Below are 56,555 nucleotides of genomic sequence, written 5' to 3'. Positions count from 1 at the left end.
AAAGTCGGGCTTAGATGTCTTGGAATGGGTGCGGGGGCAAGCCTTGCCTGTCAAGGTTGTCATCATGACCACCTTCAAGCGACCGGGCTATTTCGAGCGGGCGGTAAAGGCAGATGTGGATGCCTATGTGCTCAAGGAACGCTCCATTGCAGACCTCATGCGGACCATTGAAACGGTCTTGGCGGGGCGGAAGGAATATTCACCAGAGTTAATGGACATTCTCCTAACCCAACGCAGTCCCTTAACCAACTTGGAAAGTCAACTACTCAAGCTGGTGGCAGAGGGTCTGTCCAATAAGGAAATCGCCTGCCAGCTCCACCTGTCTGACGGGACAGTCCGCAACTACATGACCTCTATCCTGTCCAAGCTGGGTGCTGAAAACCGCACCGCCGCTGTTAAGGTGGCACAGGAAAAGGGTTGGTTATGAAATGGTCTATGATTGCCATCTCAGCTATCTTGAGATGGTTTTTTGATGTTGAAAATGTGTAAATACGTGCTAATCTTGAGAAACAAACGAAAAATGTATTGTTAAAAAAATTACATATATTAAACCCCTTGAAAAAGTCTTGAAAATTTGCTACACTCTACTTATGAAAAGGCTTTACGATGTACAGCAGTTGCTGAAGCGATTCGGAATTATTGTCTATATGGGCAACCGCCTCTATGACATTGAGATGATGCAGATTGAGCTCAATCGGGTCTATCAGGCAGGAGTCTTAGACAGGCTGGATTACATGGAGGCCGAAATGGTCTTGCGACGAGAGCACCGTTTAGAAGTTGAGTATGAGAAAAGTAAGGAGAAATTGTAATGGAAACAGTGTGGACATTGCTAGTATTTGTTGTGATTTTGGGAGGCTGGATGGGCTTCAACTATTGGCGTTTGCGCCAGGCAGCTACGGTCATTGACAATGGCGAATTTGCTGAAAAAATCCAAGGTGGTCAGCTGATTGACCTACGCGAACCAGGTGAATTTCGGAAAAAACACATCTTGGGTGCCCGCAATATTCCTTACCAACAATTGCGCCAAAGCACTGCAGCCTTACGGAAGGACAAACCAATTTTGATTTATGAAAATGATCGTGGTCAATTGGTAACACCTGCAGCCCTGCATTTGAAAAAACAAGGCTTTTCCAATATTTTCATTCTCCGCTATGGTTTAAATGGCTGGAATGGTAAAACAAAAGTTGCTAAGTAATTACAATTTTCAGTAGTTTGTGTTAAAAATAGATAAGAGTGGTGTTAACATGAAGAAGAAGGGAAAAATTAAAAAAAACTTACCGGTTGTCAAACTCTTTTTACTTGCCAGTACCTTTGGCTTGTTATTGGGATTTGGTCTCTTGATTTATACTCTTGAAACAAGGGAAGATGGCAGAGCAACCGCCCAGGTTTCAAGCCAGACCAGTCCAGTGCAGTCTGCCTTGCAGTTGGCAGAAGCTGCTGTGAAAAAACTGGAAGCAAGTCATTCAGAAACCAATCTCAAGGCTTCACAAACAGCTGTTGAAAAGGTGGAGGATCAGGCAAAAAAAACAGCCCTCCAAGACCGGATAGACAAGGTCAAACAAGAAATGGCCAAGGAAGCAACCGCCCTCCAACAAGCAAAATTAAAGGCAGAAGCAACTAAGGCTGAGGCAGAGAAAAAATATGCTGAGGAAAAGAAAGCCAAGGAAGACAAAACTGAAAGCACAACTGCATCAAGTTCGTCAGAGGAACAAGCGGTCCAGTCCAGTCAGGTTGTGACACCGAGTCAAGTAACTGGAGCACGGACTAGTGTCAATTCTTCCAGTCGGACGACAGCGTCGACAAGTAAAGCATCTAGCTCTACTTCAGTTACAAGCAGTTCTACAACCAGTAGCTCTACGTCCAGTAACCCACCTGCGGTTCAAACCACTCCACCTGCTGAAACAGCAACTGCTCCAAGTACAGAAGTGAGCCAGCCAAGTACTCCTGCAGCAGAAGCGGAGGCACAGCCAGTTGCACCGACAGAACCCGTAGCTGAAGTAACACCAGAAGCTCCAGCAGCAGAAACAGAACAGCCATAGTGGATTTTGGGACTGATAATAAAAAGTAAACGATAGCTTGAGGGCTATCGTTTTTTTCTATAATGGAGCAATTTCCTCACATTAATCAAATTTTTGCTATAATAGACTTTATGAGAATTGTGTCAGGAAACTATGGCGGTAGGCCCTTAAAAACCTTAGAAGGAAAGACAACCAGACCCACATCGGACAAGGTGCGTGGTGCTATGTTCAATATGATTGGTCCCTATTTTGACGGTGGGCGGGTTTTAGATCTCTACGCAGGCAGTGGTGGTCTGTCTATCGAGGCTGTTTCTCGCGGCATGGAGTCGGCAGTTCTGGTTGAGCGGGATCGGAGAGCGCAAGCCATTATCCGCGACAATATTCGCATGACCAAGGAGGACAATAAGTTTCAGCTCATGGCTATGGAAGCCAAGCAGGCCCTGGCTCACTTGAGCGGTTCCTTCGACCTGGTCTTTTTGGATCCTCCCTATGCAGCAGAGGCCATCGTAGCAGACATTACCGAGCTGTGCCAGCGTCAGCTTTTGTCCCAAAACGTCATGGTGGTCTGCGAGACAGATAAGGCGGTCTTTCTTCCGGAGGAAATAGCAGAGCTGGGCATCTGGAAGGAAAAAATCTACGGAATCAGTAAGGTAACAGTATATGTCAGATAAGATTGGATTGTTTACAGGGTCTTTTGACCCCATTACCAAGGGTCATATGGACCTGATAGAGCGGGCTAGTGGCCTGTTTGATAAGCTATATGTCGGAATCTTTACCAATCCCAACAAGAATGGCTTGCTTAGTCCAGAGCAGCGTTTGGCTGTTTTGGAGGATTTGTTTGCAGCAGAGGACAAGGTAGAAGCCTTTCTTGCTAAAAATGAATTGGTGGTAGATGTGGCGCATCGTCTTGGAGTGACGCACCTAGTGAGGGGTTTGCGAAATGCGACAGACTTGGAATACGAGTCTAGTTTTGATTTCTATAATCGCCAGCTGGCACCAGATTTGGAGACCATCTATCTGATTGCTAAGCCAGAGTTAAAATTTGTTTCTTCGAGTCAAGTGCGGGAATTAGTACAGTTTGGTCAGGACATTGGTCCTTATGTCCCCTTGAGAGTTAGTCAGGAGTTAGATTCAAAATGAAAAATAAAAGTGTAAATAGGAAGTGGGTGCTAATCACTTCCATCGTCTTGGGAACCTTGTTGATTTGGTTTGCCATGTTTTTTCCCCTTCCCTACTATATCGAGAGTCCTGGAGGGGCAATGGATGTTCGGTCTGTCCTTCAGGTTAATGGGGAAGTTGATCAGGAGGATGGCTCCTATAACTTTACCTATGTGACCGTCCAACAGGCTACGGCTATCAAACTCTTATTTGCAGCATTTGATAGTCACTCTGATATCCAATCTGAGCAAGAAATGACAGGTGGAGCAGATAGTGAAGAATACTATCGCATTGCACAGTTTTATATGGAAACCTCTCAAAACTTGGCCAAGTATCAAGGTTTGACCTTGGCAGGGAAAGAAGTTACTATGGACTTCTTTGGTGTTTATGTCCTCGGTTTGGCAGAGGATTCGACCTTCCAAGGGATTCTCAATATTGCAGACACGGTTGTGAGTATTAATGGCAAAACCTTTGAGAGTTCAGCAGAATTGATTGACTATGTCAGCAGTTTGGAATTGGGATCAGATGTGACCGTAGGTTATGTGTCGAACGGTATCGAACAAACAGCTGATGGACAAATCATCAAGCTGGAAAATGGAAAAAATGGGATTGGAATCTCCTTGGTAGACCATACGGAAGTGACAAGTGATGTGCCGATTGATTTCCAGACAGGAAATATCGGTGGTCCAAGTGCTGGTTTGATGTTTACCCTGTCTATCTATACGCAGTTGGCAGATCCCACCTTGCGCAGTGGCCGTGTGATTGCAGGTACAGGAACCATCGAACAGGACGGTTCCGTCGGTGATATCGGTGGAGCTGATAAAAAGGTACTTTCTGCAGCCAAGTCAGGTGCAACAGTCTTCTTTGTTCCAAATAATCCTATTGATGAAGCTGTTTTGAAGGAAAATCCAAATGCCAAAACCAACTATGAGGAGGCCTTGGAAGTTGTTGAAGAGGAAGGTTTGTCAATCGAGCTTGTTCCAGTAACGACTGTTCAAGATGCCATTGATTATTTAGAAAAAACTAAGAGCGAATAATCGCTCTTTTTTTGCATAGAATTGTCTGAAAATTCTCCAATTCAATGCCAAAGGCAAAGATTTATGAAATTCATGTTATAATATAAAGGTTAAGATACTTTTGAGGAGGAAACATGAAGAAAGAAATTTCTCCAGAATTATACAATTACAATAAATTTCCAGGACCAAGCTTCGCCCGAGTGGGAGACAAGGTTGTTGCAGAGCAGATTCAATTAGACTTGGTGGAAAACTACAAGGAAGCCTTTGACCAAACTGCATTTGGACAACGCTTCTCCCAGCTCATGCTCAAATTTGACTACATCGTGGGAGACTGGGGAAACGAGCAACTGCGCTTGAAAGGTTTTTACAAGGATGACCGCAAGGTGGCTTCTGAGCAGAAAATTGGTCGTTTGGATGATTATTTGACAGAGTTTTGTAACTTCGGTTGCGCCTACTTTATATTAGAAAATCCCATGCCACAAGAATTGCCGGACGAACCAGAAGACAAACCTGTACGTCGTCGACGCAATCGTTCTCGCAACCGAACTCGCCAGCAAGACTCTACTGGAAAGCAGTCTCAAATCCAAAAGCAACAAGTAGCCAAGGGGTCAAAGAAACTGGACTCCAAAAAACAAGAGCAGAAGAGACAAGAAAACAAAAAACAAGGTCAAAAAGCAGCCTTTACGATTCGAAACGAAGAAAAATTGAGTCAGGGCCGAAAGAAAAAGTCGGACAGAAAACCGGATAAACCAGGTCAAAAACCGAGTCAAGAGCCAAAAGAAACCAAGAGAGGATTTGTCATTCGACAAAAGTAAGACAATATGAAACCATCCATTTATAGCCTAACAAGACAAGGACTAATCGATTGGGCTTTGGAGCATGGGGAGAAAAAATTCCGTGCCACGCAAATCTGGGAATGGCTCTATCGTTCCCGTGTCCAAACCTTTGCGGAAATGACCAACCTGCCCAAGTCATTGATTGAAAAATTAGAAGAAAACTTTGTGGTCAATCCCCTCAAACAACGGATTGTTCAGGAGTCCAAGGACGGAACTATCAAATACCTGTTTGAATTGCCAGATGGTATGTTGATTGAAACAGTTCTCATGCACCAGCATTATGGTCTGTCAGTCTGTGTAACCACTCAGGTAGGTTGTAATATCGGCTGTACCTTCTGTGCCTCAGGTTTGATTCCAAAGCAACGGGATTTGACCAGCGGTGAGATTGTGGCTCAGATTATGTTGGTACAAAAATACCTGGATGAGCGCAATCAGAACGAGCGTGTCAGTCATATTGTTGTCATGGGAATCGGTGAGCCACTTGACAACTATGATAATGTTATGACCTTCTTGCGTGTGGTCAATGATGATAAGGGTTTGGGAATCGGTGCCCGTCACATCACCGTTTCCACCTCTGGTTTGGCGCCAAAGATTCGTGATTTTGCCCGCGAGGGTGTTCAAGTTAACTTGGCAGTATCCCTTCATGCACCAAATAATGACCTTCGCTCTAGCATCATGAGGATTAACCGACGTTATCCGATCGAAGTCTTGTTTGAGGCAATCGAAGACTATATTAAGGTAACCAACCGCCGAGTGACCTTTGAGTACATCATGCTTAATGAGGTGAACGATGGAGTGGAACAGGCACAGGAATTGGCTGATTTGACCAAGAATATCCGTAAATTGTCTTATATCAACCTCATTCCATATAACCCTGTAAGCGAGCACGATCAGTATAGCCGATCAACTAGAGAGCGGACCTTGGCTTTCTTTGATGTATTGAAGAAAAATGGGGTCAACTGTGTTGTTCGTCAGGAACATGGTACTGATATTGATGCTGCTTGTGGTCAGTTGCGTTCCAATACACTCAAAAAAGACCGCGAAAAAGCGCGTGCACGCATCGCCGCAGCAAAAGCCAAGGCAGGTATTCAGGCATGAAAACATTCTTCCAAGCTGACGGCAATGTGACCAGGTTAGGAAGAAAAGTTTGTAAAAGCTTAGCTGGAGCTTACGCTCTGGCTATTGTTTTACTCTGTTTCCTACCACAGGCCTGGTACCCTCAGTATAAGGATTTCTCGACTCCAGGAATTATTCAAATTGGCCGTCTCTATCTTTTACCAACTCCTTTCAACAGCATCGTCAACGGGGATAAGGTAGATAGCCTAGCAGATTTGGGCTGGATATTCTTGCAGAATATCACCAATATTTTTCTGCTCTTTCCTCTGGTTTTACTTCTCCTTTTCCTTTTTGAAAAATGGCGGAGCCTTAAAGCAGTTATAGGGTATAGTTTTTTTATGAGCTTGTTTATTGAGTGCACTCAGCTATTGCTAGACATACTCATTGATGCAGGGCGAGTGTTTGAAGTGGATGATCTATGGACCAATACCTTAGGAGGTGTACTAGCATATGGTGCCTATCGGATGTGGTGCAGGTTCTATCAGAGAAGTGTCACAGACTAGTTTTCAGATTTTTTAGAAAATTTCAACAAATTTCTTGACAAGTACAGATGGAAGGCGTATAATCATCTGTAATCAGAAGAAGTAGTAAAGCAGAAGTCTTCAGGGAGCCTGTGGTGCTGAGAACGGGTGGCGGAGTTTTATGAAATGGGCTGATAAGATTGTGGGCTTCGTTGCCAGACAGCAAGTAGCCAAAACAGTCACGCAAATGAACTTAAAACAATGATAGTTCGGTCCGCACACCTTACAGTGCAACTCCTTGTTTGAGGAGCTGAGATATGGGATGATTCTAGACAAATCCTATAAGTGAGGTGGTACCGTGTCATTGACGCCCTCGCATATTGTTTTTCAATATGCGGGGGCTTTTTCATTGTCTGTTAAGACATTACGAGGTAAACAAGATGAAACGATGGCGTAGTAATATTTAAATGATTGTAAGATGTTGTAAAGTGACAAATCTCAAATAGTTGAAATAGAAAGAGGAAAGAATATGGCAGAAAAAGGTTATTTTGGACAATTTGGTGGTAGCTTTGTACCTGAGCAGATTCAGGTATTATTGGATCAGTTGGAAGAAACTTTTGAAACCTATCGTAAGGATCCGACATTTATCGCAGAATATCAAGGCTATTTAAAGGATTATGCTGGTCGTGAAACGCCACTCTATTTTGCAGAATCACTGACTAAAGAACTGGGCGGTGCAAAAATTTACCTTAAACGGGAAGATTTGAATCACCTAGGCTCACACAAACTCAATAATGTATTGGGACAAATCCTTTTAGCTAAACGAATGGGTAAAACCCGTGTGATTGCCGAAACTGGTGCTGGTCAACACGGAGTCGCTACTGCAGCTGTTGCTGCTCGATTTGGCCTGGGCTGTGATGTTTATATGGGAGCTGAAGATGTTAAGCGTCAACGACTCAATGTTTTCCGAATGGAGATGATGGGGGCGCGTGTTCATGTTGTAACGGATGGCACTCAGACCCTGAAAGAGGCTGTTGATGCGGCATTCGGTGCTTGGATGGCTGATTTGGATGCCTTCTATGTTTTAGGATCCGCAGTTGGTCCTCATCCCTATCCGACCATTGTCCATGAATTTCAAAAAATAATTAGTGTGGAATCTCGGCGTCAAATTCTGGAAAAAGAAGGTCGTTTGCCAGACTATGTCATTGCTTGTGTTGGTGGTGGTTCCAATGCCATTGGTGCATTTTCTCAATATTTACCCGATGAGTCGATTCAATTGATTGGTGTAGAAGCTGCTGGTAAAGGTGTTGATACGAAACTCCATGCCGCTACCATGACGAAAGGAACAGTCGGTGTGGTTGATGGTATGAAGACGATCTCCCTTTTTGATGAGAATGGTGGAGTAGCACCTGTTTATTCCATTTCAGCAGGTTTGGATTATCCAGGTGTTGGTCCAGAGCATGCTCACTATAAGGAAACTGGTCGAGTTCAATATGTCGCAGCAACCGATGATGAAGCTGTCAATGCCCTGCTGACCTTAAGCCGTACAGAAGGAATTCTTCCAGCCATTGAATCGTCTCATGCGATTGCTGAAGCTATAATACTAGCTCCACAATTAGATAAAGATAAAATCATTATTATCAATGTATCCGGTCGAGGAGACAAGGATGTCGCAGCGATTGCGGATTATTTGGAGAGTAGATAAAAGAAATCCCCTGACGCTTGCCTATCGTCAGGGGTTAATTTTTATACTCAATGAAAATCAAAATCAGACTAGCTCCAAAGGTTCGGGGAACCTTTGGAGGTTGGAGCTAGAGCGAACCTGTTCGCTACAAAAAGGTTCGGGGAACCTTTGGAGGTTGGAGCTAGAGCGAACCTAGTTCGTATCGATATGATGTAGATAGAACGCTGTTCCTTTTATATTTCAAGGGAACAGGCTGAAAACCTCCACAGGAGCTTCTCAGTCATCAAATCAAGTCAACAAGGTCTGATTTTGATTTTCGAAGAGTATTATTTCCAAAAGTCATCAAAAATCGTGATTGGTAAGTGGCGTTTGTGGGCTGTTTTCTTCCACCATCCTTCGATAATGGTTTGGGCTTGAGAGTCGATGGTTTTGCCTTCAAGATAGTCGTCGATTTGGTTATAGGTGACACCAAGTGCTACTTCATCCGCCAGGCCTGGCTTGTCTTCTTCCAAGTCCGCAGTAGGAACTTTGAGGTAGAGTTTTTCATCTGCCCCCAGTTCAGCTAGAAGCTGTTTTCCTTGGCGTTTGTTTAATCGGTAGAGGGGCAGGATGTCTGCACCGCCATCACCGTGCTTGGTAAAGAAGCCGGTAATATTCTCGGCGGCATGGTCAGTTCCAATAACAGCCCCCTTACGTTCACCAGCAACAGCGTATTGGGCAATCATACGCATGCGGGCTTTTGCATTTCCTTTATTAAAATCAGACATAGCAAGCCCATTTGCATTGACGGCAGCCACCATGGCATCGGTAGCTTCCTTGATATTGATGGTCAGGCTGACATCTGGTTGAATAAAGGCTAGGGCTGCTTGGGCGTCGGACTCGTCAGCTTGTACACCGTAAGGGAGGCGGATAGCGATAAATTGATAAGAATCGTCACCTGTTTCCGCCCGCATTTCTTCCATAGTCAGCTGAGCCAAACGACCAGCCAAGGTCGAGTCTTGTCCACCTGAAATCCCCAAGACATAGGTTTTCAAAAAGGGATGTTTTTTCAGATAGTCCTTGAGAAAGTCGATGGAGCGACGGATTTCTTCATTGGGGTCAATGCTTGGCTGGACGCCAAGTTCCTTGATAATGGTTTTTTGTAGGGTCATTGGCTACCTTTCTTAGATGGATTTGGCTTGGCTTTGTTTGCGAATGCGATTGATGATGTTCATCTTGTTATCCCAGACATCTTGGGCCAGGTCAACTGGATAGAGCTGAGGGTTGAGGACACGTTTGTATTCATCCCATAATTTGTCAAATTCTTGGTTGGCATAGGCCTGAATCTCCGTCAAATTTGGAAGGTCATAGACCTGTTTGCCCTCTTCAAAAATAGGAATGAGAAGAGGACGAGCCTCGAAGTTTTCAACAGTCTTGTTGATGTAGGTATAGGTCGGATGGAACATATAGATGCTGTCCATTTGGCTGACATCTGTATCCGCAAAGGTGATATAGTCGCCTTCTGACTTGCCTTTTTCTTTTGAGGTGATGCGCCAGACTTGTTTTTTGCCAGGTGTCGATACCTTTTCAACGTTAGAAGACAGTTTGATGGTATCCCGCATGCTTCCGTCTTCATCTTCGATGGATACAATCTTGTAGACAGCGCCCAGAGCTGGTTGGTCGTAGGCGGTGATGAGTTTGGTACCAACTCCCCAGACATCGATTTTTGCCTTTTGCATTTTGAGGTTGAGGATGGTATTTTCATCCAGGTCATTAGATGCGTAAATCTTCGCATCTGTAAAACCTGCATCATCTAATTGCTGACGAACTTTCTTGGAAATATAAGCCATATCGCCTGAATCAATCCGAACCCCTTTGAAGTTAATCTTATCTCCCATTTCTTTGGCAACCTTGATGGCTGCAGGGACACCGATTCGTAATGTATCATAGGTATCCACAAGGAAGACACAGTCATGATGGGTTTCAGCGTAGGCCTTGAAAGCCTTGTAATCATCGCCATAGGCTTGAACCAAGGCGTGGGCATGGGTACCAGCAACAGGGATACCGAAGATTTTGCCAGCTCGAACATTGGAAGTGGCAGAAGCACCGCCGATAAAGGCTGCTCGAGTCCCCCAGATAGCAGCATCCATTTCTTGAGCACGGCGGGTACCGAATTCCATTAGAGGCTCATCTTCAATGACTGCCTTGATACGACGGGCCTTGGTAGCAATCAGGGTTTGGTAGTTGACGATATTGAGAATAGCTGTTTCAATCAACTGGCACTGGGCAAGTGGTCCTTCAATCTGCATAATGGGTTCGTTGGCATAGACTAGGTCGCCTTCTTTAGCAGAACGCACTGTCAAGTTCATTTCTAGGTTTGCCAAATAGTCAAGGAAATCCTTTGGATAGCCTAATTCAGTCAAATAGTCAATATCTGTCTGGCTAAAGCTGAGATTATTGAGATATTCTACCACACGCTCCAAACCAGCAAAGACGGCATAGCCATTTTTAAAGGGCTGAGAACGGAAATAGACTTCAAACACGGCATGTTTGTTGTGGATCTTTTGATTAAAATAGACCTGCATCATATTGATCTGATAAAGATCGGTATGCAGGGTTAAACTGTCATCTGTAAAAACTGTCATAGCTTTCTCCTTTATTCCTTCTATTATACCAAAAAAATCGAGCTAGGCTCGATTTAGAGAGTGATATTGATGATTAGGCTGGCAAGGAATAGAAAAGGTACATAGGGTAGGGATTTTGGTTTAAAGATGAAAAAGATAGCCAGTCCTAAAATGGAACTAAGTTGAATAATCCAGATAATTTCTTTAAAGCCAAACAAAAGTGACAGACTTGCCAGATAGAGAAAATCGCCAGAACCGATATTGAGTTGCCATTTTTCAGTCAGATAGGCTAGGACCAAAAAGCCACAGAAGAGCCAGTTGAGCTGGGAGAGAATGAGGGCTACAAAGGTAAAGAGTAGCCAGACAGCGAAGGGATATTCCTGATGCTTGATGTCGTAAATGGTCAAGACCAGCCCTGCAAAGATAAGAATGGTTTCAGCTATGGATAGGATGTGAAAATGGCAGAGCAGGACCAATAGACCAGCTAAGAATTCCAATCCCAGATACCAATAAGGAATTTTCGCCTTGCAGTAACGGCACTTAGATTTTGTAGAAAGCTGGGAAAGAATAGGAATTAGATCCCAAGCCTTGAGACGTCGATTGCAGGCATTGCAGTGACTAGATGGGGCGATAATGGATTGTTCAGGGAAACGGTCGATGACCAATCCCAAGAAGGAGCCGATAGAAGCTCCAAGGAAAAATAGGATAATTGTCTTCATACCTATTTATTCGTATTTGGGCAGGGAAAATGTGCGGTTTTTTAAAATTTTTTTACAAAATTTCGATGGTGCTTTGGACAATGCCAAAGGTGATGAGAGAATTCCGTATTTTTGCTTTGGTCTTGTCTGCTACAGCAGGATTTGTTAGTTTGACCGTCACTGTCGCACAATGGTCATATCCATCCATGGTCCAGACATTCAGTTGAGTGATTTCGTGAACATTTTCAAGAGCAAGGAGAATTTCTTTCACTTCTTCAAGATTTACTCCTTGCGGACTTGTTTCAAGTAGAATCTTGACACTATTCCAGGCTTTTGGCAGGGCTTTGGAGAGGATGAAGATAGCAATACCGAGTGAGAGTAATGGGTCTAGAAAGTACCAATCAGTGAATTGAAGAATGATGGAAACAAGGATGACCGCCAGCCATCCCAAAATATCCTCTAAAAAGTGCAAGCTGAGAATGGATTCATTATGGCTATGGCCATTTTTTACAATACGAGAAGCAAAGAAATTGATGATGACAGCGATAATCCCAAGTATCAGCATCCCATCCTGATTGACAGGGTTGGGATGGAAAAGATTGGGAATGTTTTCTACAAGGATCAAGCTGGAGCCGATAATCAGAATGCTAGAAGTCAAGAGAGCGGCCAAAATATTCCATCTCTTGTAGCCAAAAGGATAGAACTTGTCAGCAGGTTTGTTGGCATAGGTTTGCATGATGGCAGAGCTTCCGATGGCGAGGGCATCACCCAAATCATGAACAGCATCTGCTAAGATGGCGCTAGAACCAAAGAGCCAGCCAAAGATAAACTCGATGATAGAAAAGCTGAGATTGAGGAGAAAAGCGATAAATGTATTTTTAGAAGATGACATGAGATTCCCTTTCTGTGTTATACTGTTTATAGGTTTATTATGTACTGTAATGAGCCGAAAAACTAGAAACAAGAGAAACAGTTTGTCTTTTTCTGAACAAATTGTTTGAAATGTACGAAAAATGGATAGACGAATTGCAAAAACAAAAAGAGCTATTTTTCAGGCTTTTTTGACCTTATTAAATGATAAAGGTTATGATGACATGCGCGTGCAGGATGTTATTGACCTGGCAGATGTGGGGCGTTCCACTTTCTATGCCCACTATACCAGTAAGGAAGCTTTATTAGAAGAACTTTGTCACGACCTCTTTCATCATTTATTTACAGGTCGCGAAAAAGCGGATGTGAAGACCTTGTTGGCCCATATTTTCAAACACTTTCGGACCAATCAAGACCGAGTTGCCAGCCTTTTATTGTCCCGCAATGCCTATTTTCTAAGAGAACTGGAAGCGGAGCTGAAACACGACATTTTTCCAAAAGTGGTTGAAGACTACATGCAGGACAAGGGGAATCTTCCAGAGGATTTGCTGGTACATTTTGTTGTGACCACTTTTGTGGAGACGGTCAGCTGGTGGTTGCAGCAACGCAAAAAGGTGGACGAAGCCACCTTGACCGAATATTATGTAAGATTATTAGCTTAAGGAGTGAAAATGCTTAGACCTTTACACATGGCTCATGCCTTTTTAGATGAGATATTAACAGACCAGGACCTAGCGGTCGATGCGACGATGGGAAATGGCCATGACACGCTATTTTTAGCCCAACGAGCAGGAAAAGTTGTGGCCTTTGATATTCAGGAACAAGCCCTGACCACAACGGCTGAAAAACTAGAAAATGCTGGCTTGACCAATGCCCAATTGGTTTTGACTGGACACGAAAACCTAGACCAGTATGTGGAGGAGTGCAAGGCAGCAATTTTCAATCTGGGCTATCTTCCTTCGGCGGACAAGTCAGTCATTACCCTGCCTGCAACCACCCTTCAAGCCATTGAGAAAGTTCTGGATAGATTGGTGGTTGGCGGTCGCTTGGCTATCATGATTTATTATGGTCACGAGGGTGGGGAAGTTGAGAAGGATGCAGTCTTAGACTTTATCAGCCAGCTAGATCAGACTGTCTTTACAGCCATGCTCTATAAACCACTCAACCAAGTTAATACCCCACCGTTTTTGGTCATGGTGGAACGATTAAAATCCAGCTCAAACTAGGGCTGGATTTGTTTTTTATAATATGGGCTTAATGAACAATCTTCCTTCCCCCAAGTCAATCAATTCTACCTGATTGCCATAAAAATCGCTGAGGAGTTCAGGTGTCAAGATGTCTTGTTTTGGTCCCTGGGCCAAGACCTTGCCATCTTTGAGTAGGAGGACATGGGTAAAATTGTCAGTAATTTCCTCTGCGTGATGGGTCACATAGATAATGGCAGGAGCTGTTGGGAGCTGGCAGATGTGGTCGATGTGATGGAGCAGGCGTTCGCGCGCTAGAAGATCCAAGCCTACAGTTGCTTCGTCTAAAATCAAAATAGCAGGCTCTTCCATCAAACTGCGGGCAATCAGCAGGAGTTGGCGCTCGCCTTGTGACAAACTAGCATAGGTCCGACCAATCAAGTGATCAGCCTTGATTGTTTTCAGCATTTCAATAGCCTGGTCTAGCTCTGCTTGTCCATACTCACGGTAGAGGATGGAGGATTTGTACTTTCCGGTCAGGACAATCTGCTCAGCTGTCAAATCAATGGGAAAGCGTTCGGCCAGGAAAGAACCTACGACCCCAATCTTAGTGCGAAGGCTAGGAATATCACCCTTGCCAAACTCCACTCCAAGAACAGTCAGGTCACCAGAAGTCTTCCAAAACTCTGCCATCAATATGCGCAGCAGTGTTGACTTTCCAGCCCCATTTAGCCCTAAAATAGCCCAACATTCTCCTTTTTTAAATTCCCAGTTGATATCCTGTAGGAGATAGTCTCCTTGTCGCTTGTAGGACAGGCTTTTCATCGATAGGACCATCAGTTTCTCCAATCTTCATCTTTTCTTAGAATGGACCAAATTTCTGGTCCAAATTCCCATATTTTTTTGCAGATATGGTATAATAGTTTCATTATAACATTTTTTTAGGAGAAGACCATGGAAGACCCCGGTAGTCAGACCATTCATTTACAGATTTTATTATTGTTCCTATTGACCTTGCTCAATGCCTTCTTTTCAGCCTCAGAAATGGCCCTTGTTTCCCTTAATCGATCACGGGTGGAGCAAAAAGCTGCAGAAGGTGAGAAAAAATTCATTCGCCTGCTGTCAGTTTTAGAAAATCCTAACAATTTTCTATCGACCATTCAAGTTGGGATAACCTTTATTTCCATCTTGTCAGGGGCGAGTTTGGCCAATGATTTGGGAGCTATCTTTGCTCAATGGATGGGCAATTCAACCACTGCGCAAACGGCTGGTTACTGGCTGGCTTTGGCCATGTTGACTTTTGTCTCTATTGTGCTGGGTGAATTATATCCCAAGCGTATTGCCATGAACATGAAGGAAAATCTGGCAGTGATATCGGCTCCGATTATTATTTTTCTAGGGAAGATTGTCAGTCCCTTCGTCTGGCTCTTATCTGCTGCAACCAACTTGATTAGTCGCATTACTCCGATGGAGTTTGATGATGCCGATGATAAGATGACGCGGGATGAGATTGAGTACATTCTGACCAAGAGTGAAGAGACTCTCGATGCCGAAGAGATTGAGATGCTTCAGGGAATTTTCTCTCTGGATGAGTTGGTGGCGCGTGAGGTTATGGTTCCACGAACAGATGCCTTTATGATTGATATTGAGGAAGAAACCAGTGTCATCATGTCTCAGATTCTCAAGCAGAATTTTTCACGGATTCCTGTTTACGATGGGGACAAAGATAATGTCATCGGCTTGATTCATACTAAGAAATTGCTAGCAGAAGCTTATGCCAATGGATTTGAAAACCTCAATATTCGTCGAATCATGCAGGAACCGCTCTTTGTTCCAGAAACGATTTTTGTGGATGATTTGCTTAAATCCCTCCGTAATACGCAAAATCAGATGGCCATTTTACTGGATGAATATGGTGGAGTGGCTGGTTTGGTGACCCTAGAGGACTTGTTGGAAGAAATCGTTGGGGAAATCGATGATGAAACAGATAAGACAGAAATTTTTGTTCGTGAAATCGGAGAGCACACCTATATTGTCCAAGGGAATATGACCTTGAACGATTTCAATGAACACTTTGGTACGGAGTTAGAAAGCGATGACGTGGATACCATTGCAGGCTTCTACCTGACAGGTTTGGGGACTATCCCGACCCAGGAAGAAAAAGAAAGCCATGAGCTGGATAACAACGGCTTCCATCTGGTCATGATCAATGACAAGGTGAAGAATGGTCGTGTGACCAAATTGAAAATTTTGTTGACGCCGCTTGAAGTTGATGATGAAGAAAAAGTAAAAGACTAATACTGTCAACCAGTTTCTGAATATAGAAACTGGTTTTCTTTACTCATTAAGGAAAAAAGGATATTCTGAGGAGTATCACGAAATTGAAGGAATTGGAATGCGCCAATGAACTGTATTTTTACATTTGTCTTATACGGAATGGGAGAGGTCGACTTATGAAATGATGCGCCAGTATTGGCCAACCTGTTGGATAATCCAGAAGTGAGTGCACATGAGCGTAGGCATGTAGCTCGGATTAAAGAAGTGGAAAAACTGGTTTGTTCGAATCGTTTATCAGAAGTGACCTGGAAAAATGCCAGTTTGTTGCAGGGAGATTGTTTGGAAGAGATTCGATGGGTCAAGGAAGCAGATTGTGGGGACATTGTCGTGTCGGGAAGTTCTCGTTTTGTTCAAACTTAATTGCGGACTGGCTTGGTGGCTCGATTACGGCTGACTATTTCGCCAGTTGTAGTCGATGGAGACTTAGCTCTATTTGACCAAGTCGCAAGCAGGATTGAACTACACCGATCTGGAACAAAATCAACAGGTGCCTTAGGCTTGTTTTAAACTAGACTTGCCTGTATTGTTTGCGTGCTAGTCCATCAGAAGGTCTGGTTTTGTTCATTTTTTTACAAAGTTTCTATATAAGCGTTTTCAATATTGTGGTATAATAACCTTATAAAGAAGACGAGGATAGAATCATGGAAGAAGTAGATTACAGAAAAGTAACAGGTCTTGTACATTCGACAGAGAGCTTTGGTTCAGTTGATGGGCCTGGCGTGCGTTTTGTCGTCTTTATGCAAGGTTGCCACATGCGGTGTCAATATTGCCATAACCCCGATACATGGGATTTGGTCAATCCTGCAGCCAAAGAGAGAACCGCAGAAGATGTGCTCAATGAAGCCTTGCGTTTTCGGATGTTTTGGGGCAAGGAGGGGGGCATTACCGTTTCTGGTGGTGAAGCGACCATTCAGATTGACTTTTTGATTGCCCTCTTTACCCTTGCAAAAGAAAAAGGCATCCACACGACACTGGATACCTGTGCTCTGACCTTCCGTTCTACCGAGCGGTATTTGGAAAAATACAATCGTTTGATGGCAGTAACAGACTTGGTGCTCTTAGATATCAAGGAAATCAATCCTGACCAGCATCGTATTGTTACAGGTCATAGTAATAAAACTATTTTAGAGTGTGCTCGTTACCTATCGGATATTGGCAAGCCTGTTTGGATTCGACATGTCTTGGTTCCAGGCTTGACAGACCGAGATGAGGATTTGCTTGAATTGGGTAAATTTGTTAAAACGCTAAATAATGTTGAGCGTTTCGAAGTTTTACCTTATCACAATCTAGGAGAATTCAAGTGGCGCGAGCTGGGCAGACCTTACCCGCTCGAAGGAACAAAGCCACCGACCAAGGAACGTGTTCTAAATGCCAAAGCCCTGATGGAGACAGAGTCCTATCAAGATTATTTGAATCGCATTAAGGGGTAGAAATTAGGAGATGAGAAAGAAATTAATTGCCTTAGGGACAGGTTTGGCTTGTCTCTTCCTTATAGGACTTTTCATAGGTTTGGGTTTGATGTATAAGGGGAAATCTACTCAAGAAACATCTGCAGTAGATGGTCAAGTTGAAGGAACCACTACAACTTTGGTTTCCAAGCGAGACCAAGTCATCGACAGCTATATTAGTCAAATGAGCCTAGAAGAAAAGGTTGGTCAGATGATTTTTGCTCGTATGCCTGCAGCCGGTCAAGCAGAGATGTTAGAAACCTATGATTTTGGAGGCTATATTTTATTTGGCAGTGATTTTGCCGGTAAGACTTTAGACCAAGTCAAAGAAGAGATAGCAAGCTATCAAGCTCTATCCAAGGTTCCACTCTTGATTGCCTCTGATGAAGAAGGAGGATTGGTGACTCGGATTAGTCAACTTTTGGAAACACCTTTTGCATCACCCTTGGAATTGTACCAATCTGGTGGAATTGAGGCGATTTTGTCGGATGCTAAGCAGAAGACCAGTCTTTTAAAAGAAGAAGGGATTTACGCTGGTTTCTTCCCAGTTGCAGATTTATCCACAGATCCATCATCCTTTATCTACAATCGGACCATTGGTCAGGATGCAAAAACCACCTCAGACTATATTAGTCAATTGGTCAAATTGTTGAAAGAGGAACAATTTGCTTCGACCTTGAAGCACTTTCCGGGTTATGGGGACAATGCTGATTCACATACGGATTTGGTCTATGACAATCGTAGTTTAGAAGAATTACGGGCCAATGATTTTCTCCCCTTTAAGGCTGGTATTGAAGCAGGAGCTGACTCCATTATGGTCAGTCACAATATCGTACCTGCCATTGATGATGTTCCATCATCTATTTCACCAGAAATCAATAATATCCTTCGGAATGAGCTTGGTTTTGAGGGTGTCATCATGACGGATGATTTTGATATGCAGGGCTTGGTCCAATTTGTAGATCAAGATACAGGTGCCTTGCAGACCATTCAAGCTGGGACAGATATGATTTTGTCTTCAAGTTATGCCAGTCAAATTCCTTATATTATCGAACAAGTGCAGAATGGTACAATTACAGAGGAACGGATTGACCAATCTGTCAAACGGATTTTGGGGATGAAATACGACCTTGGGTTGATCAAATAAACAAAAAAAGGAAGTTTTAGCTACTTCATTTTTTGTATTATTCAAGAATAAGTTTCGTTTTAATGCCATCCAGATCAACAAAGGCTACGCTATTGTCTAGTCTTTGAAGGTTTAGGTTTGCAGCTGTGGCGCGTTCCAAGGTTGCTTCGAAGTCTGCTGGGCTAGAGTAGATAACAGTATAATAGGCAAGTCCTGGCATGCCTTCAGTTCGCGTCTGCAGTTCTTTTCCTCCCCATTCATTGACAGCCAGGTGGTGATGGTAGTCGCCTGAGGCTAGCCAGGCTGCAGATGGGACCGAGAATTTATCCTCGACAGCTAGGATGTCTTGGTAGAATCGACTAGAAGCGGAGCTGCCCCGGACGGATAGGTGGATATGGCCCATGCGACTGCCAGCTGGCATCTGATAGGCTGCGCCAGCTTTTTTCCCTAAAGCATAGATCGCTTCTACATCCATAGGCTCAGTGATGCCAATAATTCGTCCATCTGGGCGGACATCCCAAGAGTCTTGAGGCAGGTCGCGGTAAATCTCGATTCCGTTGCCTTCGGTGTCGGCTAGGTAAATGGCTTCGCTGTAACCGTGGTCGCTGGCGCCTTGGAGGGGAACTTTGTTGTCGATAAAGTGGCGGAAAATGGTGCCTAAGTCCTCTCGGCTAGGTAGAACAATGGCCAAGTGGTAGAGTCCGTAGCTGTGGCTAACTTCACCTTTCTGCTCTGTTTGAATAAGTCGAATAAGGATGTTTTTTCCAACTCCTAGGTCAATCTGTTTAGAGTTTTCAGTCAGAACTTGGAGGCCCAATACCTGCTGGTAAAATAGGCTTTGGAGTTCTAAATTGCGGACATTGAGGGCAACATGGCCCAGCTCAAATTGGGAATTGTACATAGGGATACCTGGCTTTCGGATACAATTTATAGGAATTTTCGAGTTACTTAGTATCTTTTGGTGAAGTAATGTGTGACGAATAGACTTTTGAAAATTGATTTTTATCTCATAGCTTTCTCAACAAATGCGCTATCTACGATTTGGATAAAGTGTGTAATTCTATTTTCAGCATTAAAATCGTAAATATGGACAAAGTCTGCTTGAAAGGATTTCTCAGTAAGCTTGTAGGTTCCCTTGTAGTAGCCGTAAACCATGACACGGTTTCCTGAAAAGGCGTAATCAACAGGTGTGGCACTATAATTGGTCCATTCAGAACCTAGTCTTGCATGGACGTTTTCAATCACTGCATCTGGACCAATATAGGTACCAGCATAGGGAAAGCCTGCAGCTTCTGTCCAAGAGATATCAGCAGCCAAATGGCTCTTGAAATCTTCTATTCGACCTTGTGCAGTAGCTAGATAAGTCTCTTCTAAAATATTTTTATATAATTGATTGTTTGACATAGGTATTTTCTTTTCTATTGAGCAACTGCCTCTTGGAAATTTTTTTCCAAATCGTCTACTGTGCGAACTTTATTGATAAGATTAAAGAAGTTTCCGTCTTTTTCAAGTAACAAGGTTGGGAAAGAGGTTACCCCCATTTCATAAGCCTTGATAAAGTCAGGGTGTAGACTTTCTGGTTGATTCAAGATGCTTGATAGTTCTTCCATAGCCTTTGTGGGTAACTGATAGCTACCGATTAGGCTGGTGTAACTGTCTGCTTGACTGAGATCTAACCCTTCTTCAAAAAATAAGGCTTGAATGTCTAATGTTAGCTGAGCATGGTTAGGTGTCTCAACATAGTTTTTCAAGACTGAGTAGGCTCTAGCCGGACCGAGGGAGTCCATGGTAAAGTCCTTATCCTTAAACAATTGATTGTAGTTATCGCCAAAAGACATTTGGTAATAGCTTTCGATTTGTTTGTTGATGGTCTGTGCCTGCTGGAAATCAGCCATTTTCTTTTTGTTATCTCCGACAAACAAGCCTCCGTTAATGACCTCTATTTCTATGTCAGGATGGTCTTGCATGAATTTTGTGAAAATGTGGTTAAAGCCGTAGGTCCAACCACAATAAGCATCGATAATGTAATATAGTTTCATTTTAATTTTCTTTCATCTTATTTTCTTGGTTTTTGATTAGAATTTACCATTGCTATTGGCAGCTTTGGAATCTTCCTCGATTGGCACAACAAGATCCCAGAGTTCTGCAATTTTATCAACTTCAACTCGATAAAGGTCATAGAAGGATGTTTATTGATCTGTAGAATCTAAGCTTCTAACAAAGCTTGAGCTTGCGCTTGCAGACCGGCGATGGCTTCTTCTGATAATACCAACTGTCCAGTTCCCCATGCTTCTGGATTGACAGTTGTACCTGTAAACTCACCAACGACTTGCATGCGAACAAATGGTAGGAGTGCATGGTAGCTAGCGAACATTGGCTCGTGTCCAGCATTGGCAACAGATGATACAGTAACGATTTTGTCTTGTAGTGCAGATGGGCCACGTGTTTCTGATAAGTCTAGGGAACGGCTGAGCCAGTCAATCAAGTTCTTCACAGTCCCAGGGATTGCAAAGTTGTAAACCGGTGAGAAAATCCAGATAGCATCTGCAGCCATAATCGCATTGCGTGCAGCTTGGACAGCTGGCAAGACTGGTGTTTCAAGATCTTGGTTCATAAGCGGGATTTCTTTATAGTTAAGATAAGATACAGTTGCTTGACCTTTTAAGATGCTTTCAGCTTGCTTTGCCATTTGGTGGTTGAATGAACCTTCACGTAATGAACCGACGATAAATAGAATGTTTTTCATGATGTTATACCTCTAACAATTTTTTCTTCCCTGCTCTCGCAGTTTATGGTATTATTGTAACAGGTACTAAAAATAAAACAAGTACGATTTTTTTGAATAGTCACTATCTTTTTGTGAAGTAATATATAGTATCAAGGGAAAATAAAGGAGAAATTATGGCGACTTTCACACACCATACAGTTCCGGAGTGTCCTTATGTGACCACTCAGTGTGTCTTATCTGGCAAATGGAGTATCTTATTACTACATCATATCGAAGAAGGTCCCATTCGGTTTAATGAATTGCATCGACGATTGACAGGGATTTCCCAAGCAACCTTGACCAAGCAGTTACGTCAGCTGGAAGATGATGGTTTAATCACTCGGAAGGTTTATGCACAGGTTCCGCCAAAAGTGGAATATGAACTGAGCGAGATTGGTCAGGAATTTAAGTTGGTTTTGGAGCAAATTGAAGTTTTTGGGGATAAGTACATCGACTTTGTTAAAGCAAAAAAATCTGAATGAGTTCATAGCTCATTCAGATTTTTGTCTTTTATAGTTCGTCATCCTTAACGGCTTCTAGCCAGCTAGCAGCAGCCTTGGCTGTACTTTCAAGGGCACCTTCCTTGAACGGTGATTGGAGGTTTGCAGCTTCAACCACTTGCAAGAAGGACTTGGTTCCGCCTAAATCACAGATGCGGATGTAGTCTGCCCATGCAGTCTCATCATGGTCCACCTGCGTGCGTTTCCAGAATTGGAGGGCACAAACTTGGGCCAAGGTATAGTCGATGTAGTAGAACGGACTAGCAAAGATATGACCTTGACGGTACCAGAAGATACCGCGGTTGAGGGCTTCTGACTCAGAATAATCACGGTCTGGCAAGTAGAGGTCTTGGAGTTTTTTCCAAGTCGCCTTGCGTTCAGCTGGAGTCATCTCTGGGCGTTCATAGACTTCGTGCTGGAAGTGATCCACCAAGACACCGTAAGGCAAGAAGAGAAGGGCACTTGCCAAGTGGGTGAATTTATACTTATCCACTTGTTCCTTGAAGAAACGGTCCATCCATGGCCAGGTCATAAATTCCATAGACATGGAGTGGATTTCACAGGTTTCGTAGGTTGGCCAAACAACTTCTGGACTTTGAATCCAACGGGAACGATAGACTTGGAAAGCGTGACCTGCTTCGTGGGTCAAGACATCAATATCACCGCTGGTTCCGTTGAAGTTAGAGAAGATGAATGGGCTCTTGAAGTCAGGAATATAGGTACAGTAGCCACCGCTGTTTTTACCTGGTTTTGCGACCAAGTCCAAGAGTTCATGCTCAATCATGAAATCGAAGAACTCGCCTGTTTCTGCGGACAATTCACGGTACATGTCTTGGGCTTGGCTGACGATAAAGTCAGGGTCACCTTGTGGTACCGCATTGCCGTCTAAGAACTCAAGATTGAGGTCGTAGTGTTTGAGGCTTGGTACTTGCAGGCGATTGGCTTGGCGTTCACGAAGATTTTGCACAATCGGTACGATATGCTTGAGGATTTCCTCACGGTAAACCTTGACCATGTCACGATTGTAATCGAAACGGTTCATTTTGAGGTAGCCGTATTCTACATAGTCCTTGAAGCCAAGTTTGTGGGCGATTTCCGTGCGGACCTTGACCAACTCATCGTAAACACGGTCAAAGTCGGCTTCCTTGCTTTCAAAGAAGGCAGTTGTGGCAGCAGAAGCAGCCTTGCGGATGTCACGGTCTGTTGATTGACCAAATGGCCCCATTTGTGCCAGGTTGTAAGTCTGTCCTTGGAAATCAATCTCTGCACCCGCAATCAGTTTGCTGTACTCATCAGATAATTCATTTTCTTTTTGCAGTAATGGAATGACGTCTGATGAGAAGGTCTTGAGCTTGTTCTCAGCCTGCATGAAGAAGGTTTTAGGCAAGATGTCTGACAACTCTTCCTTGTAAGGGGTCTGGACAATGACACGGTAGTAGTTGGTGGTCAATTCTTCAAAAAGTGGCGAATATTCGTTCCAAAACTTAGTTTCTTCATTGTAAAACTCATCGTTCATGTCGATAGTATGACGGATCATCCAGAGATTGTACTGGGTATCAACCAAGTTGAGTAATTTGGTAACGGCTGTCACAAGTGTACGAGTTGTTTCCAAGTCACTTGCCTGAGCCAACTGGTCTGTCAGGTCAGTAAATTGAGCCTTGATGGCTTCATAATCGGGACGGACATAGGTATAGTCTGAAAATTTCATATGATTCTCCTTTTGTATTGCTACCTTCTATCTTACTCTTTTTGAAAACGTTTGGCAAATCCCGACCCGTCCATGTTCACAAGTCTTTCTATTTATGGTAAAATGTAGGAGATTATTAGAAAAAATGAGGTTGTAGACATGTCTAAATTTTTAGTTTTTGGTCACCAAAATCCTGATACAGATGCCATTGCATCATCATATGGTTGGGCTCACTTGGAGCGTGAAGTGTTCGGTCGTGATGCGGAAGCAGTTGCACTTGGAACGCCAAATGAAGAAACAGCTTTTGCCCTTGACTATTTTGGGGTTACTGCACCGCGCGTGGTTGAGTCTGCTAAGGCAGAAGGTGTTGGCCAAGTCATCTTGACGGACCACAATGAATTCCAACAGTCTATCGCAGACATCAAGGATGTGGAAGTAGCTGCTGTTATTGACCACCACCGTGTCGCAAACTTTGAAACGGCAAATCCATTGTACATGCGTTTGGAGCCGGTTGGTTCAGCTTCTTCAATCGTTTACCGTGCCTTCAAAGAAAATGGTGTGACACCTCCAAAAGAAGTAGCTGGACTACTTCTATCAGGTTTGATTTCAGATACACTCTTGCTCAAATCTCCAACTACTCATGCAACAGATCCACAAGTAGCAGCTGAATTGGCTGAAATTGCTGGCGTGAACTTGGAAGAATATGGCTTGGCACTCTTGAAAGCAGGTACCAATCTTGCTAGCAAGTCAGCAGAAGAATTGATCGACATCGACGCAAAAACCTTCGGTTTGAACGGAAATGACGTGCGTGTAGCCCAAGTCAACACAGTGGATATTGCGGAAGTCTTGGAACGCCAAGCAGAAATCGAAGCAGCTATGACAGCAGCATCAGCAGCAAATGGCTACTCTGACTTTGTTTTGATGATTACAGACATCGTTAACTCAAACTCTGAAATCCTTGCGCTTGGTAGCAACATGGATAAGGTGGAAGCGGCCTTTAACTTCAAGTTGGAAAACAACCACGCTTTCCTTGCAGGAGCCGTTTCCCGTAAGAAACAAGTGGTACCACAATTGACAGAAGCGTTTAACGTATAAATACCTAGCACCTTCGGGTGCTTTCTTTATTGAAAGGACAATTATGGCTTACACAGTAAATTTTAAAGAAGTCGAAACGACAGGCTTGGAAACTAGTCCAGTCGCAGCTGTCTTGGCAGGTCTACGTGCCAACGAAGCTCGCTATTTCTGGAACAAATACAAGCAGGAGTTCGTGGTCTATACACCAGAAGAGAAGCTTGAAATCCTGCCCTTCATCGAGAAGGTCTTGGCAGAGCGGAACATGAACTTTCCATATACCCCGCTTAACGTAGCACAGCTTGAAGTAGATGGCATTCTCTGGTCATTTGTCTTTTATGACAATGGCTTGGCTGTCAATGTCCTCTATACGCTAGAAGAAGGAGGCAAACGAGCGGTCGGTTTCAAATTGTCAGACGGGATTGACATTCCTAAAGAATTTGAAGGAAGATTCAAGTTTGCCCGCCAACGCTCCAAACTGGCAGGCGAAATCCGTGGAACCTTCTTTGTGGTCAAGGGCCAGTATTTATAGGATAGCAAATCTGAGGAGACTCAGATTTTTTGTTTTGGTTTATATATTTTATTGCGACATATATAGTATTTTGATATAATAAAATAAAAAAGCTGATTCAAGTAGGGAGGTAGCCATGAAAAGATTGTTTATCATCCTGTCCAATATTCTTGTCGCCTGCTTTTTATCCTGGGTCGTATCTATCTGGGCGGATACCTATGTTTCCTTCTACTATCCTAAGGTTGTAGTCCTTGATATGGAACAAAGAGCTAACTTTTCAAGCCTTGCAGAAAGTTTGCAGGAATTGGCAGATGAGACAGATAGCCTAATCGCCATGCAGCATGAGGAGGTTGGAGGAGAGGGAACAACAGAGATCTCTTATGTCCTATTCGGAAAGGGTAGCCTACCGGAAGGCATCCGTGAAAAAGAGAAGAAAGACCTTGTCAACCCAAGTATTGTGACCAATTATTTTATTTTTGGAGGCTCCTTGCGTCTCAGTCAGTTGCAGGAAAAGTTGGCAGCCATTGGTCTATCGCATATGCACCCGATGCAACCGTCTAGTCTGGATGTTCTTGTTCGGATTTTTGGCAACGGATTTCAGCTGATTGCCCTTCTGATCTTCTTCCTGACCTTTGGAGCCCTAGTTTTGATTGGTCATATCGGTCGGTTACGAGCTTCTGGTATTCGATTGATTTCAGGTGAGAGTCGGTGGAGCATTTTTCTCAGGCCTATGAGGGAAGACGGTCATGACTTGCTCTTTGGTTGGCTAATCGGTAGTAGCTCAGCCATCCTCATCTTTTACCTGTTTGGGCTTCCCAAACTAGCCATCCTAACCCTTGTGGGCGGACTAGCCATCTATGGAGCTCTGCTTTTCTTGATTGCCTTGTTCTTTGCTTCTGTCTTTTCAATCGCTCTGCAAAGGGTTCATCTGATGCAACTGATCAAGGGGCGGTTTCCTTTAAAGGGAGTGATGGGCTTATTATTCTTTGGACAAATGCTGGCGCTCCTGATTGTATCGCTCGGCGTCAGTCGGACCTTCCTTTACTCTCAAACTTGGAGCCTGCACCATGCGGGTCAGACTATGTGGCAGCAGGAGAAAGACTTGGTCATCTTAGGCTTTAACCGTAGCAGTTTTTCTCATGATAAGGACGAACGAAATCAAATTCAGAGCAAGTGGTTGCAACTAGCAGAAAAAGCTGTCTCTGATCAAAAAGGCCTCCTGAGTCGCCATTTCTTAGTGGATTATTGGGTGAATACTGGTGGCAATATCTGGCAACAGGCACCGCTCTTGGATTGGCAAGATTACAGCCCTCAAGGAAATGTCCTTCTAGTCACACCCCTGTACCTAGAGCGGCAAGGCATAGCATTAACCCCGGCCTTGAAAGAAAGTCTGGCACAGTTAAACAGCAGTGGCAATTTCATCCTGCTTGTGCCTGATAAACTCAGAGAGAAGGAGCAAAAGCTGGTTTCGGAATTTGAAGAAGCCATGACTGACATGGTTTATATGCAGGCCACATCTCAAAAAATGAAAGCCATGCTACACTACATAGACAGCAATCAGTTGCGCTTTACTTACAATACCACCCCCTTATCCTATCAACAGTTTGTCAGGGATCCGATTTTGGTGGTCCTAACACCCCAATCAACAGGTGACCAAGCAACAGATTTCTGGTCAAATCAGCTTCAAACCTATTTCTATTTTGAAGATTTGGCCTATTTACAGGACTTGGTAACAACTCATGGCCTAGACTACCAGATTTCGGAGATGCCTTCTGGCAACCAGTTCTTTCAGGATTTTGCAAATAAATTGCAGCGGGAGGTCTGGTTTATGATGGCCAGTGCTGGTTTGGGCATGTTGACCTCTCTGCTTCTCTTTAATACCATGAATTTGCTCTATTTTGAAGAGTTTCGCAGAGAGATTTTTATCAAACGTCTAGCGGGTCTCACCTTTTTTGAGCAACACCGTAGCTACTTCTTAGCTCAGTTTTGTGTTCTCTTATTGGGAGCTGTGGGCGGGCTATTTCTCACCAAGCATGTCTTTCTCTCTTTAGCAGTGTTTACCCTTTTCTTGGTAAATACCTCCCTGCTTTTATATAGGCAGTCTAGGAAAGAGGAGAAGAGCCTGTCAACTATTTTGAAAGGAGCCTAGTATGATTCAATTAGACAAGGTCTGCAAACGATTCGGAAGACGCCAGTTATTTACAGATGTATCCCTCCAACTAGAGGCTGGAAAAATCTATGCTCTGATTGGAGCGAGTGGAAGCGGAAAAACCACTCTGATGAATATGTTAGCGAAACTAGAAGACTATGAGGGATCTATTTTATATCGAGGAAAAGAGCTGAGCTCCTACAAATCAACTGACTTTTTCCGCCATGAACTGGGTTATTTATTTCAACATTTTGGACTGATTGAAAGCCAGACTGTCGAAGAGAATTTGAAGCTGGGTTTGGTTGGGCAAAAACTGACCAAGGTCCAGCAAGTAGAACAGCAACAGGCGGCCTTAGAAGCTGTTGGACTTACTTATCTTGACTTGTCCGACCCCATCTATGAGTTGTCTGGTGGTGAAGCCCAGCGGGTTGCTCTAGCTAAAATCATACTTAAAAATCCGCCCTTTATCTTAGCGGATGAACCAACGGCATCCGTTGATCCTGAGACAGCCGCAGCTATCATGGATCTCCTGCTCTCCCTCCGAAAGGAAAATCGCCTGATTTTGATTGCGACCCATAATCCAAGCATTTGGGAAATGGCAGATGAGGTTCTTCGAATTGAAGATTTATGAGAGACTGGAAAATCATTTCAGACAAAAAAGAAGAGATCAGCTCTCTTCTTTTTTTCGACTCTGTTCTTGGAATTGTTGCCACCAATCGTCCAACAGAGCAGGTGGCTTGGGCAAGGAATGCGCCAAGGATTCTTTCCAGATTTGATAACGGGTATCAATTAATTGTCGGCTTAGGCGTTCCATCATGGCTTGCTCTTGCGGGCTCAGTTGGCGACCATTTTCAATGATCTGGCGAATTTTCATAGGAGTATCAACGGTTAGATCGCTAAAACGTTGGATGCCTGCCTCGATAAATATCCCGAAAAAGAGGTCAAAGAAATGCCGTAGCTCTTCCTCAGTCAAGCTTGCTGTCCAAGTTTTGAGGGTTTGATCTGTCTGAAGGCTATTGTCTGTTAAGGCTTGCGCAGGTTTGAAATCCAGACCAACGACTTCCCAGGAAAAGGTGATATGCTGCAGGAGACCGATGGTATTGCTATAGACAATTTGGGCCCTTTCGGTCTGTTCCAACATCATACCAACGATAGAATTTTGTGGGACGATAGGCAGGAATTTTTCGGTGATGGCTTGGTAACCTGCTGACTGGGTGATGGTCTTGTGCAAACCCGGCGCATCAAAGGCAAGTACCTGGACAATTCTTTCTTGCAAGTCAGATCCAACTAAGCTGCTTGCAAAGAGAGCCAGATTGCCACCTTTGGAATGGCCTGTTACGAAAAATGTGCCTCCGACCTCTTCCATAACCTGTTGCAGATAGAGTAGAGCAGACTTCTGGGCAGGGATTTCTTCCAGATAGGTCATGTGAAAGTCTTCTTTCCAGCCGATAATGGTGTCGTCGGTTCCTCGAAAACTGACCACTGTTTGTTGACGATTGAGTGAAAAACACAGGGCTGCAAACTGCTTCTGCAAGTCCAAGCTAACCTCGTCGACAAAGGCAAAAACCTTGATATACTTAAAACGGTTGGCGTTTGCCAAGACACGCAATAACTTGAGTCTGTTTTTGGTTACCATGGAAAAGGGAGGAAAACCATCTGTAAATGCCTCCTGAAAGGCTTGAGCCAGGTGGTCCAAGCGAATTCCATTTTCACGGGAAAAAGCAGGGCTGACGAGCTGATTAAAGGGAAGATAGGAGAGTTCTGTCAGTGCTAGAAGATCTAGTTTGGTAAGAGGAATATCATAGAAGCTATCGTACTCTACCTCTTGTATATAATCGAATAAATTTGCCATGGCTGTCCTTTCTGATACTCCTTTAAGTATACCAAAGTCCTCAAAAATGACAAATTTGTAAGGTAAATTTGCCAGAAAGGGCCTAAATGACCAAGGAAATACAGTATAATAGTAGGTAGAAAGTGAGGAGATGGTATGTATAAGATTTTACTGATTGAGGATGACCAGGTCATTCGTAGTCTCTTGGCGAAAAATTTACAAAATTGGGGCTACCAGGTAGAGGTTGTGGAGGATTTTCAAATGGTATTGGACCACATGCGGACTTTTCAACCTCACCTCTTGGTATTGGATATTGGTCTGCCTTATTTTAATGGCTATTATTGGTGCCAGGAAATCCGCAAGTTTTCACAGCTTCCCATTCTCTTTTTGTCTTCTCATGATCAGCCCATGGATATTGTGATGGCGATCAACATGGGAGGAGACGATTTTGTAACCAAGCCTTTTGATATGACGGTTCTCTTGGCCAAAATTCAAGGCTTGATTCGGAGGTCCTATGATTTTCTAGGGGACCAAAGTTTACTCTGGTTTGGTCCAGTTTGCTTGGATTTAAAGACCATGCAGGTGGCCTATGGGGCTGGCAAGGAAGAATTAACTAAGAATGAATTTCAAATCTTGAGGGTCTTGTTTGAACAGGCTCCACAGATTGTAGGACGTGATCAGTTGATGCGTCAGCTTTGGAACAGTGATATCTTTGTGGATGACAATACTCTGTCTGTTAACATAGCCCGTCTCCGTAAGAAATTAGCAGATTTGGGTTTGGCTGATTTGATTGTGACCAAAAAAGGACTGGGCTATGGTTTGGTGGAGGTAGTAGATGAGGCATAGATTTTTGACAGGATGGCTGCGAAGCCGTTGGCAATTTTTTGCCTGTTTTTTGGTCTTTTTACTGTTTATCCTCTTTCTCAGCAATCTCTTTTCAGTTCAGCTTCAGTTGACCTACTATGCCACAGGGCTTTTATTCCTATTTGCCGTGGTTATTTTAGGGGTAGATGGCTTGATGGAGTGGCGTCGTTATCGAAATAAGATTGAAAATAAGGAGTTTGCGGCGGTGTCTGCTTTGGAAACGATGCTGATGGATGACATTTCTAGCTTGGAGGACAAGCTCAACCACTTACAGGCTCAACAGGCCAAGTGGCAGGGAGATATGGAGGACTATTACACTATGTGGGCCCATCAGATGAAAATTCCTCTGGCTGCCAGTCACCTATTGGTTGGAGAGTTGCAGCATCACCCGAGTCAATCTGCCTTGGAGAGGGAATTGTTCAAGCTAGAACACTATACTGGTTTGGTCCTCAACTATCTACGTTTGCAATCCTTTCATGAAGATTTGCAGTTGGAACAGGTGGATTTGGAAGAGGTCGTTCGGGACTTGGTCAAGAAATATTCTCTCTTTTTCATTGAGGATAACATCAAGCTGGACTTGGGCCAGCTCTCTCTGAGCCTCTCGAGCGATAAGCGTTGGCTCAGTCTTTTGATTGAACAGTTTTTGTCCAATGCTGTCAAGTATAGCAAGGGGAAACAAGTTTCAATTAAATTAGATGGAGAGGTTCTAGTGATTTCTGACACAGGGATCGGGATTGCAGAGAGTGATCTTCAGCGCGTTTTTGAACGCGGTTTTTCAGGTTACAATGGCCGCAGGACTCAGCAGTCATCTGGGCTAGGCCTGTATCTAGCCAAACGATTGGCAGAAAAACTGGGCTACAAGATAGAACTGCAGTCTGTCTTGGGGCAAGGAACTGTAGTGAAGATTCATTTGGAACAAGCAGAGCTGGTCTTTAAGTAAACTTACAAAAATGTCACCCAAATGAAAGCTAAATCGATGGATAGACGTTCTGAGACTTGGTAGAATAAGGCTAGAAAAGGAGGAGAAACAATGACACTACTTGATGTACAACACGTTCAAAAAATTTACCAAACTCGCTTTCAAGCCAGTCAGGTTGAAGCTTTGAAAGACATTCATTTTACAGTTGAAAAGGGTGAATATGTCGCCATCATGGGGGAATCCGGGTCTGGAAAATCCACCTTGCTCAATATTCTTGCAACCCTGGACAAGCCGACCCGTGGCCATGTCCTGCTCAATGGTGTCAATACAGAAACGATTAAGAGCAAGGAATCCGCTGCCTTTCGTCGGGAGAAATTGGGCTTTGTCTTCCAGGATTTTAACCTCTTGGATACCCTCTCTGTCAAGGATAATGTGCTTTTGCCTCTGGTTCTATCCCGTTTTCCGCTTGACCAGATGAACAAGCGTTTGATTCAAACCCTCAACAGTCTGGGAATTGCGACCTTGCAAGACAAAATGCCCTACGAGATTTCGGGTGGTCAGCAGCAACGGGTAGCGGTGGCGCGTGCCATTATCACACGACCTGAAATTCTTTTGGCAGATGAGCCGACAGGGGCACTAGATTCCAAATCAACGGCAACTCTTCTCGATATCTTTGAAAAAATCAACCAAGAGGGGCAAACCATTTTGATGGTAACCCACTCGACAGCGGCAGCCAGTCGCGCCAAACGGGTCCTCTTTATCAAGGACGGTATCCTCTACAATCAAATCTACCGTGGTGAGCGTACTAGTCAGGAAATGTACCAATTGATTTCAGATACCTTGACAGTCATGGCGAATCGAGGTGAGTAGTATGTTTGGACTAACCTTTCGATTGGGCTTAACCAATCTCAAAAAGAACCGCAGGCTCTATTTTCCCTATGCCCTGATGACCATCTTGTCCACAGCCATTGCCTATATTTTTGCCTCGCTTGCCTTTCATCCTGATTTAGGTCAGGTCAAGGGGGCCAATGGGGTGATTCAAGTGCTGGGCTTTGGTATGATTGTGGTCATGTTGGCCGTTGCCATCATGGTCTTCTATGCCAATAGTTTTGTTATGAAGCAGCGGTCAAAAGAGTTTGGAGTTTATAGCGTTCTAGGCTTGGAAAAAAAACACCTTCTCTTGATGACGTTTTTGGAAAATCTGGTCTTTTCAGCCAGCACTATTCTGTCAGGCTTACTCTTGGGTCTGGCTCTGGACAAACTCTTCTATGCCCTCTTGCTGAAGGCCATGCAGATGCCTGTAGTTCTGGCGTCAACCTTTCAGTTGAAGAGTCTGGTAACTGTAGTCATCTATCTCTTTGGGATTTTTGCCTTGGTCAGCCTCTTTAATATTGGAAAACTGGGCTTGACCGACTCACTCAAACTGGTTCAGGGCAAGAAGCGAGGGGACAAGAAAACAGGCTTCCTCTGGCTACAAACCTTCTTAGCCCTTATCCTATTGGGGGCAGGCTACGCCATTGCCCAACTAGTGACCAGTCCGCTGACAGCTATTCCAAGTTTCTTCGGAGCGACGCTTCTGGTTATCTTTGGGACTTATTTGCTTTTCCAATCAGGAGTCATCAGTCTCTTAAACTGGTTAAAACAGCGTCAGATCTATTACTACAAGCCAGAGAATTTTATTTCTGTGTCTAACTTGATTTTCCGTATGCGGAAAAATGCTCTGGGCCTTGCGACCATTACTATCCTCTCTAGCATGTTCTTGGTGACCATGGTTGGAGGCCTCAATATTTACATCGGTGGCAAAGATTATATCGCCAATCAAAATCCAAATGACTTTTCGATTGATGTAGGTATGCAGCCAACCACTTCAAAATCACAAGTGGAGGAGTGGGCGGATGCTATCTTAGAAGAGAAGGGGATTCCTGTTGAAAGTAAGGTGGTCTATCCTTACCAGCAAGCCTCTTTTACTGAGGTGACAAACCAGCACGTAAGATTTTTTACGGTTGAAGATGTAGCTAGCGTAGATTTCTCTGACCTGGGCGTTGGTTTTTTCCTTGATCAAGCCAGCTATGAAAAGATGACGGGAGAAAAACTCCAGTTGGCATCTGACCAAGTAGCCATTTATAGTAAGGGAGTCCAGTATCAAGCTGGTCAAACCCTCACCTTTGATGAAAAGGAGATGGAAGTTGCCCAAGTCTTGCCCAAGAATGTGACCTTAGGCCATCTGCCTGACCATATGTCTTTCAATGTCAGTCAGTACTTGGTCGTTGTGGTTCAAGATTTGACGATATTTGAAAATCAAGCTGAAAATCGCTATTATATGGGCTTTGAAAGCAGTCTATCAGAAGAAGAACAGGTAAGTAGCCAGGAGATTTTCTTATCCGGTACTTTTGAAAGCGAACTGTGGACTTCCAATATTTTGCCAGATGGTACTAACACGGTTAGTCTCGCCTACCGTGCCTATGCGACACGGAATTACTTCAGTTTTGCGGGCTCTCTCTTCTTCATCGGCCTCTTGCTATCACTCATCTTTTTGATGGCAGTGGTGCTGGTGATTTACTTCAAACAGATTTCAGAAGGCTATGAAGACAGAGATCGCTTCGTCATTATGACCAAGGTTGGTCTGGATGAGGACCAGACCAGACAGTCCATCCGCAAGCAATTGCTGACAGTTTTCTTCCTGCCTATCCTACTTGCCTTTGTCCATCTTGCATTTGCCTACAAGATGCTCTCGTCTATCTTGTTGTCTATCGGTGTGGTCAATGCAGGGCTTATGTTGCAGGTGACTGCAGGCATCTGTGGTGGCTATCTCCTCCTCTACCTAGTGGTCTATGCCATCACGACACGGTCTTACAAACAGATTATTTCCTAAACTTGGGGCAACCCAAGTTTTTTATTTTTTGAATAGTTTTCACTATTTTGCTTTACATACTAGCCACCTTGTGTTAGACTATAGATACAAAACTAATAGGTAAAACAAACTAGTGATAGAAGATAAAGAAAATCGCTTTTATTTTTATCAGACTAGTATGTATTACAAACTAGGTAGGGAATCAGTATGAAGTTGGATAAGAAAAGTCGGGAAAATTGGGAAGTGGCAGGCATCACGCTTGTGACGGCTATTATAACTGGCTGGACTTTGGGTTCTATTTTGATCTTAGGTATCCTGTTAGGATCAGGCTTACTGTTTGGATTTTTTACAGATGATGAGGAGGACTTATGAAAGAAACCCAAATGCTCAAGGGGGTCCTGGATGGCTGTGTTTTACAAATTATCAGTCAGAAGGAGATTTATGGTTATGAGCTGGTTCAGGAGTTGAGAAAACAGGGCTTTGAAAACATGGTCGGAGGGACAGTCTATCCCCTCCTTCAGAAGTTAGAAAAAAATAGCTTAATTTTCAGCCAAAACAAGCCCTCACCAGACGGACCAGACAGGAAGTATTTTTATTTGACGGACCAAGGGCTGAGCTACTTAAACGATTTCTGGGTCCAATGGGGAGAACTCGTCGAAAAAGTGGAGAAAGTGAAGGGAGAGTAAGATGAGCAAGCAGATGGAATACCGCAAGCAGATTGAAGTGATTGAAAGCCAGCTGACCAAGGAAAATAAGGAATACATGGGTCGTATCAATGGCTACATGATGATTGCCTCTGTTTTTCACAGGCAGGAAGAAGCAGTGACTGCCCAGCTCTTATCCATCTACCAAGACGTACTTGAAGCCCAAAAAGACGGGTTTTCGGCGGAGGATTTTCTGGGCAAAGACAGCAAGCAAATGGCAGACGACCTACTCAGCTACCTCCCTCCGATTGGTTTCATGGAAGTCGCAAACCTGAGTGGCCTCATGCTGATCATCTACCTCGGCAGCCAATGGCTGATGGATTTTGCAGGGACAGGCACCATTTCGCTCAACTGGCTGGGATTGGTGTGTGACATGGCTCTCAGCTACCTCCTGCCAGCAGGGATTTTCCTCATCATTCGCGGTCTGATTTACCAGACCAGCAAAATCAAGGTTTGGGCAAGCTTTCTCTGCATTCCCCTTCTTTTTCTCCTGATTTGTGGACTTCGTCTTTGGGCAATACCCAAGGAACCTGACCTGGTCTTGACTGGTTGGGGGCTTGCAGTGCCACTTACCGTTCTCGGTTTAGCTCTGCTATTTTTCCAAAAGGAAAAGTTGGTCCGCTATGTCTTTATGCCTAGTTATCTGTTCATGATTGCTGGCGGTGTGGTGAATATGGTCATGACCGTTCCAGTTTGGCTCAATCTGGTGTTGCTCATTCTGCCAGCCATGGCCTTTTGGATTGGAACTGCGGTTTTATTGGTGAGAAAGGAGAAGTAAGATGAGCAAGCAACAGAAAAATTTGAATGCAATTAGCAGCTTACAGGGGAGGTTGACCAAGGAAAACAAGGCCTATATGCGCAAGCTCCATGCTTACTTGATGTTGGCATCCGCTTTTCATGAGCAAGAGGAAAGAGCGACTGAACTCTTGCTTTCTATCTACCAAGATGTCTTAGATGCCCAAGCAGATGGTCAGTCAGCAGAGGATTTTTTAGGCAAGGACAGTAAGCAGATAGCGGATGAACTCTTTTCTGACCTACCGCCCATTCGCTGGTACTATGGTTTGCGGTTAACAGGATTGATTTCCTTGGTCTATATTAGCTGGTTTTTCTTAGGTTTGTTTGGAGTGACTGGTGAAATGGTCCTAGAATGGCGGGGCTTGCTGTGCGATTTGCTCCTTGCCCTTATTCTGCCCAGCTCTGCATTTTTCATCCTAAAGAACCTAGTCTATGAACGGTCAAAAATCAAGTCCTATCTGCTGATGGGGACGTGGGGGCTTAGCTTTGTAGGGCTGATTGTCTTGCGTTTTTGGATTAGCCGTCAGTTTTATGAAGGAGTTCCCCTGCCCTTGTGGGCCAGTCTCTTGATAATCTTAGGAATCGCAGCTGGTCTCTTCTACTATCGCAGTAAATCAGCAATTGTAGATACCTTGATTCCAGCCTATGTGCTAACGGTTTTCAGCGGCTTTAGTCAACTGCTGGCCAGTCAGTTTGGCTACGGACCGCGGGATTGGACAGGCTGGTTGCCTCTGCTCTTTATGCTTCTTGCTCTTTTCTCAACACTGATTGGCACATTTTTCCTATTGAAAAAGGAGAATGTGACTTAGAAACAGGATCAGACTATGCTTTAGAGTAGTCTGATTTTTTTGGTATAATGAAAGGAGCATAATTAGGAGAATGTATTGTGAACGAACAACAACAACGAAAAGAATTACACCAGAAAATTTGGGCTATTGCTGACGATGTCCGAGGAGCTGTGGACGGCTGGGACTTTAAACAGTATATACTTGGCATTTTGTTTTATCGCTTCATTTCAGAAAATATTGCGGATTATTTTGATCAGGCAGAGCATGCGGCTGGGGATAAGGAATTTTCTTATGCTTTACTGACTGATGAAGAAGCAGAAGAGGATTTTAGGCAGGGGACTGTTGAAGAAAAAGGATTCTTTATTTTGCCCTCCCAACTATTTGTCAATGTTGTAGCTAAGGCAAGAACCAATGAAAATTTGAATACAGATCTTGCGACTATTTTTGAACAAATTGAAAAATCTGCTATGGGGCACGAATCTGAAAATGATATTAAGGGCTTGTTTGATGATGTGGATACCCGTTCCAATCGTCTAGGTGGAACCGTAGCTGAAAAAAATAAACGTCTGGCAGATATTTTGCTAGGTATTTCAGAAATTGATTTTGCAAATTTCCAAGACAATGAAATTGATGCTTTTGGAGATGCCTATGAGTATCTTATCTCCAATTATGCTTCCAATGCAGGTAAAAGTGGGGGAGAATTTTTTACACCGCAAACGGTATCCAAACTTCTGGCTCATCTAGTAATGGTTGGAAAGGACAAAATTAATAAGGTCTACGATCCTACCTGTGGTTCAGGTTCCTTGCTTTTACAAATGAAAAAGCAATATGAAGAACATGTTTTGGAAGAGGGATTCTATGGACAAGAAATCAATATGACCAACTACAACCTTGCTAGGATGAATATGTTTCTACACAATATCAACTATAACAAGTTTAATATTCAGAGAGGAGATACCTTATTAGACCCAAAACATTTGGATGAAAAACCCTTTGATGCGATTGTATCTAACCCACCGTACTCTATCAAGTGGATTGGTGATGCAGATCCGACGCTGATTAATGACGAGCGATTTTCCCCTGCTGGAAAACTGGCTCCTAAGTCTAAGGCAGATTTTGCCTTTATTATGCACAGTTTAAATCACTTATCTAACAAAGGACGAGCAGCCATTGTTTGTTTTCCAGGGATTTTTTATCGAGGAGGTGCTGAGAAAACAATCCGTCAGTATCTTGTTGATAATAACTTCGTTGAGGCTGTTATTGCCTTACCAGACAATCTCTTCTTTGGAACATCTATTGCAACCTATATATTAGTTTTGGCAAAAAATAAGGCAGAAGCTAAGACGCTTTTCATTGATGCAACAGCCTTTTTCAAGAAAGAAACTAACAATAATGTTCTATCTCCGGAGAATATTGACACAATTTTAGAGTTGTTTACGAAGAAAGAAGATGTCGCATACCAGTCGATGTTAATTGATAATGCTAGTATAGTTGCAAATGATTATAACCTGTCTGTTTCGACCTATGTAGAAAAGGAAGATACGCGTGAGAAGATTGACATCATTCAGTTGAACAAAGATATCGCTGAAACTATGAAAAATATTGACCGTCTGCGTGCTGAGATTGACAAGATTGTGGAGGAGTTGAGTCATGACCAATGATATTATCCTTTACACAGCAGATGACGGCAAGGCATCAATCGAACTTCATCTGGACAATGGGACAGTCTGGTTGACCCAGTTGGAGTTAGCAGAACTTTTTCAGACTTCCAAGCAGAATATCAGCAAGCATATTAAGGCTATTTTTGAGGATGGGGAACTTGATGAAAAAGTGGTTGTCAACTATCAGTTGACAACCACTCAACACGGGGCAATGGCAGGAAAAACCCAGAGCCGAAAGACTGCTTACTACAATCTGGATATGATACTGGCTATCGGCTATCGGGTGCGGTCACCACGTGGGGTACAATTTCGGAACTACGCTTCAACGGTTTTAAAAGAGTACTTGATCAAAGGCTTTGCTATGGACGACGACCGTTTGAAAAATTTGGGCGGCGGGTCTTATTTCAAGGAACTCCTTGACCGTATTCGAGATATTCGTTCAAGCGAAAAAGTGTTTTATCGTCAGATTTTAGATTTGTTTGCGACCTCAAGTGACTATAATGCAAGAAGTAGTGAAGCCCAGCAATTTTTTGCAACGGTGCAGAATAAGTTGCATTACGCTATTCATCACCATACCGCAAGCGAACTGATTTACACTAGAGTAGATAGTGAGAAGGAATTTATGGGCTTGACGACCTTCAAGGGTGAATTGCCAACTTTGTCGGAGGCTACGGTTGCCAAAAATTATCTGACCGAGCAAGAGTTACAAGGTCTCAATCAGTTGGTATCGGGGTATTTGGACTTTGCCGAGAGGCAGGCTCAACGTCAGATTGTCATGACCATGGCAGATTGGATCCAGCACGTGGATCGGATTCTACTGGCAACGGGTGAGGACCTCCTGACCCATGCAGGAACAATATCCCGCGAGCAGATGACAGAAAAAGTCAGTCAAGAGTACCGAAAATATAAAGCCAAGACCCTCAGTCAAGTTGAAAAAGACTACCTAGCCCACATCAAACACCTAGAAAAAACAGCTCAAGAGGGAGAGAAAAAATGACCAAAATAGAAGAAATGATAGCTGAACTCTGCCCTAATGGCTCAAACAGTCAAGGGAGTGACTGTTTGAGGTGGGAAATAAGGCAAATTCATAACTTTGCCTCCTTGCAACGACAAAGTGGGCGTATGAAAGGATGCTAGTATGAACTATATCAAAAAGATGCTACAAGATTGCTGTCCAAATGGAGTTGAATGGAAAGAGTTGGGGGAGGTATGTGAAATTGAAACAGGAAAATTGAATGCTAATGCCGCTGTAGAAAATGGAGTATACCCTTTTTTTACAACGGCAAGGGAGATCAGCTGGATTAACTCTTTTAGGTGGGATGCTGAAGCACTCTTGATAGCTGGAAACGCTAATGTAGGAGATGTAAAATATTATTCAGGAAAATTTGAAGCTTATCAGAGAACTTATGTGTTGACCAATTTTACTAATAGTATCAATGTGAGATATCTATTCCATTATGTCAAATATCAGCTAAAGGCGCATTTAGAGCGAAATACTAAGAAGGCGGCGATGTCTTATATCGTACTCTCGACGCTTAAATCATTTTCAATCCCTATCCCACCCCTAGAAATTCAGCAAGAAATTGTGCAAATACTTGACAAATTCACTGAATATGTTACAGAATTGACCGCAGAATTGACCGACCGCCAGAAGCAATATTCTTTTTATCGGGATAAACTCCTATCCTTTGAGGACGAGGTTTATCAAGTTGAGTGGAAAACGCTGGGGGAGATATTAATCAAGGGACGTGGAACAAAAGTTACTGCTGGACAAATGAAAGAGTTACATAAGGATGGCGCTCCTATTCGGATTTTTGCAGGTGGAAAGACCTTCGCTGATGTGGATTATGGTGATATTCCTGAGAAAGATGTTCATCACGAAGAGGCAATCATCGTTAAATCCCGTGGAATTATTGACTTTGAATACTATACAAAACCATTTAGTTTTAAAAATGAATTTTGGTCATATAGTTCTGACAGCGATGATGTAAATTTACGGTATGTTTATCATTATCTAAATCATAACAAATCACATTTCCAGCATATTGCTGGTAATATGCAGATGCCACAAATTTCAAGTAATGATACTGAGAAATATAAAATACCATTGCCTACGAAAACGGTTCAATCCCGTATCGTCCAAGTCTTGGATAACTTCGATACGGTCTGCAATGACCTAAAGATTGGACTGCCCAAGGAGATTGAACTGCGTCAAAAACAGTATGAATATTTTAGAGAAAAACTCTTGACATTCACCGCCGAAGGCGTGTATCCTGGACAGTGGACAGTGGACAGTGGACAGTGAGCGGGGACCGTCCGACCTAATTCGCCTCTTACAGTGGGTCTTTGGAACCATACGGGTAGAGTTGGGGGCAATTTGCACCTTTACTCGTGGAAATGGCCTTCAGAAGAAAGATTTTACAGAAGAGGGCTACCCCGTTATTCATTACGGTCAGATTTACACTCGCTATGGCTTTTCGACGGAGAAGACAATCTCTTTCACTGACCAAAGCGTCTTTGCTAAGTTAAAGAAAGCTCAGCCGGATGACATTGTCATGGCAACCACTTCTGAAAATGTCGAAGATGTTGGAAAGGCAGTCGTTTGGGAAGGAATTGAAGAAGTTGGGATTTCGGGAGATGCTTATATAGTGAAAACTACTCAACACTCAAGATTTTTGAATTATTTCTTTAAGTCCATTCACTTTCAAGAACAAAAAGAGAAAAAAGTCACGGGAACAAAAGTTATTCGTATCAATGCTCAAGATATGGAGAAATTCATTATCGCCCTACCTTCACTTGAGAATCAATCCCGCATCGTTGCCATTCTTAACAAGTTCGATGAGTTAACAAATTCGATTTCTCAAGGTTTGCCAAAGGAAATTGAATTGCGTCAGAAGCAATATGAGTATTTTAGAGATACCTTGCTCAATTTTCCCAACAAATACGAATAAATAGGATGAGAAATAAAGAATTGTGGTTCAACTGCAATTCTTTTTGATTTGAGAGGATATTGATTTACATATAGCAAATAATGATGTAGAATAAAATTACCAAAAAGGTAATTTTGGTAGAGATTGTGAAAGGAGAATGAATGCAAATCCAATATAATAATAAAACAGTTGAAAAACAGTGTACAAATTTGAGGATAGCAAAGAGAGAATTTTCAGATAAGGTTGCCAAGAAGTTGCACAAATTGGTCAATTTTATTGAGAGTGCTGATAATCTCGCTTCCGTAATCGCATTTCCGACGTTTCATTTTCATGATTTAAAAGGAGAAAGAGAGGGAGAATATGCTTTGGATATTGACGGACGTAGAGGTTCTTACAGACTAATCGTCTGCTTTGATGAGGAGAAAGATTCCGTATTTTCCAATGCCCAGAGTATTAGAATAATTCAAATTGAGGAGGTAAGTAATCATTATGGTTCATAACATTCAAAACTATAAAGATTTAATCGCTTTCCATCCAGGTTCTTATGTTGAAGAGATAATAGAAGACTTAAATATGTCCCAAGAAGAGTTTGCGATTCGTTTAGGGACAACCCCAAAAACAATCAGTAAATTGGTAAATGGTGAAATTTCAGTCAGTAAGGATCTTGCTAATAAACTATTTAAATTAACAGGGGTATCAATTCTTACTTGGTTAAATCTTCAAGCGAGCTATGATGCAAAGGTTCTTGAAATAGAGGAACTTCAAAATCAAGATGAAAAAGAGATTTTGAAGTTGATTGATTTTGATTATTTCAAAAGACACGGCTTTGTTCCACCGGGCAGGTATAGCTTACTACAAAAAGTGGCTGAGTTGAGAAAGCTTTTTCAAATTTCAAATCTTACATATCTGAGTCAGTTCAATCAGCTTGTTAGTTATCGAAATACAAAAGGTTTTGATGAGCGTTCGGTGGTAAATTCAAATGTTATGCTTGAGTTGGCTATAAAATTATCAAAAGATGCAACTGACACAAAGTTTAATAAGTCAAAATTAGTAAAAATACTACCAGAACTACGAGAGATGACCTTGAAAGATGGTGGAGAATTTTACCCGATGTTACATTCAAAATTATTGGAATGTGGTATTTGTTTGGTCGGACTTCCAAAATTAAAAAATGCCAATCTGAATGGTGCGACCAAGCGATTTAAAAATGGTAGTGTATTATTGTTGTTAACGGATAAAAATAAGCGTTCAGATATTTTTTGGTTCTCATTTTTCCATGAATTAGGTCATATTTTACATAATGATTTTTACTCGGATTATGATGATAGGGATGCTTATGAAGAAAAAGAGCAAAAAGCGGATCAATTTGCTCAAGAATTTCTTATTCCTACGAATGAATATGAACAGTTTGTAACAGAAAAATCTTTTGATAAATCATCCATCATTCGTTTTGCTCATGAAATCGGTATCCATCCAAGTATTATTTTGGGAAGACTCCAAAAAGAAGGATTTGTAGAATACAGTCAGTATCAAGAGCTAAAAATTAGTTACAACATAATAATCAATGCAAATTTGATGTAAATAGAAATTGGTTAGTGCACGAGGGTTGAAAAATCCTCGTTTTTCTTGAGTTCAATATGTGAGTCGATACACAGGCCAGTCCTCCTGTAAATTGTCATTTTATGCTATACTGTATATAGTATTATTTTAACCGAGGGATGAAGATGCCAAATGTAGATTATACAAAAATCAGCTTACCTGTTGCGGAGTTGACTAACGGAATAGTTTTAGAAGAGTTTATAAAAACCGAACGTTACAATCGCGATATTTATCAGACTGAAAGCGAGATGGAGAAACGCCTAATAGATGATTTGGTGCAGGGACAGCAGTATGAACGTTTTTTAGGACATAGTCCTACAGAATTACTTGCCAATCTCAAACTACAGTTGGAAAATTTGAATGGTGTGAGTTTTTCAGCAACGGAGTGGCAACGTTTCTTGAATGAATACCTCAATAAGCCAAATGAAGGAATGGTTGAAAAAACCAGAAAAATTCAAGAAGACCATATATATGACTTTGTTTTTGACGATGGTCATGTGCAAAATATTTCACTACTTGATAAGAAGAATATTCATCGAAATAAACTGCAAGTGATGAACCAGATGATCCAGAAAGGTAGTCATACCAATCGCTATGATGTGACTATTTTGGTCAATGGTTTGCCTTTGGTACAGATTGAGTTGAAAAAGAGAGGTGTTCCCATCAGTCAAGCCTTTCATCAGATTCATCGCTATACCAAGGAAAGTTTCAATAGTGAAAATTCTCTTTTTCAATACATACAGCTGTTTGTTATTTCAAATGGGACATTTACACGCTATTTCTCAAATACTGTTGAGCGAAACAAGAATAATTTTGAGTTTACCTGTGAGTGGGCAGATAGAAAAAATCATGCTATTCATGATTTAGAGGATTTCGCTCAAACATTTTTAAATAAGACAACGCTTCTATCGATTTTGATCAAGTACTGTATTTTTAATGCTGAGGATGTTCTCCTAGTGATGCGCCCATATCAGATTGCGGCGACAGAATCCATTTTAAATCGTATTCATCTTGCTTATCAAAACAAGCTCTATGGGAAAGTAGAAGGAGGAGGCTACATCTGGCATACAACAGGATCAGGTAAGACTCTGACGTCTTTTAAGACAGCTCGATTGGCTACAGAATTGGAGTATATTGATAAGGTTTTCTTTGTGGTGGACCGCAAGGATTTGGACTATCAAACCATGAAGGAATATCAAAAATTCCAGAAAGATTCTGTTAATGGTAGCAATGATACCAAGCAACTAAAAGAGGCAATTGAGAAAGATGATAGTCGTATTGTTGTCACAACGATTCAAAAGCTGAATCATTTCACTAAAAAATACCCTAATCATCCAATTTATGATAAGCAATGCGTCATGATTTATGATGAATGCCATCGTTCGCAGTTTGGGGATTCCCAGAAGAAAGTAAACAGTAGTTTCCGAGCCAATTACCAGTTTGGTTTTACAGGAACACCGATTTTTGCTGATAATACTCTCACTGGTCAAACAACTCAGGACATATTTGGGCATCAGTTGCATTCCTATATTATTACAGATGCCATTCGTGATAATAAGGTTTTAAAGTTTAAGGTAGACTATAACAACGTTGCTCCGAAGTTTCGTGAGGAAGAGGTCCAAGCAGGTTACGAAAAAGATCTCCGCATTCTTCGTCAAATTGAGAAAAAAGCCCTGTTGGCTCCTGAACGCATTTCTAAGGTAGTTGAACATATCCTATCCGTCTATCCGGTTAAAACTCATCGTGAGATTAGCCATATTGTTAAGATAAAAAATGTTGATGGAGATACGTTAAGAAAGCAACGCATGCGAGGTTACAATGCGATGTTGGCTGTACAAAATGTATATGCTGCTAAGATGTACTACGAAGAGTTACATAATCAGCAGGCAAGCATTCCAGAGGAATGTCGTTTGAAAATTGGGATGATATACAGCTTCGCTGCAAATGAGGAGCAAGCTGCCTATGGTGATATTTATGATGAAGATTTCAATCCCTCAGCGATGGAATCGTCCGCGAAAGAATTTCTAGATAGGGTGATTGCTGATTATAATAAGTCTTTTAGTACTTCATTCTCAACAGAAAGTCAATCCTTTCAGAACTATTATAAAGACTTGTCTCAACGAACCAAGAATAAGGAAATTGATCTTCTGATTGTTGTTGGAATGTTTTTGACAGGTTTTGATGCCCCTACAATGAATACCTTGTTTGTAGATAAAAATTTACGCTACCATGGTCTGATTCAGGCTTATTCACGGACCAATCGTATTTTGTCAAAGGACAAGCCGTTTGGAAATATTATTTGCTTCCGGGATTTGGAAAAAGCCACAATTGATGCTTTAAAGTTATTCGGTGAGGATAACAATATCTATATTACGCTGGAGAAATCCTATCAGGAGTATATGGAAGGTTTTGAGGATGAGGAAACAGGTGTTATAGTTCGTGGGTATAAAGAAGTTTGTCAAGAAATGTTGACAAAGTTTCCGGATCCGACTGAAATTTATCTGGAATCTGAGAAAAAAGAATTTGTTGGTTTATTTGGTGAATTACTGAAACTCGATAATGTATTACGAAATTTTGATGAGTTTACAGATGAAGAAAGGTTGATTTCACAGGGACTTATGCAAGATTATCGTAGTAAGTATGTCGATATTCGTGAGGAATCCTATCACTCAGGGGGACGTGATGGTCACCAACCTGAGATTGATCTGTCCGATTTAGAATTTGAGATTGAGTTGTTAAAATCAGATGAGATCAACCTCGACTATATCATCGCCTTAATTTCTGAAAAAGCAAATGAAGATATTACAAAAGAACAGCTTCAAAACCAAGTATCACGTGTGATTCGTTCAACTATTGATATGCGTGCAAAAGAAAGACTTGTTATGGATTTCATTCGTGATAGTAATCTAGATGAGTTAAAAGATAATCAGACTATATTAGAAGCTTTTTATCATTATGCTAGAAAGTCAAAACAGGAACAGATTGAATTATTCGCACAAACACAACAATTGCAAGGCGATTATAAACTATTTATTGAAGCAGCTATTTTGCGAGGTTTTGCATCAACTGCTGGAACAGATTTAAATGCGCTTATGCCACCAACTTCAAGACGGCAAGGTGCGCGTGAGAAAAAGAAACAAGAAATTTTACACCAGTTACAAGAATTGGTCGAAACATTTACAGGAATCTAAAGGAACTAAACCATGACATTTGAAGAGATTTTACCAGGTTTGAAGGCTAAGAAAAAGTACGTTCGCACAGGCTGGGGCGGAGCGGAGAACTACGTCCAGCTCTTTGACACCATTGAGGTCCACGGGCAAAAGCTGGAGGCGACGCCCTACTTCCTCATCAACGTGACCGGCGAGGGTGAAGGCTTCTCCATGTGGAGCCCGACCCCTTGCGACGTCCTTGCGACCGACTGGGTAGAAGTCCATGACTAAGACAGCCCTCATCACCGGCGTTTCCAGCGGTATCGGACTAGCGCAGGCAGGGATGTTTTTGGAAAATGGCTGGCGTGTCTTCGGGATTGATCTGGCTAGCAAGCCTGATTTGGCAGGCGATTTCCACTTTCTACAGCTGGACCTGACAGGCGATTTATCACCCGTCTTTTCATGGTGCCAGACAGTTGATGTCCTCTGTAACACCGCAGGCATTCTAGACGACTACCGTCCCCACCTCGATATTTCGGAGGACGAATTAGCTAGCATCTTCGCGGTTAATTTTTTTGCGGTGACCAGACTGACACGCCCCTATCTGCAGCAAATGGTGGACAGACAGTCTGGCATCATTATCAATATGTGCTCCATTGCCTCCAGTCTAGCAGGTGGAGGAGGTTCAGCCTATACCGCCTCTAAGCATGCTTTGGCAGGTTTTACCAAGCAGCTGGCACTGGACTATGCCAAGGACAAGGTCCAGGTCTTCGGTATCGCCCCAGGTGCCGTCAAAACAGGCATGACTCAGAAGGACTTTGAGCCTGGTGGTCTAGCGGATTGGGTGGCAGACCAGACACCTATCGGACGCTGGAGTCAGCCTAGCGAAATAGCAGAGCTGACCTTTATACTAGCCAGTGGCAAACTGGCTTCCATGCAAGGCCAGATTATCACCATCGACGGCGGCTGGAGTTTGAAGTAGGGGGGAATATTATGATTCTTGAAACCAATCGTCTCTTGCTCCGCCCTTGGAGTGAAACAGACGCAGCTGACTTATTTTCTCAGGCCAGTCATCATGAAGTTGGTCCTGCAGCGGGTTGGCCTGTTCATCAGAGCGTGGAAGAAAGTCGAGAAATTATCAAGACAGTCCTTAGCCAACCCGAAACCTACGCCCTTGTTCTCAAAGAAACAGGACAGGTGATTGGCAGTATCGGGCTCATGCTTGGTAAACAAGGTGGTCTTGATTTGCCTGACTCAGAAGCTGAGCTAGGTTACTGGCTTGGACAGGGATTTTGGGGCCAGGGTCTGGTGCCAGAAGCTTGTCAAGCTATACTGAACTACGGCTTTAACCAGTTGGTTTTAGAAAAAATCTGGTGTCGTTCTTTTGCTGGCAATACCAAGTCTCTTCGTGTCCAAGAAAAGCTGGGTTTTGTTTACCAATACCTCTTGGAAGATGTGCATTTCCCACTCATCGATGAAGTTCGTACAGAACGAGTGAGTTTATTGACCAAGGAGGAATGGCAGGCTAGAAAGGAAGAATTATGACTCCAACACAACTCTGGAAAGAATTTCTTGCCATCAATCCCCAAGCAGGTCCTGAGCCAGAGGCCTGGGCCTTTGGGGCGGAAGCTGATCGACTGGCTGACTTGGTGGCTAAAGGCATCAAAACCTCAACCAGCTCTGCCCATGTCCTCTACACAGTAGAGAGAAGAAATCCCAACAGCTGGTGGCTATGACATTATTCTGGATGGTCAGGGGCAAGCTGTTTGCATTATCCAGACCACCAGGGTCTATGTGACGCCATTTTCCCAAGTGACAGCGGAACATGCCTATAAGGAGGGCGAGTTCCGTCAGGGAGGTGACTTATCTGACATAAAAGCGAAAAGTCTGATCTACTGGCGACAGGTCCATGAAGAGCTTTTCACTATTTGGCTGGCAGAAGCAGGCCTGTCCTTCTCAGAAGATATGCTGGTTGTCTGTGAAGAATTTGAATTGGTTTACCCTAAAATGTAAGTTTTTTTCATGTTTGTTTTTGTTTTTTTGATATAATAACATAAAAAACAAAAACAAGGAGGATCCTATGGATAAACAGCGTGTTATTGATTTGTTGGACCGGCTTTCTCCCATTCTGGCTGGGAAAGAGGAAACAATCGGCAAAGCCCTGACGGAGAAATTGCAGTCAGCTCTGCTTGTTGCCAAGGAAGATGTGGCCAGTAAGGACGGTGTGGCCTTGGCAACTAGTTTGTCAGGCTTTGTGCAGACCATTTCCAATGCTAGCTTACCAGGAACCAATCTACGCTTTACAGACCAAGAACGCCCTGTTTGGGAAGAATTGAAATCCCTGACAGAACAAACCAGAGAAGACGGCCTGCGAGGCATTCATTTAACGATCTAAGGAGCTCAGGCTCCTTTTTTATTTCTAAATAGTCTGTTATGACTGAAGCGAACTAATTCACCCTATTTCCAACTTCCAACTGTCTTCCAGATAGTTGGAACTCTGCCATTTTCCAAAAAACATAAAATTTGCTATAATGGAGAGAATAAGCAAAGAAACGAGAATGATTATGTCAAACTACGCCATTATTTTAGCTGCGGGCAAGGGAACCCGCATGAAGTCGGACTTGCCAAAGGTCTTGCACAAGGTGGCAGGAATTACCATGTTGGAGCATGTTAAACGTGCAGTGGATGCCATGGAGCCTGCCAAGACGGTAACCATTGTCGGGCACAAGGCAGAATTGGTGCAGGCAGTCCTAGAAGGACAATCGGAATTTGCCCTCCAATCTGAACAGCTGGGAACAGGGCACGCCGTTATGATGGCTGAGCCAGCTTTGGCTGGCCTAGAGGGGCATACCCTGGTCATTGCTGGTGATACACCACTGATTACAGGCGAAAGCTTGAAGAACTTGATCAATTTCCATATCAGCCATAAAAACGTTGCGACAATTTTGACTGCCCAGGCTGACAATCCTTTTGGCTATGGTCGCATTATCCGCAACGCAGACGGCGAAGTCTTGAAGATTGTGGAACAAAAAGATGCCAACGATTTCGAAAAACAGGTCAAGGAAATCAACACAGGAACCTATCTCTTTGATAATAAGCGTCTGTTTGAAGCTCTTAAAGATATCAATACGGACAATGCCCAAGGTGAGTACTATTTGACGGATGTTATTTCGATTTTCCGTCAGGCTGGTGAAAAAGTCGGTGCCTATGTCCTCAAAGACTTTGATGAAAGTCTGGGTGTCAATGACCGTATCGCCCTTGCGACTGCAGAAGCTGTCATGCGTAAGCGAATCACTGAAAGGCACATGATTAACGGAGTAACTTTTGTTAATCCAGAAGCGACTTATATTGACATCGATGTGGAAATCGGTGCAGAAGCTGTCATTGAAGCCAATGTTGTCTTGAAAGGTCAAACAGTCATCGGTGAGCGAACTGTCTTGACAAACGGAACTCGAGTACGTGATTCCAAAATCGCAGCAAATGTGGTCATTAGCAATTCTGACATCGAAGAATCGGTTATTGAAGAGGGTGTGACAGTGGGTCCTTTTGCCCATATCCGTCCAGATAGCCTTCTGAAAAAGGATGTTCACGTTGGAAACTTTGTTGAAGTTAAGGCTTCTACGCTAGGTGAGGGAACCAAATCAGGTCACTTGACTTATTTAGGCAATGCGACAATCGGCAGCAATGTCAATGTTGGTGCTGGAACAATTACGGTCAATTACGATGGTAAGAATAAATTTAAGACCACTGTAGGCGACAATGCCTTTATCGGTTCAAACTCAACCATCATCGCTCCAGTGACAATCGGTGACAATGCCCTGCTTGCTGCCGGCTCTGCTATTACCAAAGACATTCCCAAGGATGCCATTGGAATCGGTCGAGGTCGTCAGGAAAACAAGGAAGGATATGCCAATCGTTTTCCTTTCCATCCTAGTCAAAAATAGGTGCTACCATGAATTTTGAAGAAAAAACCATTAACCGTACTGAGATTTTCAAAGGTCATATCTTTGATGTCGTCGTCGATGATGTGGCTTTACCAAATGGTGGGACTGGCAAGCGCGAACTGATTTTCCACAAGGGGGCGGTCTGCGTCTTAGCAGTTACTCCAGAAGATAAGATGATTTTGGTCAAACAATACCGTAAGGCTATCGAGCGCGCTATCTATGAAATTCCAGCAGGTAAATTGGAGTTGGGAGAAGAAGATAGGCTGGAAGATGCTGCCTTACGTGAATTGGAAGAAGAGACAGGTTTTACTAGTGACAAGCTGACCTTGTTGGCAGATTTCTACTCTGCTATCGGTTTTTGTAATGAGCGCATCCGACTCTACCTAGCCGACAATTTGGTAAAAGTTGAAAACCCACGACCAATGGATGAAGATGAGGTTATCGAACTGTCTTATGTGAGTTTGGAAGAAGCCTTAGAGTTAATTGCAAATGGAGATATTTGTGATGCCAAGACCATTATGGCGGTTCAATATTTACAATTAATGAGAAAGTAGGAAATTGGCAATGGGCAAGCCCTTGTTAACAGATGATATCATTGAGCGCGCAAAGAGAAGCGGACCAGTAACAGAAAAAAGGGGCTTTGGATACGTTGAACCAAGCCAAGACCTTTCTAACTTTGAGGAAGAAATCGGTTTTGATTGGGAAGAGGAGGATTACCAGGGCTATAAGGAAGGGGAAACCGTTCGGATCCCAGTTGACGCCTCCATCGTCAAGAGCCGCCGGATCGAAACTGTCAAGCGGGAGGAATTCCGAAGCAAGGTCAATCGGATACTACTTGTGGTCGTCTTGCTCTTGGTCCTCTTAATCATTGCTATTTTCTATCTATAAAGGAGAAGGAAATGAAATTTGGAATTATTGCAGCCATGCCACAGGAATTGGCCATTTTGGTCGATAACTTGGTGGATAGCCAGGAAGTGGAAGTCTTAGGGCGGACTTATTTCCAAGGTCGATTGGGTCAACATGAAGTTGTTTTAGTCCAATCAGGTGTTGGTAAGGTTATGTCTGCCATGTCAGTAGCGATATTGGCTGAGAAATTTGAAGTGGATGTCATTGTCAATACGGGATCTGCAGGTGCTGTTGCGGAAGGTATTGCCATTGGGGATGTGGTAGTAGCGGATCGATTGGTTTACCATGATGTCGATTTGACTGCCTTTGGTTACCCACATGGTCAAATGTCAGGTCAAGACTTGTATTTCCCTGCAGACAACACCTTGCTAGAAAAATTAGCAGCTGTATTGAAAGAACAAGAACAGGTTAGTCATCTCGGCTTGATTGCGACTGGGGATAGTTTTATCGCAGGTCAGGACAAGATTGCAGCTATCCGTTCTCACTTTCCAGACGTCTTAGCAGTTGAGATGGAAGGAGCGGCTATTGCCCAAGCGGCTGTTAATGCAGGCAAGCCCTTCTTGGTCATTCGGGCCATGAGTGATACTGCCCAAGGCGATGCCAATATCACTTTTGATGAATTTATCATCCAAGCAGGCGAACGTTCTGCCCAGACCTTGATGGCATTTTTAGAACAAGCATAAAACCCAGCCGTATGGCCGGGTTTTCATTTTTTAAAAGGTATAATCTTTGATGATTTCAATGCTTTGAATGGTTACTTCAGAGGTTGGTTTGTCATTGTCGTCGGTTTCTACCGCAGCAATCTGATCAACAACATCCATGCCTTCAATTACCTGACCAAAAACAGTATAGCCACCATCTAGGCTTGGATTACCGCCATTCTTGTAGGCTTCGATAATCTTGCCAGGGTACTTACTTGTAGATAATTGGCTAGAGGCATCAGTTGTGTTTTGGTTGATGAAGAACTGGCTGCCATTGGTATCTGCTCCTGCATTAGCCATGGCAAGTGCGCCCCGGATATTGTAGAGGAAGGCGGAGATTTCATTTTTAAAGCCACTTCCAGCGTCGATGCTGTCATCTTTACCAGCCCAGATAGACTCTCCGCCTGTACCGTCGCCCTGAGGGTCTCCTGTTTGAATCATAAATCCTTCGATGACTCGGTGGAAAATAATTCCATCATAGTAACCTTCTTTGGCATGGCTTAAAAAGTTTTCCACAGCCAATGGGGCTTGCTCAGGAAAGAGTTTGATGGTAATATCCCCCTGAGAGGTTTTTAGCCTAACAGCAGCCTCATTTTCAGCGATGTCTGTGGACAGCTGTGGGAAAACAGCATTTGGATTGTTGATTGCATAAGCCAGGTCTTTTGCATATTGGGCAGAAGCGCTGGTATCTGTGCTTGTGCTAGAAGCAGTTGAGCTGCTAGAATCAGTTGAAGTTGTTTGATTGGCAGTTGATGTGCAAGCTGTTAAAAAAATTGCGGATGCCAAGGCAAGAATCATATGCTTTTTCATCGGAAAATCCTCTCTAGAAAACGTAAAAACTACCTCATTTTACCATGATTCAGTAGAATTTTCAATTTTCTGCTGAAAGTCTGGATGAGTATAGATTTTTGTGCAAAATTTGATATACTATTATCAAAAAGGGAGGAACCTAAAATGCAAGATTTGGTCCATAGCTCAGGCTTGTTTATGTTGTTTTTCTACGCTCTTGCTACACTCATACTAGGAACCGTTTGTTTTCAGATTGTCAAAAATGTCTCTGAATGGTTGCGGAATAACCAGGCTCCCAAAGAGACTTGTAGGGCTAGGTTGGTTGCCAAACGGGCCCATGTTTTTGGAAATGAGATGGCACGAACAAATTATTACGTGACTTTCGAATGGGAGGGTAAACGGCAAGAGTTTCGTGTTCGCTCGGATGAATTTGCCCTCTTGGCTGAGGGCGACAGGGGAACCCTACATTTTCAGGGGACCCGATTCCTAGGTTTTAATCGGAGCTAGGGTTTCTTTTCTGTCTGAAATCCACAAAATAGTGTATAATAGCAGGAGTTTATCAGCCCAATTAGATGAAACAGTTGAACCCGTCAGGCTGAGCTACATAGGAGAAGTTTGAAAAATGTCTATTGAAAAACGTATTGAAGAAATGTATAAGGACCACGAGGTCAAGCCCTATATCTCCCCAGAACGCGACCTAGCGACCTGGCTCTTAGAAGCCAAGCCAGTGCCCAAACGTAATATGGTTCGTCTGGAAGAAGGCATTTTGCCAGGTGATATTATTTTATTGTGGCGGATTAGCCTGGGTTCTTTTGAAACGACGACGCCCTACTCCAAATACTTTGAGTACATGTATGGTATCAATGGTCCTGCTCACATGGAGCAGTTGATCGCAGACGGTTATGCCTATGTAGAATCAGCCTTTGATTCGCTGGATCATATCACCTCAACTGCCAAGAAGAATATCCTCAAAGCAGAAGGAGTGACAGGCCTGTCTAAGATGAAGGCTGCTGATCTAGACACTGCTCTCAAGGACAACTTGACGGAAGAAAAACTGGCTCCTTACTTTACCGTCCGAGGTTATGCCTTGACGGAAAAAGGCAGAGCAGCTCTGGATAATCACCCAGAAGTACTTGCAAAACATCCAATGAAGAAGATGTACAAATAAAAAATAGAAAAGATTTTTGAACGGTACCCAAAAGTTAGAAACATTCTAGCTTTTGGGTGTTTTTATTTTCGAATAGGTCATTTTTTCTTGACAGAAAACGCTGTCAATGATATCCTAGCATCAAATATTGAAACGTTTCAAAAAGCATTTAGGAAAGGAGCCGTTTGTGGAAGAACAAAAATCAATTACTATGAAAGATGTTGCGCGGTTTGCCGGCGTTAGCGTTGGGACTGTTTCGAGGGTTATCAACAAGGAGCCAGGTATTAAGGAAAGCACGCTTGAAAAAGTCAATGCTGCTATTAAGGAATTAAATTACATCCCAGATGTCTATGCCCGTGGCATGAAGAAGAACAAAACCGAAACCATCGCCTTGATTATTCCGTCAGTTTGGCATCCTTTTTTTGGAGAATTTGCTTATCATGTTGAAGTGGAACTGAGTAAGAAAAATTACAAGTTGCTCCTTTGCAATATTTCTGGTCCAAAAAGGGAACTGGATTATCTGACTATGCTGCAACAAAATAAGGTGGACGGCATTATCGCCATCACTTATAGCCCGATTGACGATTATCTATCGTCCAATATCCCCTTTGTCAGCATCGATCGCACCTATGAAAACAAGGCTATTCCATGTGTCTGCTCGGACAACCAAGCTGGTGCGGAGCTGGCAGCGGATACCTTGATAGCAAAAGGTGGCAGCCATTTTGCCTTTATCGGTGGGCACAATAAAACCATCAATGAAACCAAGAAGCGTCGATTGTATTTTGAAAAGCGGATTTTAGAAGCTGGCTATCCTTGCCATGTTCTCGATTTGGAAGAACCCTATGATGATTTTGTCGGGCAAGTTGAAGCCTTTTTGCTTAAAAATCCACAGGTTGACGCCATTTTCACCATCAATGATTTTGTAGCCTTGGAAACGGTAGAAGTTTTGGAGAAACTGGGTAAACGAATTCCAGAAGATGTCCAGGTCATTGGCTATGATGGTATCCAAATCGCACGAAATCGTCCGATGTTCCTATCGACCATTCGTCAGCCGTTAGAAAGAATGGCTCAAGAAGCAGTGGCTTGTTTGATTAAAATCATTGATAAAAAAGGGCAGCCACAACAAATCACCTTGCCGATTTCCTATGTTGAAGGAAAAACGACAAAAAATTTTGGGAACTATATACCAGTTTACACCACCAACAACATATTGTATTTATGAGAATATCAAAAAGGCGATTTCCGTTTTGGAAGTCGCCTTTTCAATTTTAATAGTTGTTCCCTTTTGAAGAGTTGTGCTTTTTACATAATAGTTGGCAATTTTCAGGGACAGTTTTTCCACCTAAAGACCACGGTGTAATATGGTCGCCTGCTAGTTCTTTAAGAGCATACTCTCTGTTGTTTCCTTCATCCACACAATAAACGCAGTGATGGCTCTGTTCTTCATATTTTTGCTTGATGGTTTTATCATCAAAAGCTCTAAGTTGGAGATATTTGGAATCTCCGTAAATGATGTACTGATAAATCCCTTTCATTTTAGTTGTGACTTCATCATCATTTACCAACTCTGCAATTTTTTCGTTAATGACAGAAGCACTATTTTTGATGATATTGTTGTCTAACTGTCCTAATTGATACTCTTTGTAGATTGTTCCCCAATCCATCCCTTTCAAACTGTTTTGATAGCTTATAAACTTTCCACGAACCCATTCAATTATGGCAGAAAAATTTTGCCATAATTCAGAAGCATCTGCATCTCCTTGATGCTTCAACATATAATCTTCGATTGTATTTGTACTATCGTCATTATCATTTTGTGAAGCCCATTTAATAGCAGTTTGTAGATACTCTTGTCTATTCCAATTACCATTTAATAGTGGTTCTGCTTTATCGTTATTCGGATTCTCGTCAGCAAGTACAACGCCACGTCCAGTCTTTGTTGAAAATCTTTGTTTAGCATCAGAAAGCCAAGTTCCTGTATAAGCAGAGTTTCTTAATTCTTGCTCATTTAATGGTTCGCCTGCTGTATTGATAACATGAAACCATTTCATTTTTTCGGAAGCAGTTCCTTCACAAACATATATGTCTAACTCATAATCAAGAATTTGTTCTGCTAAGTCAGTTAGGTTCATCTGAAGATTTGGGAAATCTTGTTGTGGAGCACTGGATGGAAATTTACTTGATTTTACAGAGTAATTCCCCATAACATAATTACAAATAGCTAAAATACGTTGTTGACCATCGAGAACTTCATATTGTCCGTTTCCTAAATCAACCCAGTACATAATACCTAAAGGACACTCATCTAAAACGGTTTGAATTACAGCTTGTCTCTTATCTTCGTTATATACGCTATTTCTCTGATAAGAAGGACGAATATTCAAGTTACCATTATATCCTTTTACAGCGTCAGTAGTAGCACCATCATCATTATTGGTATACCCACTAGCTAAATCTCTGATAGTGAATGGCCTATCAAGTATATCTCTTAATCTTCTTACTTTCATTTTATTCTCCTTTTATCAATATCCCTTATCTTCATCACGACTAATTGGATTTAGATTTCTAACTAAAATTCTGAAATATGGAGGTTTCCCATCTATTGTTAAATCTTTATCGTCATCTCCTTTTCTGAATTTAATAATCTCGAATTCAGTTGGATTGAAATAATTGATAAAAGTTATTGGTACTCCCATTACACCATCATAATCAATTGGAATGTCTTTAACATTATCTACATTTATTGCATCGTAGTTATCGTATTTAGGGTATTTACTCTCAAACCCTTCGTAATATTTATGAGCTTTTGTTTGGTCAAATACATCACCTACATGCCATAAACCATCATGTCGTTTTTGTAAATCTAAGTTAGTAAACCAACAACCCATTATATGCTTTACTTTTTTTCCATCTTCATCCAATTTTTCATAATCAGCTCCCTCTGGAACGTACAACCAAAAGTCTGAATTCATACTTCTAGCACCAATCCAAATTTGGTTATTCTGAATAAGTGGAAAAATTTCCTTATATGTTACAGAGTTTTTGTTTCCGATAACGATAAATTTTTTTTGATGTTCCATTAATTGAGAAATATATTCTCTAAACAAACTGAACGGAGGATTAGTCACAACAATATCAGCTTCTTTCAGATAGTTTATACTGTCCTCGCTCCGGAAATCTCCAGCGGTATACTCATCATCTCCATAAATAGTTTCAATATTTCCAGCTTCCATATTGAAGTCATCACCACCTTCATAAATCAGAGCATACGAAGGTTCGCTATCTTCTTGAAAATGTGTTGCTATCAGTTTTTTAATACCCAAACTAGCAAAATTGTTATGAAAATAACGCCAAAAATTTGATTGTGTTGGGTCATCACAATTACAGTAGATAACCTTATCTCTAAAGTGTTCTCTATAATGCCCCATTTCCTCAGCAATATCTTTATAACGAGTATAAAACTCATCGTTTTTGGCTTTTTTAGCGTTGTGGAGTGAGCCAGCCATTATGCCACCCCACTTTCGTAGGGAGCATAAAAGGCTTCCTCACAAAAATGTGAAAAAGCCTGTTTTAGAGCTTGACAAAAAACACGTCCGATTACATAATCAGCGTGAGCTGTGAGCTGTGAGCTGTGAGCTGTGAGCTGTGAGCTGTGAGCTGTGAGCTGTGAGCTGTGAGCTGTGAGCTGTGAGCTGTGAGCTGTGAGCTGTGAGCTGTGAGCTGTGAGCTGTGAGCTG

Annotated in this window: 64 protein-coding genes and 1 pseudogene (1 of these 65 running past the window's edge); 50 read left to right on the top strand and 15 right to left on the bottom strand. The window is 42.7% G+C overall.

The features are described from left to right. From J5566_RS06455 to trpB, 11 genes are all read left to right on the top strand, one after another. On the top strand, positions 1–427 hold the 3' portion of the coding sequence (locus J5566_RS06455) for a response regulator transcription factor (protein ID WP_208562596.1). Its footprint begins 173 nt before the window's first position; the window shows 427 of its 600 coding nt (coding positions 174–600); its start codon lies beyond the left edge, outside the window; its stop codon occupies positions 425–427. 163 nt (positions 428–590) lie between these two features. Then, the gene (locus tag J5566_RS06450; protein ID WP_208562595.1) at positions 591–809 is read left to right on the top strand and encodes a YqgQ family protein; all 219 of its coding nucleotides are present in this window, start codon (positions 591–593) and stop codon (positions 807–809) included. Beyond that, positions 809–1,195 carry a rhodanese-like domain-containing protein gene (locus J5566_RS06445; RefSeq protein WP_208562594.1) on the top strand — a complete coding sequence of 129 codons (387 nt, stop codon included), beginning with the start codon at positions 809–811 and terminating at the stop codon, positions 1,193–1,195. Before J5566_RS06450 ends, J5566_RS06445 begins: the two co-directional genes overlap by 1 nt. Before the next feature lie 49 nt (positions 1,196–1,244). Continuing rightward, on the top strand, positions 1,245–2,039 hold the full coding sequence (locus J5566_RS06440; RefSeq protein ID WP_208562593.1) for a hypothetical protein: 795 nt from the start codon (positions 1,245–1,247) through the stop codon (positions 2,037–2,039). Between the two features lie 110 nt (positions 2,040–2,149). Continuing rightward, entirely contained in the window at positions 2,150–2,689 is a 540-nt protein-coding gene (gene rsmD, locus J5566_RS06435; RefSeq protein WP_208562592.1) for a 16S rRNA (guanine(966)-N(2))-methyltransferase RsmD, read from the top strand. Beyond that, complete coding sequence (gene coaD, locus J5566_RS06430; RefSeq protein ID WP_208562591.1) at positions 2,679–3,158, top strand: pantetheine-phosphate adenylyltransferase; 480 nt, start codon at positions 2,679–2,681, stop codon at positions 3,156–3,158. The genes rsmD and coaD overlap by 11 nt, the downstream gene beginning before the upstream one ends. Further along, positions 3,155–4,213, top strand: a complete 1,059-nt coding sequence (locus J5566_RS06425) for a SepM family pheromone-processing serine protease (protein ID WP_208562590.1) — start codon at positions 3,155–3,157, stop codon at positions 4,211–4,213. The genes coaD and J5566_RS06425 overlap by 4 nt, the downstream gene beginning before the upstream one ends. A gap of 113 nt (positions 4,214–4,326) precedes the next feature. Then, positions 4,327–5,007 (top strand): YutD-like domain-containing protein, encoded by a 681-nt coding sequence (locus J5566_RS06420; RefSeq protein WP_208562589.1) that lies wholly within the window; start codon positions 4,327–4,329, stop codon positions 5,005–5,007. Between the two features lie 6 nt (positions 5,008–5,013). Continuing rightward, the gene (gene rlmN / locus J5566_RS06415; protein ID WP_208562588.1) at positions 5,014–6,126 is read left to right on the top strand and encodes a 23S rRNA (adenine(2503)-C(2))-methyltransferase RlmN; all 1,113 of its coding nucleotides are present in this window, start codon (positions 5,014–5,016) and stop codon (positions 6,124–6,126) included. Continuing rightward, positions 6,123–6,647 carry a VanZ family protein gene (locus J5566_RS06410; protein WP_208562587.1) on the top strand — a complete coding sequence of 175 codons (525 nt, stop codon included), beginning with the start codon at positions 6,123–6,125 and terminating at the stop codon, positions 6,645–6,647. Before rlmN ends, J5566_RS06410 begins: the two co-directional genes overlap by 4 nt. A gap of 487 nt (positions 6,648–7,134) precedes the next feature. Then, positions 7,135–8,310 (top strand): tryptophan synthase subunit beta, encoded by a 1,176-nt coding sequence (gene trpB / locus J5566_RS06405; RefSeq protein WP_208562586.1) that lies wholly within the window; start codon positions 7,135–7,137, stop codon positions 8,308–8,310. A gap of 305 nt (positions 8,311–8,615) precedes the next feature. Here the strand turns inward: trpB and nadE are convergent, their stop codons facing one another. From nadE to J5566_RS06385, 4 genes are read right to left on the bottom strand one after another with little or no spacing between them, the layout of a single operon-like run. Further along, entirely contained in the window at positions 8,616–9,440 is an 825-nt protein-coding gene (gene nadE / locus J5566_RS06400) for an ammonia-dependent NAD(+) synthetase (protein WP_208562585.1), read from the bottom strand. Between the two features lie 12 nt (positions 9,441–9,452). After that, the gene (locus J5566_RS06395) at positions 9,453–10,913 is read right to left on the bottom strand and encodes a nicotinate phosphoribosyltransferase (protein WP_208562584.1); all 1,461 of its coding nucleotides are present in this window, start codon (positions 10,911–10,913) and stop codon (positions 9,453–9,455) included. 53 nt (positions 10,914–10,966) lie between these two features. Next, the gene (locus J5566_RS06390) at positions 10,967–11,611 is read right to left on the bottom strand and encodes a prepilin peptidase (protein WP_208562583.1); all 645 of its coding nucleotides are present in this window, start codon (positions 11,609–11,611) and stop codon (positions 10,967–10,969) included. 52 nt (positions 11,612–11,663) lie between these two features. Further along, positions 11,664–12,482, bottom strand: coding sequence for a cation diffusion facilitator family transporter (locus J5566_RS06385; RefSeq protein WP_208562582.1), 819 nt, complete (start codon positions 12,480–12,482; stop codon positions 11,664–11,666). A gap of 121 nt (positions 12,483–12,603) precedes the next feature. On the opposite strand from J5566_RS06385, the gene J5566_RS06380 reads away from it, so the two are divergent. Together J5566_RS06380 and J5566_RS06375 are read left to right on the top strand one after the other, a co-directional pair. After that, positions 12,604–13,122, top strand: coding sequence for a TetR/AcrR family transcriptional regulator (locus J5566_RS06380; protein ID WP_208562581.1), 519 nt, complete (start codon positions 12,604–12,606; stop codon positions 13,120–13,122). A 9-nt stretch (positions 13,123–13,131) separates the two neighbouring features. Then, complete coding sequence (locus tag J5566_RS06375; RefSeq protein WP_208562580.1) at positions 13,132–13,686, top strand: tRNA (mnm(5)s(2)U34)-methyltransferase; 555 nt, start codon at positions 13,132–13,134, stop codon at positions 13,684–13,686. 15 nt (positions 13,687–13,701) lie between these two features. Here J5566_RS06375 and J5566_RS06370 read toward each other — a convergent pair whose 3' ends face one another. After that, complete coding sequence (locus J5566_RS06370; protein ID WP_208562579.1) at positions 13,702–14,481, bottom strand: ABC transporter ATP-binding protein; 780 nt, start codon at positions 14,479–14,481, stop codon at positions 13,702–13,704. A gap of 117 nt (positions 14,482–14,598) precedes the next feature. Between J5566_RS06370 and J5566_RS06365 the strand changes: the two genes are divergently transcribed. From J5566_RS06365 to J5566_RS06350, 5 genes are all read left to right on the top strand, one after another. Next, entirely contained in the window at positions 14,599–15,942 is a 1,344-nt protein-coding gene (locus J5566_RS06365) for a hemolysin family protein (protein ID WP_208562578.1), read from the top strand. Between the two features lie 174 nt (positions 15,943–16,116). Then, on the top strand, positions 16,117–16,341 hold the full coding sequence (locus tag J5566_RS06360) for a hypothetical protein (protein ID WP_208562577.1): 225 nt from the start codon (positions 16,117–16,119) through the stop codon (positions 16,339–16,341). A 15-nt stretch (positions 16,342–16,356) separates the two neighbouring features. Continuing rightward, complete coding sequence (locus J5566_RS10685; protein WP_279630959.1) at positions 16,357–16,488, top strand: hypothetical protein; 132 nt, start codon at positions 16,357–16,359, stop codon at positions 16,486–16,488. Between the two features lie 131 nt (positions 16,489–16,619). Next, complete coding sequence (gene pflA / locus J5566_RS06355) at positions 16,620–17,411, top strand: pyruvate formate-lyase-activating protein (RefSeq protein WP_208562662.1); 792 nt, start codon at positions 16,620–16,622, stop codon at positions 17,409–17,411. Between the two features lie 10 nt (positions 17,412–17,421). Continuing rightward, the gene (locus J5566_RS06350) at positions 17,422–18,576 is read left to right on the top strand and encodes a glycoside hydrolase family 3 protein (protein WP_208562576.1); all 1,155 of its coding nucleotides are present in this window, start codon (positions 17,422–17,424) and stop codon (positions 18,574–18,576) included. Between the two features lie 37 nt (positions 18,577–18,613). Here J5566_RS06350 and J5566_RS06345 read toward each other — a convergent pair whose 3' ends face one another. The 4 genes from J5566_RS06345 to J5566_RS06330 form a co-directional block, all read right to left on the bottom strand. After that, positions 18,614–19,456, bottom strand: coding sequence for a VOC family protein (locus J5566_RS06345; RefSeq protein WP_208562575.1), 843 nt, complete (start codon positions 19,454–19,456; stop codon positions 18,614–18,616). Positions 19,457–19,557: 101 nt separating this feature from the next. Continuing rightward, entirely contained in the window at positions 19,558–19,959 is a 402-nt protein-coding gene (locus J5566_RS06340; RefSeq protein WP_105161148.1) for a nuclear transport factor 2 family protein, read from the bottom strand. A 14-nt stretch (positions 19,960–19,973) separates the two neighbouring features. Beyond that, positions 19,974–20,594, bottom strand: coding sequence for a thioredoxin (locus tag J5566_RS06335; RefSeq protein WP_208562574.1), 621 nt, complete (start codon positions 20,592–20,594; stop codon positions 19,974–19,976). Between the two features lie 167 nt (positions 20,595–20,761). Continuing rightward, positions 20,762–21,301: an NADPH-dependent FMN reductase gene (locus J5566_RS06330; RefSeq protein WP_208562573.1), complete on the bottom strand. Its 540-nt coding sequence runs from the start codon at positions 21,299–21,301 to the stop codon at positions 20,762–20,764. A 155-nt stretch (positions 21,302–21,456) separates the two neighbouring features. Between J5566_RS06330 and J5566_RS06325 the strand changes: the two genes are divergently transcribed. After that, positions 21,457–21,804, top strand: coding sequence for a winged helix-turn-helix transcriptional regulator (locus tag J5566_RS06325; RefSeq protein ID WP_044758877.1), 348 nt, complete (start codon positions 21,457–21,459; stop codon positions 21,802–21,804). 28 nt (positions 21,805–21,832) lie between these two features. Here the strand turns inward: J5566_RS06325 and J5566_RS06320 are convergent, their stop codons facing one another. Further along, positions 21,833–23,530, bottom strand: coding sequence for a M3 family oligoendopeptidase (locus tag J5566_RS06320; RefSeq protein WP_208562572.1), 1,698 nt, complete (start codon positions 23,528–23,530; stop codon positions 21,833–21,835). Positions 23,531–23,668: 138 nt separating this feature from the next. On the opposite strand from J5566_RS06320, the gene J5566_RS06315 reads away from it, so the two are divergent. The 4 genes from J5566_RS06315 (at position 23,669) to J5566_RS06300 (ending at position 27,871) form a co-directional block, all read left to right on the top strand. Further along, the gene (locus tag J5566_RS06315) at positions 23,669–24,604 is read left to right on the top strand and encodes a manganese-dependent inorganic pyrophosphatase (RefSeq protein WP_208562571.1); all 936 of its coding nucleotides are present in this window, start codon (positions 23,669–23,671) and stop codon (positions 24,602–24,604) included. A gap of 43 nt (positions 24,605–24,647) precedes the next feature. Next, a complete protein-coding gene (locus J5566_RS06310; RefSeq protein WP_208562570.1) occupies positions 24,648–25,112 on the top strand; it encodes a phage tail protein in 465 nt (154 codons plus the stop codon). Between the two features lie 115 nt (positions 25,113–25,227). Next, positions 25,228–27,240 carry a DUF1430 domain-containing protein gene (locus tag J5566_RS06305; RefSeq protein ID WP_208562569.1) on the top strand — a complete coding sequence of 671 codons (2,013 nt, stop codon included), beginning with the start codon at positions 25,228–25,230 and terminating at the stop codon, positions 27,238–27,240. A 1-nt stretch (position 27,241) separates the two neighbouring features. Beyond that, on the top strand, positions 27,242–27,871 hold the full coding sequence (locus tag J5566_RS06300; protein WP_208562568.1) for an ATP-binding cassette domain-containing protein: 630 nt from the start codon (positions 27,242–27,244) through the stop codon (positions 27,869–27,871). Positions 27,872–27,907: 36 nt separating this feature from the next. On the opposite strand, the gene J5566_RS06295 is transcribed toward J5566_RS06300, so the two are convergent. Further along, complete coding sequence (locus J5566_RS06295) at positions 27,908–29,092, bottom strand: DUF2974 domain-containing protein (protein ID WP_208562567.1); 1,185 nt, start codon at positions 29,090–29,092, stop codon at positions 27,908–27,910. 135 nt (positions 29,093–29,227) lie between these two features. On the opposite strand from J5566_RS06295, the gene J5566_RS06290 reads away from it, so the two are divergent. The 24 genes and pseudogenes from J5566_RS06290 (at position 29,228) to J5566_RS06175 (ending at position 50,864) form a co-directional block, all read left to right on the top strand. Then, positions 29,228–29,917 (top strand): response regulator, encoded by a 690-nt coding sequence (locus J5566_RS06290; protein WP_172044632.1) that lies wholly within the window; start codon positions 29,228–29,230, stop codon positions 29,915–29,917. Further along, positions 29,907–30,875, top strand: coding sequence for a sensor histidine kinase (locus tag J5566_RS06285; protein ID WP_208562566.1), 969 nt, complete (start codon positions 29,907–29,909; stop codon positions 30,873–30,875). Before J5566_RS06290 ends, J5566_RS06285 begins: the two co-directional genes overlap by 11 nt. Positions 30,876–30,965: 90 nt before the next feature. Next, the gene (locus tag J5566_RS06280; RefSeq protein WP_208562565.1) at positions 30,966–31,724 is read left to right on the top strand and encodes an ABC transporter ATP-binding protein; all 759 of its coding nucleotides are present in this window, start codon (positions 30,966–30,968) and stop codon (positions 31,722–31,724) included. 1 nt (position 31,725) lies between these two features. Beyond that, positions 31,726–33,726 (top strand): FtsX-like permease family protein, encoded by a 2,001-nt coding sequence (locus tag J5566_RS06275; RefSeq protein ID WP_208562564.1) that lies wholly within the window; start codon positions 31,726–31,728, stop codon positions 33,724–33,726. A 186-nt stretch (positions 33,727–33,912) separates the two neighbouring features. Continuing rightward, positions 33,913–34,077 carry a hypothetical protein gene (locus J5566_RS06270; protein WP_208562563.1) on the top strand — a complete coding sequence of 55 codons (165 nt, stop codon included), beginning with the start codon at positions 33,913–33,915 and terminating at the stop codon, positions 34,075–34,077. After that, positions 34,074–34,391: a PadR family transcriptional regulator gene (locus J5566_RS06265; RefSeq protein ID WP_208562562.1), complete on the top strand. Its 318-nt coding sequence runs from the start codon at positions 34,074–34,076 to the stop codon at positions 34,389–34,391. The genes J5566_RS06270 and J5566_RS06265 overlap by 4 nt, the downstream gene beginning before the upstream one ends. Position 34,392: 1 nt before the next feature. Continuing rightward, the gene (locus J5566_RS06260) at positions 34,393–35,187 is read left to right on the top strand and encodes a hypothetical protein (RefSeq protein WP_208562561.1); all 795 of its coding nucleotides are present in this window, start codon (positions 34,393–34,395) and stop codon (positions 35,185–35,187) included. Between the two features lies 1 nt (position 35,188). Next, positions 35,189–36,013: a hypothetical protein gene (locus J5566_RS06255; protein WP_244228965.1), complete on the top strand. Its 825-nt coding sequence runs from the start codon at positions 35,189–35,191 to the stop codon at positions 36,011–36,013. Positions 36,014–36,090: 77 nt separating this feature from the next. Continuing rightward, complete coding sequence (locus J5566_RS06250) at positions 36,091–37,653, top strand: type I restriction-modification system subunit M (RefSeq protein ID WP_208562560.1); 1,563 nt, start codon at positions 36,091–36,093, stop codon at positions 37,651–37,653. Beyond that, positions 37,643–38,650, top strand: coding sequence for a virulence RhuM family protein (locus J5566_RS06245; protein ID WP_208562559.1), 1,008 nt, complete (start codon positions 37,643–37,645; stop codon positions 38,648–38,650). The genes J5566_RS06250 and J5566_RS06245 overlap by 11 nt, the downstream gene beginning before the upstream one ends. A gap of 141 nt (positions 38,651–38,791) precedes the next feature. After that, positions 38,792–39,958: a restriction endonuclease subunit S gene (locus J5566_RS06240; RefSeq protein ID WP_208562558.1), complete on the top strand. Its 1,167-nt coding sequence runs from the start codon at positions 38,792–38,794 to the stop codon at positions 39,956–39,958. 49 nt (positions 39,959–40,007) lie between these two features. Then, positions 40,008–40,604, top strand: coding sequence for a restriction endonuclease subunit S (locus J5566_RS06235; RefSeq protein ID WP_208562660.1), 597 nt, complete (start codon positions 40,008–40,010; stop codon positions 40,602–40,604). 140 nt (positions 40,605–40,744) lie between these two features. Then, entirely contained in the window at positions 40,745–41,083 is a 339-nt protein-coding gene (locus J5566_RS06230; protein WP_208562557.1) for a type II toxin-antitoxin system RelE/ParE family toxin, read from the top strand. After that, a complete protein-coding gene (locus J5566_RS06225) occupies positions 41,073–42,164 on the top strand; it encodes a HigA family addiction module antitoxin (protein ID WP_208562556.1) in 1,092 nt (363 codons plus the stop codon). Before J5566_RS06230 ends, J5566_RS06225 begins: the two co-directional genes overlap by 11 nt. 143 nt (positions 42,165–42,307) lie before the next feature. Then, complete coding sequence (locus J5566_RS06220) at positions 42,308–45,373, top strand: type I restriction endonuclease subunit R (RefSeq protein WP_208562555.1); 3,066 nt, start codon at positions 42,308–42,310, stop codon at positions 45,371–45,373. Between the two features lie 12 nt (positions 45,374–45,385). Next, positions 45,386–45,622 (top strand): DUF2829 domain-containing protein, encoded by a 237-nt coding sequence (locus J5566_RS06215; RefSeq protein ID WP_004194840.1) that lies wholly within the window; start codon positions 45,386–45,388, stop codon positions 45,620–45,622. Further along, the gene (locus J5566_RS06210) at positions 45,615–46,313 is read left to right on the top strand and encodes a 3-oxoacyl-ACP reductase (protein WP_208562554.1); all 699 of its coding nucleotides are present in this window, start codon (positions 45,615–45,617) and stop codon (positions 46,311–46,313) included. Before J5566_RS06215 ends, J5566_RS06210 begins: the two co-directional genes overlap by 8 nt. Before the next feature lie 11 nt (positions 46,314–46,324). Then, positions 46,325–46,876 (top strand): GNAT family N-acetyltransferase, encoded by a 552-nt coding sequence (locus J5566_RS06205; RefSeq protein ID WP_208562553.1) that lies wholly within the window; start codon positions 46,325–46,327, stop codon positions 46,874–46,876. Further along, positions 46,873–47,344 (top strand): annotated as a pseudogene (locus tag J5566_RS06200) (ASCH domain-containing protein). The gene J5566_RS06205 and the pseudogene J5566_RS06200 overlap by 4 nt, the downstream one beginning before the upstream one ends. 67 nt (positions 47,345–47,411) lie before the next feature. Then, on the top strand, positions 47,412–47,726 hold the full coding sequence (locus J5566_RS06195; protein ID WP_208562552.1) for a hypothetical protein: 315 nt from the start codon (positions 47,412–47,414) through the stop codon (positions 47,724–47,726). Positions 47,727–47,895: 169 nt separating this feature from the next. After that, positions 47,896–49,275 (top strand): bifunctional UDP-N-acetylglucosamine diphosphorylase/glucosamine-1-phosphate N-acetyltransferase GlmU, encoded by a 1,380-nt coding sequence (gene glmU / locus J5566_RS06190; protein ID WP_208562551.1) that lies wholly within the window; start codon positions 47,896–47,898, stop codon positions 49,273–49,275. 8 nt (positions 49,276–49,283) lie between these two features. Then, positions 49,284–49,829 carry an NUDIX hydrolase gene (locus J5566_RS06185; protein WP_208562550.1) on the top strand — a complete coding sequence of 182 codons (546 nt, stop codon included), beginning with the start codon at positions 49,284–49,286 and terminating at the stop codon, positions 49,827–49,829. A 10-nt stretch (positions 49,830–49,839) separates the two neighbouring features. Beyond that, on the top strand, positions 49,840–50,163 hold the full coding sequence (gene macP / locus J5566_RS06180; RefSeq protein WP_208562549.1) for a cell wall synthase accessory phosphoprotein MacP: 324 nt from the start codon (positions 49,840–49,842) through the stop codon (positions 50,161–50,163). 11 nt (positions 50,164–50,174) lie between these two features. Further along, complete coding sequence (locus J5566_RS06175; protein ID WP_208562548.1) at positions 50,175–50,864, top strand: 5'-methylthioadenosine/adenosylhomocysteine nucleosidase; 690 nt, start codon at positions 50,175–50,177, stop codon at positions 50,862–50,864. 30 nt (positions 50,865–50,894) lie between these two features. Here J5566_RS06175 and J5566_RS06170 read toward each other — a convergent pair whose 3' ends face one another. Next, positions 50,895–51,692 carry a peptidylprolyl isomerase gene (locus J5566_RS06170; protein ID WP_208562547.1) on the bottom strand — a complete coding sequence of 266 codons (798 nt, stop codon included), beginning with the start codon at positions 51,690–51,692 and terminating at the stop codon, positions 50,895–50,897. Between the two features lie 144 nt (positions 51,693–51,836). On the opposite strand from J5566_RS06170, the gene J5566_RS06165 reads away from it, so the two are divergent. From J5566_RS06165 to J5566_RS06155, 3 genes are all read left to right on the top strand, one after another. Next, a complete protein-coding gene (locus J5566_RS06165; protein ID WP_208562546.1) occupies positions 51,837–52,178 on the top strand; it encodes a DUF2500 domain-containing protein in 342 nt (113 codons plus the stop codon). Positions 52,179–52,293: 115 nt separating this feature from the next. Next, the gene (locus J5566_RS06160) at positions 52,294–52,839 is read left to right on the top strand and encodes a hypothetical protein (protein WP_208562545.1); all 546 of its coding nucleotides are present in this window, start codon (positions 52,294–52,296) and stop codon (positions 52,837–52,839) included. Between the two features lie 166 nt (positions 52,840–53,005). Beyond that, positions 53,006–54,040 carry a LacI family DNA-binding transcriptional regulator gene (locus tag J5566_RS06155; protein ID WP_208562544.1) on the top strand — a complete coding sequence of 345 codons (1,035 nt, stop codon included), beginning with the start codon at positions 53,006–53,008 and terminating at the stop codon, positions 54,038–54,040. Positions 54,041–54,086: 46 nt separating this feature from the next. Here the strand turns inward: J5566_RS06155 and J5566_RS06150 are convergent, their stop codons facing one another. The 3 genes from J5566_RS06150 to J5566_RS06140 all read right to left on the bottom strand — a co-directional run. Further along, the gene (locus J5566_RS06150) at positions 54,087–55,325 is read right to left on the bottom strand and encodes a GmrSD restriction endonuclease domain-containing protein (RefSeq protein WP_074485112.1); all 1,239 of its coding nucleotides are present in this window, start codon (positions 55,323–55,325) and stop codon (positions 54,087–54,089) included. Positions 55,326–55,340: 15 nt separating this feature from the next. After that, entirely contained in the window at positions 55,341–56,324 is a 984-nt protein-coding gene (locus J5566_RS06145; RefSeq protein ID WP_061852952.1) for an adenine-specific methyltransferase EcoRI family protein, read from the bottom strand. Beyond that, the coding region (locus J5566_RS06140) for a hypothetical protein (protein WP_208562543.1) at positions 56,324–56,555 on the bottom strand (232 nt) is incomplete at its 5' end. The genes J5566_RS06145 and J5566_RS06140, both read right to left, overlap by 1 nt.

Source organism: Streptococcus suis (genome assembly GCF_017601095.1).
GTDB lineage: Bacteria > Bacillota > Bacilli > Lactobacillales > Streptococcaceae > Streptococcus > Streptococcus suis_Z.
The sequence above is the reverse complement of the archived record's forward strand: the minus strand, read 5'-3'. Positions and strand labels throughout refer to the sequence as shown.

Bases quoted from the DNA above. Each gene is read 5' to 3' on its own strand.
- J5566_RS06450 (WP_208562595.1), top strand. From the start codon at position 591: ATGAAAAGGCTTTACGATGTACAGCAGTTGCTGAAGCGATTCGGAATT.
- J5566_RS06445 (WP_208562594.1), top strand. From the start codon at position 809: ATGGAAACAGTGTGGACATTGCTAGTATTTGTTGTGATTTTGGGAGGC.
- J5566_RS06440 (WP_208562593.1), top strand. From the start codon at position 1,245: ATGAAGAAGAAGGGAAAAATTAAAAAAAACTTACCGGTTGTCAAACTC.
- rsmD (WP_208562592.1), top strand. From the start codon at position 2,150: ATGAGAATTGTGTCAGGAAACTATGGCGGTAGGCCCTTAAAAACCTTA.
- coaD (WP_208562591.1), top strand. From the start codon at position 2,679: ATGTCAGATAAGATTGGATTGTTTACAGGGTCTTTTGACCCCATTACC.
- J5566_RS06425 (WP_208562590.1), top strand. From the start codon at position 3,155: ATGAAAAATAAAAGTGTAAATAGGAAGTGGGTGCTAATCACTTCCATC.
- J5566_RS06420 (WP_208562589.1), top strand. From the start codon at position 4,327: ATGAAGAAAGAAATTTCTCCAGAATTATACAATTACAATAAATTTCCA.
- rlmN (WP_208562588.1), top strand. From the start codon at position 5,014: ATGAAACCATCCATTTATAGCCTAACAAGACAAGGACTAATCGATTGG.
- J5566_RS06410 (WP_208562587.1), top strand. From the start codon at position 6,123: ATGAAAACATTCTTCCAAGCTGACGGCAATGTGACCAGGTTAGGAAGA.
- trpB (WP_208562586.1), top strand. From the start codon at position 7,135: ATGGCAGAAAAAGGTTATTTTGGACAATTTGGTGGTAGCTTTGTACCT.
- nadE (WP_208562585.1), bottom strand. From the start codon at position 9,440: ATGACCCTACAAAAAACCATTATCAAGGAACTTGGCGTCCAGCCAAGC.
- J5566_RS06395 (WP_208562584.1), bottom strand. From the start codon at position 10,913: ATGACAGTTTTTACAGATGACAGTTTAACCCTGCATACCGATCTTTAT.
- J5566_RS06390 (WP_208562583.1), bottom strand. From the start codon at position 11,611: ATGAAGACAATTATCCTATTTTTCCTTGGAGCTTCTATCGGCTCCTTC.
- J5566_RS06385 (WP_208562582.1), bottom strand. From the start codon at position 12,482: ATGTCATCTTCTAAAAATACATTTATCGCTTTTCTCCTCAATCTCAGC.
- J5566_RS06380 (WP_208562581.1), top strand. From the start codon at position 12,604: ATGGATAGACGAATTGCAAAAACAAAAAGAGCTATTTTTCAGGCTTTT.
- J5566_RS06375 (WP_208562580.1), top strand. From the start codon at position 13,132: ATGCTTAGACCTTTACACATGGCTCATGCCTTTTTAGATGAGATATTA.
- J5566_RS06370 (WP_208562579.1), bottom strand. From the start codon at position 14,481: ATGGTCCTATCGATGAAAAGCCTGTCCTACAAGCGACAAGGAGACTAT.
- J5566_RS06365 (WP_208562578.1), top strand. From the start codon at position 14,599: ATGGAAGACCCCGGTAGTCAGACCATTCATTTACAGATTTTATTATTG.
- J5566_RS06350 (WP_208562576.1), top strand. From the start codon at position 17,422: ATGAGAAAGAAATTAATTGCCTTAGGGACAGGTTTGGCTTGTCTCTTC.
- J5566_RS06345 (WP_208562575.1), bottom strand. From the start codon at position 19,456: ATGTACAATTCCCAATTTGAGCTGGGCCATGTTGCCCTCAATGTCCGC.
- J5566_RS06340 (WP_105161148.1), bottom strand. From the start codon at position 19,959: ATGTCAAACAATCAATTATATAAAAATATTTTAGAAGAGACTTATCTA.
- J5566_RS06335 (WP_208562574.1), bottom strand. From the start codon at position 20,594: ATGAAACTATATTACATTATCGATGCTTATTGTGGTTGGACCTACGGC.
- J5566_RS06330 (WP_208562573.1), bottom strand. From the start codon at position 21,301: ATGAAAAACATTCTATTTATCGTCGGTTCATTACGTGAAGGTTCATTC.
- J5566_RS06325 (WP_044758877.1), top strand. From the start codon at position 21,457: ATGGCGACTTTCACACACCATACAGTTCCGGAGTGTCCTTATGTGACC.
- J5566_RS06320 (WP_208562572.1), bottom strand. From the start codon at position 23,530: ATGAAATTTTCAGACTATACCTATGTCCGTCCCGATTATGAAGCCATC.
- J5566_RS06315 (WP_208562571.1), top strand. From the start codon at position 23,669: ATGTCTAAATTTTTAGTTTTTGGTCACCAAAATCCTGATACAGATGCC.
- J5566_RS06310 (WP_208562570.1), top strand. From the start codon at position 24,648: ATGGCTTACACAGTAAATTTTAAAGAAGTCGAAACGACAGGCTTGGAA.
- J5566_RS06305 (WP_208562569.1), top strand. From the start codon at position 25,228: ATGAAAAGATTGTTTATCATCCTGTCCAATATTCTTGTCGCCTGCTTT.
- J5566_RS06300 (WP_208562568.1), top strand. From the start codon at position 27,242: ATGATTCAATTAGACAAGGTCTGCAAACGATTCGGAAGACGCCAGTTA.
- J5566_RS06295 (WP_208562567.1), bottom strand. From the start codon at position 29,092: ATGGCAAATTTATTCGATTATATACAAGAGGTAGAGTACGATAGCTTC.
- J5566_RS06290 (WP_172044632.1), top strand. From the start codon at position 29,228: ATGTATAAGATTTTACTGATTGAGGATGACCAGGTCATTCGTAGTCTC.
- J5566_RS06285 (WP_208562566.1), top strand. From the start codon at position 29,907: ATGAGGCATAGATTTTTGACAGGATGGCTGCGAAGCCGTTGGCAATTT.
- J5566_RS06280 (WP_208562565.1), top strand. From the start codon at position 30,966: ATGACACTACTTGATGTACAACACGTTCAAAAAATTTACCAAACTCGC.
- J5566_RS06275 (WP_208562564.1), top strand. From the start codon at position 31,726: ATGTTTGGACTAACCTTTCGATTGGGCTTAACCAATCTCAAAAAGAAC.
- J5566_RS06270 (WP_208562563.1), top strand. From the start codon at position 33,913: ATGAAGTTGGATAAGAAAAGTCGGGAAAATTGGGAAGTGGCAGGCATC.
- J5566_RS06265 (WP_208562562.1), top strand. From the start codon at position 34,074: ATGAAAGAAACCCAAATGCTCAAGGGGGTCCTGGATGGCTGTGTTTTA.
- J5566_RS06260 (WP_208562561.1), top strand. From the start codon at position 34,393: ATGAGCAAGCAGATGGAATACCGCAAGCAGATTGAAGTGATTGAAAGC.
- J5566_RS06255 (WP_244228965.1), top strand. From the start codon at position 35,189: ATGAGCAAGCAACAGAAAAATTTGAATGCAATTAGCAGCTTACAGGGG.
- J5566_RS06245 (WP_208562559.1), top strand. From the start codon at position 37,643: ATGACCAATGATATTATCCTTTACACAGCAGATGACGGCAAGGCATCA.
- J5566_RS06240 (WP_208562558.1), top strand. From the start codon at position 38,792: ATGAACTATATCAAAAAGATGCTACAAGATTGCTGTCCAAATGGAGTT.
- J5566_RS06230 (WP_208562557.1), top strand. From the start codon at position 40,745: ATGCAAATCCAATATAATAATAAAACAGTTGAAAAACAGTGTACAAAT.
- J5566_RS06225 (WP_208562556.1), top strand. From the start codon at position 41,073: ATGGTTCATAACATTCAAAACTATAAAGATTTAATCGCTTTCCATCCA.
- J5566_RS06220 (WP_208562555.1), top strand. From the start codon at position 42,308: ATGCCAAATGTAGATTATACAAAAATCAGCTTACCTGTTGCGGAGTTG.
- J5566_RS06215 (WP_004194840.1), top strand. From the start codon at position 45,386: ATGACATTTGAAGAGATTTTACCAGGTTTGAAGGCTAAGAAAAAGTAC.
- J5566_RS06210 (WP_208562554.1), top strand. From the start codon at position 45,615: ATGACTAAGACAGCCCTCATCACCGGCGTTTCCAGCGGTATCGGACTA.
- J5566_RS06205 (WP_208562553.1), top strand. From the start codon at position 46,325: ATGATTCTTGAAACCAATCGTCTCTTGCTCCGCCCTTGGAGTGAAACA.
- J5566_RS06195 (WP_208562552.1), top strand. From the start codon at position 47,412: ATGGATAAACAGCGTGTTATTGATTTGTTGGACCGGCTTTCTCCCATT.
- glmU (WP_208562551.1), top strand. From the start codon at position 47,896: ATGTCAAACTACGCCATTATTTTAGCTGCGGGCAAGGGAACCCGCATG.
- J5566_RS06185 (WP_208562550.1), top strand. From the start codon at position 49,284: ATGAATTTTGAAGAAAAAACCATTAACCGTACTGAGATTTTCAAAGGT.
- macP (WP_208562549.1), top strand. From the start codon at position 49,840: ATGGGCAAGCCCTTGTTAACAGATGATATCATTGAGCGCGCAAAGAGA.
- J5566_RS06175 (WP_208562548.1), top strand. From the start codon at position 50,175: ATGAAATTTGGAATTATTGCAGCCATGCCACAGGAATTGGCCATTTTG.
- J5566_RS06170 (WP_208562547.1), bottom strand. From the start codon at position 51,692: ATGAAAAAGCATATGATTCTTGCCTTGGCATCCGCAATTTTTTTAACA.
- J5566_RS06165 (WP_208562546.1), top strand. From the start codon at position 51,837: ATGCAAGATTTGGTCCATAGCTCAGGCTTGTTTATGTTGTTTTTCTAC.
- J5566_RS06160 (WP_208562545.1), top strand. From the start codon at position 52,294: ATGTCTATTGAAAAACGTATTGAAGAAATGTATAAGGACCACGAGGTC.
- J5566_RS06150 (WP_074485112.1), bottom strand. From the start codon at position 55,325: ATGAAAGTAAGAAGATTAAGAGATATACTTGATAGGCCATTCACTATC.
- J5566_RS06145 (WP_061852952.1), bottom strand. From the start codon at position 56,324: ATGGCTGGCTCACTCCACAACGCTAAAAAAGCCAAAAACGATGAGTTT.